This window comes from Butyricimonas muris (genome assembly GCF_046365375.1).
Lineage (GTDB): Bacteria > Bacteroidota > Bacteroidia > Bacteroidales > Marinifilaceae > Butyricimonas > Butyricimonas muris.
The window spans coordinates 346,030-402,413 of the sequence record NZ_JBKEIT010000003.1; the positions used below are offsets into that span (position 1 = coordinate 346,030).

The 56,384-nt window shown below is 44.3% G+C and carries 61 protein-coding genes (1 of these 61 running past the window's edge); 40 read left to right on the forward strand and 21 right to left on the reverse strand.

What is annotated here, in order from left to right; translation table 11 throughout:
* On the reverse strand, window positions 1–350 hold the 5' portion of the coding sequence (locus ACK8P8_RS06875; protein WP_186975243.1) for a hypothetical protein. 199 nt of this gene lie to the left of the window's left edge; 350 of the gene's 549 nt are visible here — the first part of the coding sequence; it begins with the start codon at window positions 348–350; its stop codon lies off the left edge, out of view.
* A 325-nt stretch (window positions 351–675) separates the two neighbouring features.
* Between ACK8P8_RS06875 and ACK8P8_RS06880 the strand changes: the two genes are divergently transcribed.
* The 8 genes from ACK8P8_RS06880 (at window position 676) to nth (ending at window position 7,263) form a co-directional block, all read left to right on the forward strand.
* On the forward strand, window positions 676–891 hold the full coding sequence (locus ACK8P8_RS06880; protein ID WP_186975244.1) for a heavy-metal-associated domain-containing protein: 216 nt from the start codon (window positions 676–678) through the stop codon (window positions 889–891).
* Window positions 892–896: 5 nt separating this feature from the next.
* The gene (locus ACK8P8_RS06885; protein ID WP_303179780.1) at window positions 897–1,667 is read left to right on the forward strand and encodes a YaaA family protein; all 771 of its coding nucleotides are present in this window, start codon (window positions 897–899) and stop codon (window positions 1,665–1,667) included.
* Window positions 1,668–1,737: 70 nt separating this feature from the next.
* Window positions 1,738–2,490, forward strand: coding sequence for a CDGSH iron-sulfur domain-containing protein (locus ACK8P8_RS06890; protein ID WP_186975246.1), 753 nt, complete (start codon window positions 1,738–1,740; stop codon window positions 2,488–2,490).
* 148 nt (window positions 2,491–2,638) lie between these two features.
* On the forward strand, window positions 2,639–3,400 hold the full coding sequence (locus ACK8P8_RS06895; protein WP_099292233.1) for a DUF1295 domain-containing protein: 762 nt from the start codon (window positions 2,639–2,641) through the stop codon (window positions 3,398–3,400).
* A gap of 23 nt (window positions 3,401–3,423) precedes the next feature.
* A complete protein-coding gene (locus tag ACK8P8_RS06900; RefSeq protein WP_369860639.1) occupies window positions 3,424–4,716 on the forward strand; it encodes an NADH:flavin oxidoreductase in 1,293 nt (430 codons plus the stop codon).
* A gap of 54 nt (window positions 4,717–4,770) precedes the next feature.
* Window positions 4,771–5,709, forward strand: a complete 939-nt coding sequence (locus ACK8P8_RS06905) for an SDR family NAD(P)-dependent oxidoreductase (RefSeq protein WP_369860638.1) — start codon at window positions 4,771–4,773, stop codon at window positions 5,707–5,709.
* Entirely contained in the window at window positions 5,675–6,538 is an 864-nt protein-coding gene (locus ACK8P8_RS06910; protein ID WP_186975248.1) for an SDR family oxidoreductase, read from the forward strand. Before ACK8P8_RS06905 ends, ACK8P8_RS06910 begins: the two co-directional genes overlap by 35 nt.
* Window positions 6,539–6,627: 89 nt before the next feature.
* Window positions 6,628–7,263 carry an endonuclease III gene (nth, locus tag ACK8P8_RS06915; RefSeq protein ID WP_099292236.1) on the forward strand — a complete coding sequence of 212 codons (636 nt, stop codon included), beginning with the start codon at window positions 6,628–6,630 and terminating at the stop codon, window positions 7,261–7,263.
* A 14-nt stretch (window positions 7,264–7,277) separates the two neighbouring features.
* Here the strand turns inward: nth and ACK8P8_RS06920 are convergent, their stop codons facing one another.
* Window positions 7,278–7,814, reverse strand: coding sequence for an HD domain-containing protein (locus tag ACK8P8_RS06920; protein WP_099294515.1), 537 nt, complete (start codon window positions 7,812–7,814; stop codon window positions 7,278–7,280).
* Window positions 7,815–7,951: 137 nt separating this feature from the next.
* Here ACK8P8_RS06920 and ACK8P8_RS06925 point away from each other — a divergent pair, with 137 nt between their 5' ends.
* From ACK8P8_RS06925 to ACK8P8_RS06945, 5 genes are all read left to right on the forward strand, one after another.
* Window positions 7,952–8,809, forward strand: a complete 858-nt coding sequence (locus tag ACK8P8_RS06925) for a nitroreductase family protein (protein ID WP_369860637.1) — start codon at window positions 7,952–7,954, stop codon at window positions 8,807–8,809.
* 86 nt (window positions 8,810–8,895) lie between these two features.
* Entirely contained in the window at window positions 8,896–9,177 is a 282-nt protein-coding gene (locus ACK8P8_RS06930) for a YtxH domain-containing protein (RefSeq protein WP_099292238.1), read from the forward strand.
* Window positions 9,178–9,183: 6 nt separating this feature from the next.
* Window positions 9,184–9,597, forward strand: coding sequence for a phage holin family protein (locus ACK8P8_RS06935; RefSeq protein ID WP_099292239.1), 414 nt, complete (start codon window positions 9,184–9,186; stop codon window positions 9,595–9,597).
* Window positions 9,527–9,865, forward strand: a complete 339-nt coding sequence (locus tag ACK8P8_RS06940) for a hypothetical protein (RefSeq protein ID WP_141560951.1) — start codon at window positions 9,527–9,529, stop codon at window positions 9,863–9,865. The genes ACK8P8_RS06935 and ACK8P8_RS06940 overlap by 71 nt, the downstream gene beginning before the upstream one ends.
* 563 nt (window positions 9,866–10,428) lie before the next feature.
* On the forward strand, window positions 10,429–11,793 hold the full coding sequence (locus ACK8P8_RS06945) for an MATE family efflux transporter (protein WP_186975251.1): 1,365 nt from the start codon (window positions 10,429–10,431) through the stop codon (window positions 11,791–11,793).
* Between the two features lie 99 nt (window positions 11,794–11,892).
* Here the strand turns inward: ACK8P8_RS06945 and ACK8P8_RS06950 are convergent, their stop codons facing one another.
* Entirely contained in the window at window positions 11,893–12,201 is a 309-nt protein-coding gene (locus ACK8P8_RS06950; RefSeq protein WP_099292242.1) for a hypothetical protein, read from the reverse strand.
* A 130-nt stretch (window positions 12,202–12,331) separates the two neighbouring features.
* Window positions 12,332–12,706, reverse strand: coding sequence for a hypothetical protein (locus tag ACK8P8_RS06955; RefSeq protein WP_186975252.1), 375 nt, complete (start codon window positions 12,704–12,706; stop codon window positions 12,332–12,334).
* A gap of 199 nt (window positions 12,707–12,905) precedes the next feature.
* Here ACK8P8_RS06955 and ACK8P8_RS06960 point away from each other — a divergent pair, with 199 nt between their 5' ends.
* Window positions 12,906–13,427 (forward strand): GNAT family N-acetyltransferase, encoded by a 522-nt coding sequence (locus ACK8P8_RS06960; RefSeq protein WP_369860635.1) that lies wholly within the window; start codon window positions 12,906–12,908, stop codon window positions 13,425–13,427.
* Window positions 13,428–13,446: 19 nt separating this feature from the next.
* Window positions 13,447–14,076 (forward strand): hypothetical protein, encoded by a 630-nt coding sequence (locus tag ACK8P8_RS06965; protein ID WP_369860634.1) that lies wholly within the window; start codon window positions 13,447–13,449, stop codon window positions 14,074–14,076.
* Window positions 14,077–14,110: 34 nt separating this feature from the next.
* Here the strand turns inward: ACK8P8_RS06965 and glyA are convergent, their stop codons facing one another.
* Window positions 14,111–15,391, reverse strand: coding sequence for a serine hydroxymethyltransferase (glyA, locus tag ACK8P8_RS06970; RefSeq protein WP_099292247.1), 1,281 nt, complete (start codon window positions 15,389–15,391; stop codon window positions 14,111–14,113).
* A 160-nt stretch (window positions 15,392–15,551) separates the two neighbouring features.
* On the opposite strand from glyA, the gene ACK8P8_RS06975 reads away from it, so the two are divergent.
* The gene (locus tag ACK8P8_RS06975; RefSeq protein WP_099292248.1) at window positions 15,552–16,046 is read left to right on the forward strand and encodes a hypothetical protein; all 495 of its coding nucleotides are present in this window, start codon (window positions 15,552–15,554) and stop codon (window positions 16,044–16,046) included.
* A 384-nt stretch (window positions 16,047–16,430) separates the two neighbouring features.
* On the opposite strand, the gene nqrF is transcribed toward ACK8P8_RS06975, so the two are convergent.
* From nqrF to ACK8P8_RS07005, 6 genes are all read right to left on the reverse strand, one after another.
* Window positions 16,431–17,699, reverse strand: a complete 1,269-nt coding sequence (nqrF, locus tag ACK8P8_RS06980; protein ID WP_099292251.1) for an NADH:ubiquinone reductase (Na(+)-transporting) subunit F — start codon at window positions 17,697–17,699, stop codon at window positions 16,431–16,433.
* Window positions 17,700–17,782: 83 nt separating this feature from the next.
* The gene (gene nqrE, locus ACK8P8_RS06985; RefSeq protein WP_099292252.1) at window positions 17,783–18,406 is read right to left on the reverse strand and encodes an NADH:ubiquinone reductase (Na(+)-transporting) subunit E; all 624 of its coding nucleotides are present in this window, start codon (window positions 18,404–18,406) and stop codon (window positions 17,783–17,785) included.
* A gap of 23 nt (window positions 18,407–18,429) precedes the next feature.
* Entirely contained in the window at window positions 18,430–19,074 is a 645-nt protein-coding gene (locus ACK8P8_RS06990) for an NADH:ubiquinone reductase (Na(+)-transporting) subunit D (RefSeq protein WP_099292253.1), read from the reverse strand.
* Window positions 19,074–19,850: an NADH:ubiquinone reductase (Na(+)-transporting) subunit C gene (gene nqrC / locus ACK8P8_RS06995; RefSeq protein ID WP_099292254.1), complete on the reverse strand. Its 777-nt coding sequence runs from the start codon at window positions 19,848–19,850 to the stop codon at window positions 19,074–19,076. The genes ACK8P8_RS06990 and nqrC overlap by 1 nt, the downstream gene beginning before the upstream one ends.
* A 71-nt stretch (window positions 19,851–19,921) precedes the next feature.
* Window positions 19,922–21,070 carry an NADH:ubiquinone reductase (Na(+)-transporting) subunit B gene (locus ACK8P8_RS07000; protein WP_369860632.1) on the reverse strand — a complete coding sequence of 383 codons (1,149 nt, stop codon included), beginning with the start codon at window positions 21,068–21,070 and terminating at the stop codon, window positions 19,922–19,924.
* Window positions 21,071–21,159: 89 nt separating this feature from the next.
* The gene (locus ACK8P8_RS07005; RefSeq protein ID WP_186975258.1) at window positions 21,160–22,515 is read right to left on the reverse strand and encodes a Na(+)-translocating NADH-quinone reductase subunit A; all 1,356 of its coding nucleotides are present in this window, start codon (window positions 22,513–22,515) and stop codon (window positions 21,160–21,162) included.
* A gap of 246 nt (window positions 22,516–22,761) precedes the next feature.
* On the opposite strand from ACK8P8_RS07005, the gene ACK8P8_RS07010 reads away from it, so the two are divergent.
* Window positions 22,762–23,193 (forward strand): META domain-containing protein, encoded by a 432-nt coding sequence (locus ACK8P8_RS07010; protein WP_227214597.1) that lies wholly within the window; start codon window positions 22,762–22,764, stop codon window positions 23,191–23,193.
* A 349-nt stretch (window positions 23,194–23,542) separates the two neighbouring features.
* Window positions 23,543–24,160: a DUF1062 domain-containing protein gene (locus tag ACK8P8_RS07015; protein WP_410025662.1), complete on the forward strand. Its 618-nt coding sequence runs from the start codon at window positions 23,543–23,545 to the stop codon at window positions 24,158–24,160.
* Between the two features lie 124 nt (window positions 24,161–24,284).
* Here ACK8P8_RS07015 and ACK8P8_RS07020 read toward each other — a convergent pair whose 3' ends face one another.
* Window positions 24,285–25,559 (reverse strand): bifunctional folylpolyglutamate synthase/dihydrofolate synthase, encoded by a 1,275-nt coding sequence (locus ACK8P8_RS07020; protein ID WP_369860631.1) that lies wholly within the window; start codon window positions 25,557–25,559, stop codon window positions 24,285–24,287.
* Between the two features lie 285 nt (window positions 25,560–25,844).
* Here ACK8P8_RS07020 and ACK8P8_RS07025 point away from each other — a divergent pair, with 285 nt between their 5' ends.
* The 10 genes from ACK8P8_RS07025 to ACK8P8_RS07070 all read left to right on the forward strand — a co-directional run bounded on the left by ACK8P8_RS07025 (window position 25,845) and on the right by ACK8P8_RS07070 (window position 35,139).
* Complete coding sequence (locus tag ACK8P8_RS07025; RefSeq protein WP_369860630.1) at window positions 25,845–26,216, forward strand: bactofilin family protein; 372 nt, start codon at window positions 25,845–25,847, stop codon at window positions 26,214–26,216.
* A 68-nt stretch (window positions 26,217–26,284) separates the two neighbouring features.
* Window positions 26,285–26,920 carry a redox-sensing transcriptional repressor Rex gene (locus tag ACK8P8_RS07030; protein ID WP_099292265.1) on the forward strand — a complete coding sequence of 212 codons (636 nt, stop codon included), beginning with the start codon at window positions 26,285–26,287 and terminating at the stop codon, window positions 26,918–26,920.
* A gap of 497 nt (window positions 26,921–27,417) precedes the next feature.
* Window positions 27,418–29,376 (forward strand): threonine--tRNA ligase, encoded by a 1,959-nt coding sequence (gene thrS, locus ACK8P8_RS07035; protein WP_410025664.1) that lies wholly within the window; start codon window positions 27,418–27,420, stop codon window positions 29,374–29,376.
* 29 nt (window positions 29,377–29,405) lie between these two features.
* On the forward strand, window positions 29,406–29,939 hold the full coding sequence (gene infC / locus ACK8P8_RS07040) for a translation initiation factor IF-3 (protein ID WP_099292271.1): 534 nt from the start codon (window positions 29,406–29,408) through the stop codon (window positions 29,937–29,939).
* Between the two features lie 114 nt (window positions 29,940–30,053).
* Window positions 30,054–30,248 (forward strand): 50S ribosomal protein L35, encoded by a 195-nt coding sequence (gene rpmI, locus ACK8P8_RS07045; protein WP_099292272.1) that lies wholly within the window; start codon window positions 30,054–30,056, stop codon window positions 30,246–30,248.
* Between the two features lie 90 nt (window positions 30,249–30,338).
* Window positions 30,339–30,692: a 50S ribosomal protein L20 gene (rplT, locus tag ACK8P8_RS07050; RefSeq protein WP_099292273.1), complete on the forward strand. Its 354-nt coding sequence runs from the start codon at window positions 30,339–30,341 to the stop codon at window positions 30,690–30,692.
* A 101-nt stretch (window positions 30,693–30,793) separates the two neighbouring features.
* On the forward strand, window positions 30,794–31,525 hold the full coding sequence (gene dapB, locus ACK8P8_RS07055) for a 4-hydroxy-tetrahydrodipicolinate reductase (protein ID WP_099294517.1): 732 nt from the start codon (window positions 30,794–30,796) through the stop codon (window positions 31,523–31,525).
* Window positions 31,526–31,549: 24 nt separating this feature from the next.
* Window positions 31,550–32,920 carry a signal peptidase I gene (gene lepB / locus ACK8P8_RS07060; protein ID WP_186975269.1) on the forward strand — a complete coding sequence of 457 codons (1,371 nt, stop codon included), beginning with the start codon at window positions 31,550–31,552 and terminating at the stop codon, window positions 32,918–32,920.
* Between the two features lie 71 nt (window positions 32,921–32,991).
* Window positions 32,992–34,332 carry a PhoH family protein gene (locus tag ACK8P8_RS07065; protein ID WP_099292275.1) on the forward strand — a complete coding sequence of 447 codons (1,341 nt, stop codon included), beginning with the start codon at window positions 32,992–32,994 and terminating at the stop codon, window positions 34,330–34,332.
* Between the two features lie 171 nt (window positions 34,333–34,503).
* The gene (locus tag ACK8P8_RS07070) at window positions 34,504–35,139 is read left to right on the forward strand and encodes a LysE family translocator (RefSeq protein WP_410025667.1); all 636 of its coding nucleotides are present in this window, start codon (window positions 34,504–34,506) and stop codon (window positions 35,137–35,139) included.
* Here the strand turns inward: ACK8P8_RS07070 and glsB are convergent.
* Window positions 35,119–36,072 carry a glycine N(alpha)-acyltransferase GlsB gene (gene glsB, locus ACK8P8_RS07075; protein ID WP_186975271.1) on the reverse strand — a complete coding sequence of 318 codons (954 nt, stop codon included), beginning with the start codon at window positions 36,070–36,072 and terminating at the stop codon, window positions 35,119–35,121. The two genes, ACK8P8_RS07070 and glsB, sit on opposite strands and share 21 nt — an antisense overlap.
* Before the next feature lie 10 nt (window positions 36,073–36,082).
* Window positions 36,083–36,898, reverse strand: coding sequence for a lyso-glycine lipid O-acyltransferase GlsA (gene glsA / locus ACK8P8_RS07080; RefSeq protein WP_227214604.1), 816 nt, complete (start codon window positions 36,896–36,898; stop codon window positions 36,083–36,085).
* 146 nt (window positions 36,899–37,044) lie between these two features.
* Between glsA and ACK8P8_RS07085 the strand changes: the two genes are divergently transcribed.
* A complete protein-coding gene (locus ACK8P8_RS07085; RefSeq protein ID WP_410025668.1) occupies window positions 37,045–38,733 on the forward strand; it encodes a tetratricopeptide repeat protein in 1,689 nt (562 codons plus the stop codon).
* Between the two features lie 139 nt (window positions 38,734–38,872).
* Here the strand turns inward: ACK8P8_RS07085 and ruvC are convergent, their stop codons facing one another.
* The 5 genes from ruvC to rplU form a co-directional block, all read right to left on the reverse strand.
* Window positions 38,873–39,427 carry a crossover junction endodeoxyribonuclease RuvC gene (ruvC, locus tag ACK8P8_RS07090; RefSeq protein WP_186975273.1) on the reverse strand — a complete coding sequence of 185 codons (555 nt, stop codon included), beginning with the start codon at window positions 39,425–39,427 and terminating at the stop codon, window positions 38,873–38,875.
* 13 nt (window positions 39,428–39,440) lie between these two features.
* Complete coding sequence (locus ACK8P8_RS07095; protein ID WP_292267336.1) at window positions 39,441–39,743, reverse strand: DUF4286 family protein; 303 nt, start codon at window positions 39,741–39,743, stop codon at window positions 39,441–39,443.
* A 57-nt stretch (window positions 39,744–39,800) separates the two neighbouring features.
* Entirely contained in the window at window positions 39,801–41,075 is a 1,275-nt protein-coding gene (serS, locus tag ACK8P8_RS07100) for a serine--tRNA ligase (RefSeq protein WP_186975275.1), read from the reverse strand.
* A gap of 139 nt (window positions 41,076–41,214) precedes the next feature.
* Complete coding sequence (gene rpmA, locus ACK8P8_RS07105; protein WP_099292283.1) at window positions 41,215–41,475, reverse strand: 50S ribosomal protein L27; 261 nt, start codon at window positions 41,473–41,475, stop codon at window positions 41,215–41,217.
* 33 nt (window positions 41,476–41,508) lie between these two features.
* Window positions 41,509–41,820, reverse strand: coding sequence for a 50S ribosomal protein L21 (gene rplU, locus ACK8P8_RS07110; RefSeq protein ID WP_099292284.1), 312 nt, complete (start codon window positions 41,818–41,820; stop codon window positions 41,509–41,511).
* 530 nt (window positions 41,821–42,350) lie between these two features.
* Between rplU and ACK8P8_RS07115 the strand changes: the two genes are divergently transcribed.
* From ACK8P8_RS07115 to ACK8P8_RS07135, 5 genes are all read left to right on the forward strand, one after another.
* Window positions 42,351–42,758: an immunoglobulin domain-containing protein gene (locus ACK8P8_RS07115; protein WP_227214606.1), complete on the forward strand. Its 408-nt coding sequence runs from the start codon at window positions 42,351–42,353 to the stop codon at window positions 42,756–42,758.
* 138 nt (window positions 42,759–42,896) lie between these two features.
* Window positions 42,897–46,232: a golvesin C-terminal-like domain-containing protein gene (locus ACK8P8_RS07120; protein ID WP_369860626.1), complete on the forward strand. Its 3,336-nt coding sequence runs from the start codon at window positions 42,897–42,899 to the stop codon at window positions 46,230–46,232.
* Window positions 46,233–46,467: 235 nt separating this feature from the next.
* On the forward strand, window positions 46,468–47,016 hold the full coding sequence (locus tag ACK8P8_RS07125) for a 1-acyl-sn-glycerol-3-phosphate acyltransferase (RefSeq protein ID WP_186975278.1): 549 nt from the start codon (window positions 46,468–46,470) through the stop codon (window positions 47,014–47,016).
* Window positions 47,017–47,033: 17 nt separating this feature from the next.
* Window positions 47,034–47,801, forward strand: coding sequence for an amidohydrolase (locus tag ACK8P8_RS07130; RefSeq protein WP_369860625.1), 768 nt, complete (start codon window positions 47,034–47,036; stop codon window positions 47,799–47,801).
* A gap of 21 nt (window positions 47,802–47,822) precedes the next feature.
* Window positions 47,823–49,946 carry a S9 family peptidase gene (locus tag ACK8P8_RS07135; protein WP_369860624.1) on the forward strand — a complete coding sequence of 708 codons (2,124 nt, stop codon included), beginning with the start codon at window positions 47,823–47,825 and terminating at the stop codon, window positions 49,944–49,946.
* 64 nt (window positions 49,947–50,010) lie between these two features.
* Here ACK8P8_RS07135 and ACK8P8_RS07140 read toward each other — a convergent pair whose 3' ends face one another.
* Window positions 50,011–50,166 (reverse strand): hypothetical protein, encoded by a 156-nt coding sequence (locus tag ACK8P8_RS07140; protein ID WP_255469440.1) that lies wholly within the window; start codon window positions 50,164–50,166, stop codon window positions 50,011–50,013.
* Window positions 50,167–50,486: 320 nt separating this feature from the next.
* Window positions 50,487–51,008 (reverse strand): GNAT family N-acetyltransferase, encoded by a 522-nt coding sequence (locus tag ACK8P8_RS07145; protein WP_186975281.1) that lies wholly within the window; start codon window positions 51,006–51,008, stop codon window positions 50,487–50,489.
* A gap of 115 nt (window positions 51,009–51,123) precedes the next feature.
* On the opposite strand from ACK8P8_RS07145, the gene ACK8P8_RS07150 reads away from it, so the two are divergent.
* The 6 genes from ACK8P8_RS07150 (at window position 51,124) to ACK8P8_RS07175 (ending at window position 56,245) form a co-directional block, all read left to right on the forward strand.
* The gene (locus ACK8P8_RS07150; RefSeq protein WP_227214611.1) at window positions 51,124–51,903 is read left to right on the forward strand and encodes an energy transducer TonB family protein; all 780 of its coding nucleotides are present in this window, start codon (window positions 51,124–51,126) and stop codon (window positions 51,901–51,903) included.
* Between the two features lie 83 nt (window positions 51,904–51,986).
* The gene (trmD, locus tag ACK8P8_RS07155) at window positions 51,987–52,673 is read left to right on the forward strand and encodes a tRNA (guanosine(37)-N1)-methyltransferase TrmD (RefSeq protein ID WP_292267348.1); all 687 of its coding nucleotides are present in this window, start codon (window positions 51,987–51,989) and stop codon (window positions 52,671–52,673) included.
* Window positions 52,674–53,144: 471 nt separating this feature from the next.
* The gene (locus tag ACK8P8_RS07160) at window positions 53,145–54,365 is read left to right on the forward strand and encodes a tyrosine-type recombinase/integrase (protein ID WP_410025669.1); all 1,221 of its coding nucleotides are present in this window, start codon (window positions 53,145–53,147) and stop codon (window positions 54,363–54,365) included.
* A gap of 394 nt (window positions 54,366–54,759) precedes the next feature.
* Window positions 54,760–54,984 (forward strand): helix-turn-helix domain-containing protein, encoded by a 225-nt coding sequence (locus ACK8P8_RS07165; protein WP_410025670.1) that lies wholly within the window; start codon window positions 54,760–54,762, stop codon window positions 54,982–54,984.
* On the forward strand, window positions 54,981–55,301 hold the full coding sequence (locus tag ACK8P8_RS07170; protein WP_303182095.1) for a HipA N-terminal domain-containing protein: 321 nt from the start codon (window positions 54,981–54,983) through the stop codon (window positions 55,299–55,301). The genes ACK8P8_RS07165 and ACK8P8_RS07170 overlap by 4 nt, the downstream gene beginning before the upstream one ends.
* Window positions 55,302–55,306: 5 nt before the next feature.
* Window positions 55,307–56,245, forward strand: coding sequence for a HipA domain-containing protein (locus tag ACK8P8_RS07175; protein ID WP_410025671.1), 939 nt, complete (start codon window positions 55,307–55,309; stop codon window positions 56,243–56,245).
* Window positions 56,246–56,384 lie beyond the last annotated feature (139 nt).

The following is a 56,384-nucleotide window of genomic DNA, read 5'->3' on the forward strand; positions in this document are numbered from 1 at the left end:
TTTTGTCCTTTTACCCCGATTTTTATTCTTCCGCCGATAAACAGGATATGCCAACCGTCCACCACGGGCAGGTCTTGCGTGGGATATAGCACGTGTTCTCCTTTTGTGCTGGTAAAGGTGATTTTTGCCGGACGTATTTCACGATTTTTCCCGAATATTTTACTGGCGAGAGTACCCTGTCTGGTCATTTCGTCTATGGTATATTTGAATTCATCAATGAGGTCGGGCATGAGCATGTAAAGTTCTTTCTGCGGGTCTTCGTCCCATTCATCGAGTTTCATTTCCAATATTAGAGCAAGAGCCATGAGAGCCTCTGGTGCCACGTGGAGGGTAATATCTTTTCTTTTCATAGCTGTATGTTTTATATTTTCCTTCTTGATCATTTGTATTTATAGCCGGGAAGTAAGTTACGCGAATATTTTATAAAAAACAACGAATTGTTTCATTTTTCTCCTTGCGGACGGTAGGTAGACACGGGAACAGGCAAAGATTTTATGGAGATCCTATAATAATGTCAAAAAAAAGTTTACCCTTGGTATGGAATTTGGTGATCTAATACTTTATATGCCTGTCATTTGAAACATAGAAGCACTTGTATTCGTAAACATATAAATGATAATTTGCAATGTCAGGTAATGATAGTCATATCTTGTAAACTTTATAAACAGATTAGACATGGAAAAGAAATTTCGATTCAAGACAAACCTAAAATGTAATGGTTGCGTATCAAAAGTTACCCCGTACTTGAATAGCACGAGGGACGTTACGGATTGGACTGTTGATTTGAAACATCCCGATAAAGTACTGACAGTGACGTTGCAAACGGGCGATACCCGTTCCGTGCGCAAGGCATTCGAGGGTGCGGGGTATAAAATTGAAGAAATACATTAGAAGTTATGTTGATTATTTTATCACCGGCAAAGGCCATGGATATGTCCGCGGTAGAGAAAGATGTTCCGGGTTCTATACCCGAGTACGCGACCGAGGCGGAGTATCTCGCGGAACAGATGCGTCGTTTTTCGGCATCCGATTTAGAGAAAATGTTGAAGATCAGTGATAAGTTGGCTCAGGAGAATTACGAACGTTATCAAAAGTTCGGTAGTTTGTCGAATCCTCGCAAACAGGCGTTGCTGGCATATAACGGGAGTGTGTTCAAAGCTATTGATCCTGCTTCATTTGCGGTAGACGATCTGAGATATGCCCAGAATCATCTCCGTATTATTTCAACGCTCTACGGGTTGGTACGACCGCTTGATCTGATACAGGCGTACCGTATCGCTTTCGCGGTAAAATTGAACGGGACAAACGGGGGTGATCTTTACGATTATTGGACGCCCAAGTTGACAATCCCGTTGCTGGATGCCGTACGTTCTGCCGGTGGTATTATGGTAAACCTCGCCAGTCTTGATATACAAGGGGCGTTACAAATGGACGTGATCCGGGAAAAGGTGAAGGTGATCACACCGGAGTTTCAAGAGTGGCGTGACGGGAAATACGAGACAATTCGTACTTATGCCAAGGTAGCACGAGGTATTATGACCCGTCACATTCTGCTCAACCGTATCGAGGCCCCCGAGGAGTTGAAGTCTTTTCGTTGGGACGGTTTCACGTTTAACCCGGAACTATCGAATGAAGAACATTATTTTTTCACGCGGGTGAAGAAATAATGTGGTGATTTCTTGAAACAAAACCTTATTTTTTTACGATATATCTATCATGTTATAAATCTTATAAGTCATGAAAGAGCGTAAAATAGAACCGGGGACACCCCTGAACGATCATAAGTATTCTATCGTGGTGGATCGCAAAGGACCTTATATGGTCTACGGGCGTCCACCCATGAAACAACAGTTTATCGTGCAAAATGAGGAAGGTACTTCGTGGTCGTATCGCGACGGTATCGAGTTCGATTTGGAAGATGACCCCGTGGCGCTTTGTCGTTGCGGTGCATCAAAGAATCACCCCTTTTGTGACGGTAGCCATTTGACCACCAATTGGGATCCCTCGCTGACTGCCGATAATATACCTTTACTCGATAACGCCGACGTGTTCGACGGTCCGGAATTGGAATTGACGGATAACGAGAAATATTGTGCTTTTGCCCGTTTTTGTGATGCTTACGGTAAGGTGTGGAATCTTGTCGAGGAATCCGACGATAAGGAAGCACGTGAACTTACCGTGCGCGAGGCGAATTATTGTCCTGCCGGAAGACTGAAGGCGTGGGACAAGGAGAAAGGTGAGTTTATCGAGAACAGGCTGACTCCCTCGCTCGTGTTACTTGAAGATCCTCAGGAACGTTGCAGTGGTCCGCTGTTCGTGAGAGGGGGGATTCCTATTGACGACACGGAGGGGGTAAAATACGAACTTCGCAATCGGGTTACTCTTTGTCGTTGCGGTGCCTCGTCCAACAAGCCATTCTGCGACGGTACGCATGCCAGTATCCGTTTCCGTGACGGATTGCCGGGACCGCACGGGGAAGCTAAACGATAAATAGGTTCATAAAGTTCATAAGGTTTGTAAAGTTCATAAAGTAACGGGTGCTTCTCGGACTGTGTCTATTACTTTATAAACCTTATGAACTTTATAAACTTTATAAACTTTTTATTAGTTTTGCCGGAAACTAATAAAAGGTTATTGTATGGATACATTTCATATATTTTTATTCGTGATGACCGGAATTGCGGTTATCGTTTTCGTGGCACTTTATTTCGTGAAGGCGGGATATGGTATGTTTTTTGACGCGAAGTGGGGACGTCCGCTGAATAATCGGTTGGGGTGGGTGCTCATGGAGAGTCCCGTTTTCGTGGCGATGTTGCTTTACTGGTATTTTTCCGATCGTCGTTTTGATATTGTTCCGTTTTTATTCTTTCTTTTTTTCGAGATACATTATTTCCAGCGTTCGTTCATTTTCCCGTTTCTGCTGAAGGGTAAGGGACGTATGCCGTTGGGTATCGTGCTTATGGGAATCACGTTCAACGTGCTTAATGCATGTATGCAAGGGGGATGGATATTTTATTTCTCTCCCGCGGATATGTACACGACGGCGTGGCTGACCACCCCGCAATTTATCATCGGTACGGTCGTATTTTTCGGGGGGATGTTTATCAATCTTCATTCCGATTATATTATCCGGCATTTGCGTCGTCCCGGTGACACGGCTCATTATCTGCCTCGAGGCGGTATGTTCCGTTACGTGACTTCCGCGAATTATTTCGGTGAAATCGTGGAGTGGACAGGTTTTGCCATACTCACGTGGTCTCTTTCCGGCACGGTATTTGTCGTTTGGACATTCGCGAACCTTGTGCCGCGAGCGAACACTATTTATCATCGTTATCTTGACGAATTCGGTGATGAGGTGCGCGCGATGCGTTTGAAGCGGGTGATACCGTTTATATATTAGTTCTCAAAGATAAAAAGGTTAACATGAAAGAAGACACCACTAACAGCAACAACTTGCAACTCGCTAACGGCGGATGTAACCCGCAACCTGCGACTGCCGAAGGCAGCAAACTGTTCACGCCTTATAATATCGGTCCTTTGACATTGCGCAACCGGACGATTCGGGCGGCTGCTTTCGAGGGAATGTGCCCGGGGAATGCCCCGTCGGATATGTTGCATGATTATCACGTGGCGGTAGCCCGCGGGGGAATCGGTATGACCACCTTGGCATATGCGGCAGTGACGAGGAGCGGATTGTCGTTTCCTCACCAGCTATGGTTGCGGCGGGAAATCATTCCCGGTTTGCGGCGTATAACCGATGATATCCACGCCGAGGGAGCTGCGGCATCTATTCAAGTGGGGCATTGCGGGAATATGTCCCATCGCTCGATATGTGGTTGTATGCCTCTCTCCGCGTCCAGCGGTTTCAATATTTATTCGCCCACGCTCGTGCGGGGAATGAAACGGGACGAGATCGTCGATATGGCACGGGAGTATGGTAACTCCGTGCGTCTTGCCCGAGAGGCGGGATTCGATGCCGTGGAGATTCATGCCGGGCATGGTTATTTGATTAGTCAGTTTCTTTCGCCTTATACCAATCATCGTCGCGACGAGTATGGTGGTTCGCTCCAGAACAGGATGCGTTTTATGCGTATCGTGATGGACGAGGTGATGGAGGCGGCGGGCGATGATATGGCTATCCTCGTGAAAGTGAATACACGCGACGGTTTTCGCGGTGGCATGGAAGTACCGGAGTGTATCGAGGTCGCGAAAGCTTTGGAAAAATCAGGAGCACACGCTCTTATTCTTAGTGGCGGGTTTGTCAGTCGGGCTCCGATGTACGTGATGCGCGGGGCTATGCCGATACGTTCTATGACACATTATATGCATCAGGCGTGGTTACGCTGGGGGGTACGTTTGGCAGGACGTTTTATGATTCCGACGGAACCTTTCAAAGAAGCTTATTTTTATGATGACGCGATAAAATTTCGTGAGGCGTTGCATTTGCCTCTCGTCTTTGTCGGTGGTCTGATAGCCCGTGACACGATAGATCGGGTGCTGGATTCGGGATTCGAGTTTGTTTCTATGGCAAGAGCCTTACTTAACGAACCGGATTTCGTGAACCGTATGGCACGAGAAGAGAACGCCCGAAATACTTGTGAGCACGTCAATTATTGTATTGCCCGAATGTACTCGCGTGAGATGGCGTGCCATCATCACTTGAAGGATTTGCCGAAATCGCTGGTAAAGGAAATGGAACGATTAAATGATTTATGATTGCCGATTGAGTGATTAAGTGATTAGAGATTTAGTGATTAAGTGATTATCGGAATGAAAAGTAACTTGCAACTCGCCGAAGGCGAATGTAACTTGCAACCTGCAACTTGCCGAAGGCAAACAAATGGCGAATGTGACTTGCAACCTGCAACGTGTAACTCGCCGAAGGCGAACCTCACGGCTGTTGTAACCGGAGCGAGTTCCGGTATCGGACGGGAATATGCCCGGCAGTTGTGCGAGAAGGGATACGAGGTGGTGATGGTGAGCAACGAGGATATCCCGCTACGGGAAGCGGCGGAAGAGTTCGCTGCGAAATACGGAACCCGGACTTATCCCGTGTGCATGAATCTGGCTGTACCCGATGCGGCGGTGCGGTTGCACGAATTTTGTCGAGAACGGGGATTCACGGTTGATATACTGGTGAATAACGCGGGTGTATTCTATTTCGAGCAGGTTGTGGATGTTCCCGTTGATCGGGTGGAGTTGATGCTGACGCTTCACGTGACTACACCGACAATGCTATGCCGTCTTTTCGGTGAAGATATGAAATCCCGCCGTCGCGGGTATATCTTGAATATGTCGTCCGCCTCGGCGTGGTTACCTTACCCGTCAATTTCGCTTTACGCGTCCACGAAAGTTTTTCTTAGAAATTTCTCCCGTGCGTTCCGGTTGGAAATGCTTGACCACGGGGTAAGTGTCACTGCGGTGTGTCCGGGTGCGGTAGCGACAGACTTGTACAATTTACCGCGACATTTGCAAAGACTCGCCTTGCGCCTTGGGGTGATGATGACTCCCCGTTCGTTGGCTCGCCGCGGGTTACGGGCTATGTTCCGTCGTCGGGCAAGAGTAATCCCGGGGATATTCAATTATTTCATGATCGGGACATTGAAACTCGTGCCATTAGGGGTGATCAGGTGGGCGATTCGAGAGGTAGATAGAAGGATAAAAGGAAAGAAAAATGAAACAAGGTTGGGTAATAGTCACGGGTGCTAACGGCGGCATGGGACGGGCAATCGCGATGGCGGTAGCCCGGGCGGGAATGCCCGTGGTGATGGCTTGTCGCGATATAGCGAAAGCGATACCGGTGCGCGAGGATATTGTACGGGAGAGTGGTAATTCAAACGTGGAATTATATCGTCTTGATCTCGCTTCGTTCGCGTCCATTCAAATGTTTTCCGAGGAAATGACAAGAAAGGATATTGCCGTGCTGGTGAATAACGCGGGAACGATGCCCGGCGAATTTTCTCTGACGGAAGACGGGCTGGAAATGACCGTCGGTGTGAATTACGCGGGGACGTGGTTGCTGACCAATTCGTTACTCCCGTTCATGGGACACGGCATCGAATCGCGTGTTATCAACACGACCTCGATCACCACTTGCATGGGACACGTGGGAGAGCGTTTCCTTGTTCCCGACCCGGAACGTTTCCGGCGTTTTCGGGCGTATCCGGATTCTAAACTTGCCGTGCTCATGTTCACGGCGGAACTTGCCCGGCGGTTACGCGGGCGCACGATTACTGCTAACGCGGTCGATCCCGGTGTAGTCGATACGGGCATGATCACGATGGGACGTTGGTATGACCCGTTGACCGATCTTCTGTTCCGTCCCTTTATCAAATCTCCTGCGCGGGGAGCATCCTCTGCCATTATGCTCGCTACTACCGACCGCTACGCCCACGTGACGGGTAGTCTTTTCCGTGGCGGTCATCCCGTCAAACTACCTGCCGAGGCTCGTGACCTTCCGGCTTGTCGGGCTTTGTGGGAAGAAACACTTCACTTCGTGCAGGGAAAGTTGCGTCGCCCGTGGGATGAATTTAGTTGATCGTGTGATTACAGAATCGACTTCGGGGCGTGTATTTTGAAAAATAACTTGTAACTTGCGGACTTGAAACTTGTAATTATATATAAGGTATGGAATTGAAAGAAAGATATGACCGCGTGTTGGCATGGTTCCGGGAAGAGATGCCCGTTGCCGACACGGAGTTGCGTTATAATGACCCTTTCCAGTTGCTGGTTGCGGTCATCCTGTCGGCACAGTGTACTGACAAGCGGGTAAATATGGTGACTCCGGCATTATTCGAGCGATTCCCGACAGCCGAGGCGATGGCGGGCGCCACGATAGAAGAGATTTTCGAGTTGATACGGTCGATATCGTACCCGAATAATAAGTCCAAACATTTGTCGGCAATGGCGAAGAAATTGATGAACGAGTTCAACGGGGAAGTGCCGTCTGATTTCGAGTTACTGCAAACCTTGCCCGGTGTGGGACGAAAGACCGCGAACGTTATGGAAGCGGTGGCTTTCGGGCGTCCGGCAATGCCCGTGGACACGCACGTGTTTCGTGTGGCCGATCGTATCGGGTTGGTGACAGGGGCACGTACTCCACTGGAAACAGAGAAACAACTCGTGGCCAATATCCCGGCGGAATGGTTGTCGAGAGCACACCATTGGTTGATTTTGCATGGACGGTACGTGTGTACGGCACGAAGCCCGAAATGCGGGGAATGCGGGATAAAGAACTGGTGTAGAAAGCAAAATGGAGAATAACACTCCATTTTAAATTACAAGAACAGTCTGCACCATTCGTCAAAGCGGGCGGCGGAATCCGCCCCGTGAAACAACATTTCGGCACGGATTTTACTGATTTTCTTTTCGCGGGTGAGGTTGCTTTTCGAGTAGAACTTGTCGGCGAAAGCGATGAGTTTCTCTTCCAGCGTGACGGGTTGCATGTCGCGAAGGGGAAGCGGGAGATGTTTTTCCTGTATCATTTCGATCGTGAGCCCTGTGCCCGTGTGACGTTCGCACACGAGGGCGTGGCGAGGCAGTCCTTCTTTCCTGAGTAAATCGGCACCGAGATAGCCGTGGCAAATGTAAGGATATTCGCCGAAACACCCGATGTCGGGAGCGTTGGTGAGAAATATCCCGATATCGTGCAACATGGCGGCTTCTTTGATAAAGGAGATATCGAGATCCATTTCCGCGTGGCGCATAGCGATGGCGAGTGCTTTGTCCCGCACGAGTTGGCTGTGTATCAATAGACTTTGTCCCGCGAGGGAGTCAAGCGTGTAGTATTTGCGTATAATATCTAACGGTTGTATCATTTGTTCGTTTTTTAAGCCCACAAATATAAGGTTTAGTTTATAAAGTAGCGATACCCGCAAGTATGCTTTGAAATCATTTACGAATAAAAGTTCTTTTAGGTTATGAAATAGTCATTGAACTTTTATAAATTTGTATGATTTTAAGCGGGGAGAAAGGTAGTGGGGTGTGGAATGTCGAATTTCTAAGTGAACAGGATATGATCAGAATAAATGTTACTTTATCGGTCGGTGCCGGGGTACGCGCCGAAGTTGCGGCTTTGTTGAGCGAAATGGCAGACCTCTCGCGAGGAGAGCGGGGATGTATCGGTTACGAGATACTGGAAAATTGTCGGCTGGAAGACACGATGATGATCATAGAAACGTGGGAGAACGAGGCGGTGCTGGCGACACATAAGGAAAGCGGACATTTTATGCGCATTATTCCCCGTGTACGGGAATTGGCGACGGAGATGAAAAGCCAGAAATTCACGACGATGGCTTCCGCGGACGAGGCGATTACAGGTCGCCGCACGGTGCGGGAATACACGGGGGAGAAGATTTGCACGGGAGTGATCGAGCGTGTGGTGCGTGCCGGAATGTACGCACCCTCGGTGAAAGATCGTCGCCCGTGGGAGTTCTTCGTGATGGAGGATGCGAAACATCTGCACGAGTTGGCGGAGATTTTGCCGGGGAGCGAGGCGTTGCGGACAGCCCCGATGGCTATACTCGTGTGTTGTAATACCCGGCTGGCAGGTCTGGAGGGTGGTAATTGGCCGCAGGAATTGGGAGCCTGCGTGCAGAATATGTTGCTGCAAGCCTATGCCGAAGGATTGGGAACGGCATGGATCGGGGTGTACCCGAAAATGCATTTCGTGCACGAGGTGAAAAAAGCATTGCACTTGTCGTCGGAATTCGTGCCGTTCGCCGTGGTCGCGATCGGGAAAACGGCGAGGGAAACGGATACTGTGACGGAACGGTATGACCCGTTGAAAGTGCATTTTATAAGTCGTTAAAATTAGTCTTGAAAAATAAAGAAAAAGGCAAACTTTTTGCAGTTCTATTCGTTGAAGTAAATATATAAATTAAAAATTAGACGAATATGAAAAACGAAACTTCAAATTTACTGCTGGGTCTGGGTATAGGCGCGGTAGTTGGAGTAGCTGTCGGGTATTTAATGGTTGCCGACAACCGCAAGAAATTAGCCGAAGAGTTTGATCACGCTGTTGCCAAAGTAAAGGACGAGGTGAAAGGCGTATACGCTAAAGCAAAATCAAAAGCCGAGGAAGCACGCGAACATGTTTCCGAGAATGTACATGATGTAGCGGAAAAAGTAGCGGGAAAGACTGAACACGAGGGGAGAGCGGCTGCTGAAACCAAGTAACGGCTTATGGAGAATTTCGCCGAAAAGACTTTCTCCGGGTTGAAAAATGACATTTCAACCTATGTGGAGACGAGACTTGAGCTAATGAAATTGAACACGTACGAGAGGGTAGCCAAGACTATGGCGGTCTTCTCGTACGGTATTGTTTTGGTATTGCTCGCCTTTTTCGCTATTCTTTTCCTGTTTCTCGCCCTTGGTTTTTTCCTCGGCGAGATATTGAACAGCGTGGCACTGGGGTTTTTGTTGGTAGTGGGGATGTACCTGTTGTTGTTCGGGCTGATTCTGTTGTTCCGGGAGAAGATTAGCGCGAGGGTGACAAACGAGATTATAACCGCGATGATGAGTAAAGATGAAAAAGAGGACGAAGAAACCACCGACCCCGCTGGAGATATTACGGGCGGAACAGAAACGGGTGCGTGAGAGTTGCCGTTTGCAGGAGGAAAAACTGAACGAGGATTTCCGTTTTATCCATCGCCATTCTGGGAAATTGTTGTTTTCCGGTATCTCGTCGTTGTTTTTTTCCGGCAGGAGGGACGATACCCCGAAGGAAGAAAAGGAGGTGCGCGATACCCCGATGCTGGGTGCCATGTTAAAAGATTTTTCGCCTGTTTTGATAGAGGCGGCTATACCCATTGTATTACGCTGGGGTGTGGGGCGGATCGGCAGACTATTCAAGGGAAAAAAATAAGGGTTTGTAAGGTTCATAGAGTTTATAAGGTTTAATAAAGTAATAGATATCCGCGGGATGCTTTATATGCGGCGTCTCCTTGGGAATCCTCTACTTTATAAACCTTTAGGACAAATGCGTCAAAATTGAATAGAGAGAAAAATTATCCCCTTTTTCTCTCTTGTTTAGTGTGAGATAAGTTAAATAGTAATTATATATGATATATATACTTTATAGTTTCTTTATAACAACTCCCATTCAACTCCCATTCAACTCCCATTCAACTCCTATTCATCTTCTATTATAAAGGTAGAATAATAGAAAATAAATTGAAATTGAATAAAGTTTGATAATACGAAAATACATGGTATAATTATTATTCATTATAGAAAAATAACTGAATACACCAGAATCTTATCTTGAAAAAGGAAGGAAAATAGTAAAAATTATTTTGATGCGGTTGCCCTAGATAAACCTTATAAACTTTATAAACTATTTGCTATCTTCGCGCTCTCTGTTCTTATCTGATGGTGATCGAGGGGGAGTGAACGAGGCTGTAATACTAAAGAAAGGAGGATCATTTTATGTCTGCTGCGGACGCATCGCATTTATTGGAAACAAAACCCGTCGGGAAGTTATTGCTTCAGTACTCGATACCCGCTATCATCGGGATGACGGTTACATCGTTGTATAATATTATTGATAGTGTTTTTATCGGTCATGGCGTGGGACCGCTTGCCATTTCGGGATTGGCGATTACTTTCCCGTTGATGAACCTGATTATTGCTTTTTGTACACTGATTGGTGTCGGGGGAGCCACGATCAGTTCCATATACATGGGACAGAGAGATATGGAAAAGACCTCGTCGGTGTTGGGGAACGTGTTTTTGCTGTGCGTTATTCTCGGATTCTGTTTCGGAGGGATTGCCACGTTATTACTGGAGCCCACGTTGCGGTTCTTCGGGGCAAGCGAGGCCACGATGCCTTACGCCAGAGATTTTATGGAGGTGATACTATTGGGAAATCCTATCGCTTTCACTTTTATCGGGTTGAACAACCTGATGCGCGCGACGGGATACCCGAAGAAAGCCATGTTGTCATCGCTGTTGACGGTTTTCGTGAATATTATATTAGCCCCGATATTTATTTTCCATTTCGGGTGGGGAATCCGGGGGGCAGCGTTCGCTACCGTGATCGCGCAGACGAGCGGGTTGGTGTGGATTCTGGCACATTTTATAAACAAGAATAGTTCGGTACATTTCAAGGCCGGAATATTCCGGTTAAAAGGCCGGATAATCAAAAGTATTCTTTCTATAGGGATGTCGCCTTTCTTGATGAACGTGTGCGCCAGTACGGTGGTGATTATCTTGAATAATAGTTTCATGCGCTACGGTGGAGATTTGGCAATCGGGGCTTATGGCATCGTGAACCGGGTGTTGACGTTGTTTATCATGATCGAGATCGGGCTCACGCAGGGAATGCAGCCGGTAGTCGGGTATAATTACGGGGCGTTATTGTTTGACCGGGTACGACGTGTGTTGCGTTATGCCATGATCACGGGAATCTCGATCACGACGTTCGGGTTTATCACGAGCCAATTATTCCCGGACTTTATCGTGGGTATGTTCACGGATAATCATGAGTTGACGGAGCTTGCAAAGTTCGGGTTACGGATAACTTGTTTGTTATTTCCACTGGTCGGGTGTCAGATTATTATTACCAATTTTTTCCAGTCTATCGGGAAAGCGAAAGTTTCTATATTCCTGTCGTTGTCGCGCCAGTTGATATTCTTGATACCGTTCCTGCTGATTTTACCCCGTTTCTGGGGTATCACGGGCGTGTGGGCCAGTTTGCCCATGGCGGATTTTATTTCTTTCGTGATGGCAGTCGTTACCTTATTTTATTTTAATAAAAAGGGACTCCTTTTCAAGATGAACAAACAGATATGAGGAAAAGTGTGGTAAATACTTTTTATACATGTGGAAATATTTCCCATGAAATAAGAAACGGGCTCAATTTCTTGAACCCGTTTTTTACTTAAAGAATGTCTAATCTTCCAGCGTGACTGCTCCCGAGAGAGCTACCGCTTCTTTATTACGGAAAATCATAATAGGTGAAACTGCTTCGTAAGCAGACATTATATACTCGAATAGTTGAGCTGTGGCTAATTTCCCGCGCTCAGCCAGTGAGAGTTTCAATTTCATACCCGTGTTCGCGTCCTCGCTTTTCTGTAACTCAGACAGACCGAGGAACTGTTTGGTTTCTAACAAATATTGCACCCGGTGCAATTCTTCCGGCTCGAAAAATAATTCGTAATTTTTCTCTTCCCGATTTCTACTGAATAAAGTTGTTTTCATTTTTGTGTGTATTGTGTGTGTATATATATAACGCTTTACGCGTTGCTCCGTTTTATAACTTGGGTAACACTTAGCAAATGTATCCTATGTATTCACGATACAAGATACGTGCCAAATATGTACTGGTTTTTCAAATGATTAGAAGGCAGAGCTCATGGAAATATCGCTTGGGTTGCGATATGAACACGTCACGTGTTCCCTTGTTGTCTGTCTTCGGGTTGAGAATTGGATATTCGTATTCGTCAGCGGTGATTCCGTCAAGCATGACTCGAACCCGACAAGGCAATTCCGATCTCCTCATGCTGACGAGCGTGTTCTGGAGTACCGGCATATCGTTGGGGTTCATGATATCAAAGGCTTCCGCTTTGGTGATAGAGTCATGTATTTCTGATATCTGACAAACGATGGCACCGCGTTGAGATTCAGTCATAACCAGTCCCATGGCAACATTCGTGAGTTGTGTTACCACCAAGATCAGAAGGCTATGTAATACGAATCTTATCATACTTAGTGTTTTGTTTCAAATATAGCGAATTGATTCAATAAATGCAACGTTTTCCGTGCTTTTTTTCTGCTATATACGTGAAAATAGGTATATTTACCACCTGAAAGTTCGTATTTTTCTTTATTGGGAAAGAAAATTAACATTTTAGTAATATTTCATTGACTTGGAGTAGGGGTTTTATTAAACAAATGATATGAATATGGAGATACGAGACGAGAGAGAACGTTTTTTATTGAGAGAATGGACGCTTGCCGATGTCGATTCTTTGGCTGAAAATATCAGTAATATTAATATATGGAATAACGTACGGGACGGTTTGCCTTATCCTTACACGAGGGAGGATGCCGGGACGTATATCCGTGTAACGATGGATAAACCGTACGTGCAGGATTTCGCTATCGTGGCGGATGGGAAAGCGGTGGGAGGAATCGGTTTCATTCCCCTGTGTGACGTCGAACGATATAGCGCGGAACTGGGGTATTGGTTGAGTGAAGATTATTGGAATAAAGGAATCATGAGCGAGGCAATACGCCGGGTGGTGGATTATGTATTCCGGGAAACGGATATCATTCGTTTGTTTGCCACCGTTTACGAGTATAATCCGGCGTCCATGAAAGTACTGGAAAAGGCCGGGTTCACGAAACAGGCAATACTGCGCAAAGCTGCCGTGAAGAACGGTAAAGTGATTGATATGCATTATTTTGATTTGGTGAAAGACTAAGGGATGAACTAATAATAGTATGAGGAATCGGATAGTTTTATTTGTTTTTGTCAGTATGATATTGGGGGCGTGCGCTACACCCCATTATATACACTTGTACGAGTCGCCGAAGTCATTGGACTTCAGCGAGGGGAAATGGTTGGTCACGAATTTGGACTCGAAGATACCGTACATGTACAGGGAGAGTTTGAATCGGGATTTATTGGCGTGTTTACAGAAATTAGGCGGAGATTCCGTGTATAGTATCGAGAATGTGAGATTCAAGTACATAAACCCGAGCAAGCTGACGTTCGAGTTGAATCCTCAAGTGCTGAAGATATTCAAGGAATCGACGGATTTCGATTACGTGGTGACGGCTACGGCACGAAAGGTTCGGGACGAGGTTCCTGATCTGGTGTATCCCGGGAACCCGGTCTATTACCAGAAAAGCGAATCGGAGGTAAGCATCGCCGTGTATGATGTCGCTGACGGGGCTAGAATCTATTATCAACAGGTAATTGCTTCCGTTACCTTGGATCAAGGGGATGAAGAGGTCGTGTTTGCCCGTTCCGCCGGAACGTTGTTGCGTAATGCCATGAAAAAGGCTTTAAAGGATCTGAAAAAGAATGCACGGGTTATCCGTAAAAAAAACAATCACGCGACTCGTTGAGAATCGCGTGACTGTTTTTATACGGGTACGATGATTACCAAGCAAACATAGGTCTGTCGTTCATCATCGCGTTTACTTCTTTCTTCACTTGAGCGATAACAGCGGCATCGTCGATGTTACTCAATACTCTGTCGATCATATCCACTACGATAGGCATATGCTCCTCTTTCAAACCACGGGTAGTGATAGCCGGGGTACCCACGCGTAAACCTGACGTGGAGAACGGGGTACGGGTATCGAACGGAACCATGTTCTTGTTGATCGTGATGTCTGCCAATACCAACGTATTTTCAGCTTTCTTACCGGTTAATTCCGGGAATTTGGTTCTCAAGTCAATCAACATAGAGTGATTGTCAGTTCCGCCGGAAACAACTTTATAACCTTTTTCCACGAATGCTTTCGCCATAGCCTTGGCGTTAGCCAGCATTTGTTTAGCGTATTCGGTATAGCTGTCAGATAATGCCTCCCCGAAAGCAACGGCTTTGGCAGCGATCACGTGTTCAAGCGGTCCGCCCTGTTGTCCCGGGAACACGGCAAAGTTGATCACTTGTGACATCATTTTGATTTCTCCCTTCGGAGTCTTCAATCCCCAAGGATTCGGGAAGTCTTTCGGGAGAAGAATCATACCACCGCGCGGTCCGCGAAGCGTTTTGTGAGTGGTAGTTGTCACGATATGGCAATATTCCATCGGGTTGTTCAATAAACCTTTGGCAATCAATCCGGCAGGGTGTGACATATCGCACATTAACAAAGCACCTACTTTGTCAGCGATTTCACGCATACGTTTGTAATCCCAGTCACGAGAATAAGCAGATGCCCCGGATACGATCATTTTGGGTTTGTGCTCGATAGCCAATTTTTCCATTTCGTCGTAATCTACCATTCCGGTTTCTTCTTTCACGTGGTAAGCTACCGGGTGGTAGTTGATACCGGAAAGATTAACGGGTGATCCGTGTGAAAGGTGTCCGCCATGAGCCAAGTCAAGTCCCAAGAAGGTATCGCCCGGTTTCATGCAAGCGAAGAACACGGCAGCATTAGCTTGTGCCCCGGAGTGCGGTTGCACGTTAGCGAATTCGGCACCGAATAATTTGCAGGCACGGTCGATAGCCAATTGTTCCGTTTGGTCAACGATTTGGCAACCGCCATAGTAACGAGCTCCGGGATATCCCTCTGCATACTTGTTCGTCAAGCAAGAACCCATGGCTTGCATAACTTGTTCACTCACGAAGTTCTCGGAAGCGATCAATTCCAGTCCTTCTTTCTGGCGATGGCATTCCTTGTCAATCAGGTCGAAAATTTGAGTATCTCTTTCCATTATTTAGATTTTTAATAATATAGACGTTTATAAAATCTTGCCCAAAATTATACTAATTCGTTCGTCTAAGCAAAGTATTTCCCGACTTTTTTTCGTCCTCCCGCTTTTTAATTTTCAAAATTTTATTTATGTTTGTTGTTGTATAAAAAAATGACTTGCTATGGAAAATCCTTTTGAAACAGAAAAACCGGTAAGACCGACCTTTCTGACAGTACTTTGTATTTTAACTTTTATCGGTAGTGGTTGGGGAACGGTATCCAACTTATTCAGTTTGGTTGCGTTTTCTCCCGAAGCGATAGTGGCGCAGATCCAACAGATAACAACAATGACAGGTACAGAAGGAGCTCCTTCGTGGATGTCTTCTTTCATGGGATCTTCCATTGAAATGTTGCAGACCACGATTAAACACGCGATTCCGATTTATTCATTATTGACCTTGTTCGCTTTAATGAGTTTGAGCGGGGCTATTTTGATGTTTAACTTGAAAAGAACCGGATTCTATTTGTATGCTTTCGCTCAGATAGCGCAATTGTTTGTATTGCCTATGTATTCCGGCTGGAATATGGTAGTTATGGCTTCAATGATCGTATCCGGCTTTTTCGCTTTATTATTTATAATCCTGTACGGGGTGAATTTGAGCAAAATGAGAAATTAGTGATTGTTTATAGTCACCTTCGGCGAATTGCAGGTTGCTTTTCTTGTGTTTAAGACTGTATTTTAACTCATCCTCTGTTTATAGAGGAGGTGGCTGCGAAGCAGACGGAGGAGTTTCTTTAGAAATGGAGTTTTGGCACACGTGATCTTTCTTTCTTTTCCCCGTGTTTGTCGGCTCTTATCTTCTGACTACCTATTGACTAAGTCCTGACCAAGTCCTGTATAGACAGGAGTTAGTCAGGACTTACTCAGAACCTAGTCAGGACTTGGTCGCCATGATATACGGAGAAGAGCGGGAGATAAGCGTGGGAGAGGGGAAAAGAAAAACAGACCGGAATGTAAAGAGTCCGGTCTGTTTTTCTTTTTATGATTGAAGGAATTTGGTTTATCCTCCGAAGTTGTCGTACATCACGTTTTCATCGGGTACCCCCAAATCGTACAACATTTTGGTTACGGCCGCGATCATCATCGGGGGACCGCAGAGATAATACTCGATGTCTTCCGGGTTCTCGTGGTTTTTCAAGTAGGTTTCATAGATTACCTGATGCACGAATCCCGGCGTGTAAGCTACTCCGGCTGCATCAGCCACGGGGTCCGGTTTATCCAGAGCCAGCGTCCAATGGAAGTTAGGGTTCTCTGCTTGAATCTTGTTGAATTCATCCACGTAGGGAGCCTCTTGCAGGGCACGGGCACCGTAGAAGAAACTTACTTTACGATCCGTGTGCATCGTGTGGAACAAGTTGAAGATATGCGAACGCATCGGAGCCATACCGGCACCACCACCGATGAACATCATCTCGTTGTTGGTATCTCTCAGGAAGAATTCCCCGTAAGGGCCGGAAATGTTTACTTTATCTCCCGGTTTACGCGTGAAGATAAAAGAAGAACAGATACCGGGGTTCACGTTGGCAAATCCACCTATAGCTTTATCAAACGGGGGAGTCGCGATACGGATATTCAACATGATAATGTTGCCTTCTGCCGGAGAGTTAGCCATGGAATACGCGCGGTAAGTCGGTTCCGGGTTATGCATTTTCAGATCGAACATCTTCATACGTTCCCAGTCAGCCTTGTATTTCTCGTCAATATCCATGTCTTTGAAATCCACGTCAAGGGCGGGTACATCAATTTGTATATATCCACCCGATTTGAATTTCAAGTTTTCGCCTTCCGGTAATTTTACCACAAATTCTTTCAAGAATGTGGAAATATTTCTATTGGAAACCACTTCACATTCCCATTTCTTGATACCGAGTACTTCTTCCGGAACGCTCATCTCGATGTTTTCCTTCACTTTTACCTGACAAGCCAGACGCCAGTTATCGTGCTGTTGTTTGTACGAGAAGAACCCTGTTTCGGTCGGGAGTATAGACCCCGCGCCTGATTCTACCTGACAACGGCACATACCGCAAGAACCTTTTCCACCACAAGCGGAGGGAAGGAATATCTTGTTGTTCCCGAGTGTGGCAAGAAGCGTGGAGCCGGGCTCGGTAACTAATTCTTTTTCGCCTTGGTTGATGCTGACTTTCACTTCTCCCTTGGGGGTAAGTTTAGCTTTCGCGAACAAAAGCATACCCACGAGAAGCAGTGTCACGATGAGAAACACCACGATCCCCGACAGGACAATTGTTGTATTTATTGCTAATAAAATCATCTTACTAATTTTAGATTTATTGATTTTAAATTTTAAATTGTAAGTCTTGAAATTTACAATTTAAAATTTACAATTTAAAATTACTACAGGTTAATACCCAAGAAACTCATGAATGAAATAGCCATCAATCCGGTCACGATAAAGGTAATACCGATACCTCTAAGCGGGGCGGGGATGTTGGAATATTTCAGTTTCTCGCGTATGGCGGCGATACCCACGATAGCGAGCAACCAACCGATACCTGAACCTAAACCGAATGCCGTGGCCTCACCGATATTCGCGTATCCTCTCTCTTGCATGAACAAGGAAGCACCCATGATGGCACAGTTCACCGCGATCAACGGGAGGAAGATACCCAATTGGTTGTAAAGCGCGGGAGTGAATTTCTCCACGACCATTTCAACCAATTGCACGATAGCGGCGATGACCGCGATAAACATGATGAAACTCAAGAAGCTCAAGTCTATGTTAGCGGCAGCTTGTTCTCCCAATAACCACGCTAAAGCTCCTTTTTGTAACACGAAATTATCGAGCAGGTAGTTTACCGGAACGGTAATCAATAGCACGAATACAACGGCAATACCCAATCCGAACGATGTTTTCACGGTCTTCGATACGGCAAGGTATGAACACATACCCAAGAAGTAGGCGAAGATCATGTTATCGATAAATACAGACCGGACAAATATATTTAATAGATTTTCCATATTCTATTTTTCTTTTTAGTTCACTATTTCTGTTCTATCAACTCTTTGTTCCTTGAGCGTTGAACCCAAATGATCAATCCTACGAGCATCAAAGCCATCGGGGGGAGGATCATCAACCCGTTGTTCTGGTATCCCCAATCGTAGAATATCTGGGGGATAACTTTAAAACCGAACAGAGTTCCGGAACCCAGTAATTCACGGAAGAAGCCCACGATCACAAGTACCAGACCGTATCCCAAACCGTTGCCGATACCGTCAAGCAGAGAGGGCCACGGTTTGTTTGCTAACGCGAAAGCCTCGATACGTCCCATGATAATACAGTTCGTGATGATCAAGCCGACGAATACGGATAGTTGTTTACTAACCTCGTAAGCGAACGCTTTTAAAACTTGGTCTACCATAATTACCAAAGCGGCAACTACCACCAATTGCACGATAATACGAATACGTGTCGGTATGGTGTTCCGTAGCAACGAAAGGATCACGTTAGCGAATGCCGTTACTGCCGTTACCGAAAGAGCCATCACGATGGCGGGTTCCAGTTTTGCCGTCACGGCGAGAGCAGAACATATACCCAACACTTGCACGAGTACCGGGTTATCCTTGTTCAACGGACCGAGTAATAATCCCCGGTTCTTGGCTGAAAATAATGTTTCTTTATCGCTCATTACTGTATTTGTTTTAAGAATTGTTCGTAACATTTTAGATAATCGGCAATCATCGTTTCAACGGCTTTCGACGTGATTGTTCCTCCCGAAATACCGTCTACTTCGTGGGCACCGGTAGCGTTTCCGCCTTTTTTCACGGTAATTGCTTTTAGGGTTGAGTTGTCGAAGATCGTCTTGCTCTTGAATTGCTCTTTAAAGAACGGTTGGGTGATTTCGGCTCCTAACCCGGGAGTTTCTCCCTTGTGGTCGAACAGCACGCCGTAAACCGTGTTCTTGTCCTCGTTCAAGGAGAGATATCCCCATACCGGACCCCAAAGTCCTGCCCCGTAAACCGGAAGTATGTATTTGATTGCTCCGTCAACGTCAGCGACAAATACCGGGAATTTGATATCTGCCAATGCTTTATCGTCTTTTATTACTTCGGCAATCATGCGTCCGTCTTTCAACGCTTTTTGCAGTTCCGGACTATTCTTGATGGCTTTCTGAAGTTTTTTTCCTTCCACGGGAATGTCAACTTCAAAAGCATTTCCCTCGATGGCCTCTCCCTTGTAATTCAGAATGAATTGTCTTTTGATAATTTTGTCGAACAACTCTTTTGAAGTTTCCGGGGTTGAATTGACATTCACCGAGCTCAGTATATTCTGTCTTTTCTCGTTCTCTATATTCTCATCTTGCAGTGGTTTTAGTGAAAGAGATACCACGGCCAATATAGCCGCCACCACGACAACCAAAACGATGGAATAGATAAAGGTATATGTATTTCCTTGTTTGTTCATCTCTATTAATTTTAAATTTTAGATTTTAGATTTTAAGATTAGAGTGAAATTTACAATTTAAAATTTAAAATCTACAATTGTGCGGTTTTGGCTCTTTTAAGTCTGCGTTTGATGTTTCCTTGAACCACGAACCAGTCGATAAGCGGGGCAAAGGTGTTCATCAACAGGATAGCGAGCATCATACCTTCCGGGTAACCGGGGTTCAGCGTACGAATCAGGATGGCCATCACACCGAGGATAAATCCGTATATCCATTTTCCTTTTTCCGTTTGAGCGGAAGTCACGGGGTCGGTTGCCATGAACACGGCTCCGAATGCGAATCCACCCATGATGAGGTGTGCGATCGGGGTGATTGCGGCGTACGGGTTCGTTTCCGGTAACGTGTAGTTTAATAACAACGCCATACAGTATCCCCCGATAAAGGTGGAAAGCATAATCTTCCAGCTGCCGATACCTGTCGCGATCAATAAGATTGCTCCCAGTAAAATGCAGAATGTGGAGGTTTCACCGATAGAACCGGGAATCAATCCCCAGAACATGGATGCCATGTCATAGGTCGCCGGTAAGCCTTGAGAGGCTTCGGCCAGCGGGGTAGCTTGTGAGAATCCGTCGGGCATTCCGGCAATCCAAACCTTGTCCCCCGAAATCATGGAAGGGTAGGAGAAGAAGAAGAATGCACGGGCTAATAAAGCGGGATTCCAGATGTTCATACCGGTACCACCGAAAATCTCTTTACCGATAATCACGGCGAAGGCGGTAGATACTCCCACCATCCAGAGGGGTGCGTTGACCGGCATCACCATCGGGATTAATAATCCCGACACGAGGAATCCCTCGTTGATCTCGTGTCCTCTGATTTGCGCGGCGGTAAATTCTATCGCCAGTCCTACCACGTAGGAAACGATGATCATGGGCAACACTTTCCATAACCCGTAGAAGAACATTTCGAAAAGTCCGGATTCTACTCCCAAGGCTTTGAAGTGTTGGTACCCCACGTTGTAAATACCGAACAACAAGGCGGGAACCAGTGCCAGTACCACGATGATCATGGTTCTTTTCAAATCGATACCGTCCCTGATGTTACACCCTGAACTTGTCGTGCGATTAGGCACGAAAAGGAAAGACTCGAAACCGGTGAAAACGGAATGAAGCTTTTCCAGCTTGCCTCCCTTTTCGAATTTTGGTTTCTGCTTGTCTAAATATTTGCGTAAGAAATTCATCTTTAATATTTTAAATTTTAGATTTTAGATTTTAAATTTTCGAATCGTAAGCGTTTTAGAATTTACAATTTAAAATTTACAATTTAAAATCAGTTCAGTTCTCTAATCATTAACTCTATACCTTTTTCCAGAATCTCTTGAACGGGAGTCTTGGAGGTACAAACGAATTCACACAAAGCCATGTCTTCCGGTGCAATCTCGTACATGCCGAGTTGTTCCATCTTATCAAGGTCTTCGGCCAAAACTGCTTTCAGCAAGTACACGGGCAGAATGTCCATGGGAAGGACTTTCTCGTATTGTCCGGTAACCACGAAAGCCCGCTCTTCCCCGTTATAGTTCGCGTTCAGCGAATACTTCTTGTTCGGGCACAAGAATGACGGGAAGGTTTTGGAGAGCGAGAATTTGTTGAAGCCCGGCATAGCCCAGCCCAAAAATTCATAATTGTCGCCTTCCGGGATAACCGTTACCATATTATTATAGTACCCGAGATAATTGTCCTCGTCGGTTTTATAACCCGTGAGCACGTTTCCGGATATAATACGTTGGTGTACTTGATTTTTCAAATTGCCTTTCACGAGGCACTTAATTTGGGCTCCCATGATCGTCTTGTAGTAAGCGGGTTTCTCCACCTCTGAACCGGCAATGGCGATCACTTTGCGGGCATCGAATTTACCGGTAGTGAATACCCGTCCGATGATGGCAAGATCCATGGCGTTTACCACCCACACGATATCCCCTTTGTTGATCGGGTTCAAATGGTGAATTTGTATCCCTACATTACCTGCCGGGTGCGGTCCGGAGAAATAATTCACGTCCACGTTTTTCAGTTTCGTGAAAATAGAGGTGGAAGGAGTCCCTTCTCTCAAATTGAGATTCACGTTTTTCTCGCACAATTTCTTTAAGCAATCGATTCCGGCTTGAAGCGCGGGAAGCTCATCCGCGAGGGTTACGTCATAATCCGGTGCAAGCGGCGCAGAATCAAATCCCGATACGAATATCGCTTTCGGCATATCTTCCGGGTTAGCGATGATGTCGTACGGGCGTTGTTTGATCATAGGCCAAACACCACTGTCGAGCAACTTTTCGATGATTTCTTTTCTGGAAAGTTGGTTCGCGTCGGCACTCCCGAAATCCCGGTATTGGATTTGATCATCCGCTTTGACGACAACTTCCAGTAGTTTTCTTCTTTCACCTCTGTTGACGGCTTCGATAGTACCGCTGACGGGTGCCGTGAATTTGACTTCGGGTCGGTATTTATTAATAAACAATACATCGCCCGCCTTCACTTGGTCGCCTACCTTTACTGCAAGTTTAGGAGTAAGTAACCGGAAATCTGTCGGTTTTACTGCATAGAGATTGCATTTCTCCACGTTTTTTACCACGTTTTCCGCTTCTCCTTTCAACTTGATATCAAGGCCTTTTTTCAGTTTTATCACCTTGGACATTGTTTTATTATATTTTTGATATGTAGATAATTATTTCTCTTCCACGCATAAAAATGGTGTTTTAAAAATACGTGCAAATATATAATCAATTATTGAATTTATTCAGTAATTCAAAGGTTAATTCTTGCAATAGAATGCTTTTTTTAGCTTTGAGTATCGGGTTGGTATATTCCTATTTGGCATAGTATTTGTTGAGATTAGTGTGAAAATGATTAATATGATATTATCCAAAATAGTGATCGAGTTATGAAAGGTATGATAGTTTGTTGCTTTATAACAGTTCTGGCGATTTCGTGTAAATCCGCTAAGGAAAGCGTTTCTCTGACGGGAGTGAAGTGGGTGGCGGAAAGCTTGAACGGAAAAGAAATTAAATTCAAGGAGGCGCAGAGCGAGGTTTTCTTTACTCTTGACGCCACCGATAAAAAGGTTTCCGGGAAAGCGGGTTGCAATCGTTTTTTCGGGACTTACGATTTGAACGAGTCGGAATTGGCGTTTAGCGGGATGGGGGCGACGAAGATGGCCTGCCCGGATATGGATATCGAGGCTTCGTTCTTCAAGGTGTTGGAAGATACAAAGAGTTTCGTGATCAAAAACGACAAGCTGACTCTGAAAGATGCCAACAACGTGATAGCGGTATTTAAGGCCTTGGATGAAAAGGCAGACAAGAAGAAAAAATAGTTTATAGTTTGATTTTTCGTGATAGAAAAGGGGCTTGTCGGCAACGATAAGTCCCTTGTTGTTTATTTAACTTGTGGTTTATGCGCTTTCCCGATAAAATAGTTATCTTTACCTCGAAATTATAAGTATCCACATTTTGAGAACAATTCTTAGATTTATACTGGTTTAATATTTAGCCCTGTAAACCGCGGGTTAATAATTCTTTCGTTCGAGTAATTCTACTTGAAAAGGTTTTCTATTTCATTTTTATTCATGGCATTGCTCTTTTGAAGGGCATGAGACGCGTGTTGTAGCGCGATGTCGTGAATCATAACAAGACTTTCAAAGAATATTAGGTACGGTATAGATCATGAGAACAGAGTATACATGGGAAATAAAGATTAAAAACACTCCCGCTTTAGAAAGAAAATGTAACCGATGTAATTGTAATAAATTTTATTGCAGCAACAAATTCAGAATGAATGCGCAAAAAAGGAACATTGATGTATGGCTGATTTACAGGTGTATGGAATGTGACAGTACATATAATTTGACGATATTGTCACGTACAAAACCCGAACTGATAAGAAAAGATTTGTTCACCAAGTTTTCGGACAATGATGAAGATATAGCTTGGGAATATGCTTTCTCGCTCGAAACGGCACGGAAAAATAATGTCAAATTTGATTACAATAGTGTTGAATACGAGATAGAGCATGATAATATTTCGATAAATGATATACTGAACGCGGGAGATGAATCGGTAGTATTCAAGATTCAAACCGATTTTGAATTTGAACTTAAATTATCCTCCGTCATTCGCCATTGTTTAGGTGTATCTGCAAGTCAATTAAATCAAATGATTGAAGTTGATGCTGTTTTTACCCCCGAAGGCTATCCGATAAAGAAGCATAAAGTCAAGAATGGAGATATTGTATTGATAAACAAAGAGAAGTTACAAGGTATCAAATCTTTGGGTAGCGTTTGATTTTTAGGAATTTCTATTTCGAGATTACCGGAAAAGTCCTTCTTGAACGGGGCGAAAAATCTCTTGTCCGCGGTAGCTTGCACGAGGTTCTTCGCTTTGTTCGAGAGGGGCCTTTCCGGTGATGTCAGATAACTTCAGCTACCACGAATGTACTTCCCCCGATATAGATCATGTCATCGGGAGTGGCGGCGGCTTTTGCTTCCGCGTATGCTTCCGCGACGGTCGGGTACGTTTTACCGTGTAAATGGTGGGCTGCCGCTTTTTCCGCCAATACATGCTCATCCATTGCCCGGGGGATAGACGCTTTACAGAAATAGTAGATCGCGTCTTTCGGTAAGATATGCAATACGCTATCCACGTCTTTGTCGTTCACCATGCCCATGACGAAATGGAGTCGTTCGTACTTGCACGTTTCCAGTTGAGCCGCGATCTCCGTCAACCCGTCAATATTGTGTCCCGTGTCACAAACCGTGTAAGGGGCACGGGATAATTCCTGCCAGCGTCCGAGTAATCCCGTGTAGCGAATCGTGTTCGCTATACCGTCATGTATATGTTGATCCGAAATGTTTATCCCTTGCGCCCGTAGACTCAATACCGTTTCCAAAACCGCGGGGATGTTTTTGCGTTGGTACAATCCTTTCAGATCCGGATGCAGGTTGTCGAACGTGATGCCTTGCTTGTTTTTTAGATTGTAAGTGTTACCCGGGGTGCGCTCCGCGTTCCAGTTGTCGGAAGCAAATTCAAGCGTCGTACCGCACTCTTTGGCTCTCCCGATAAACACGAAATCGGTATCGGCATCCCTCGTGCCGACGATTGCCGGAACGTTTGGCTTGATGATTCCCGCTTTCTCGCGGGCGATCTTTTCCAGCGTATCTCCCAGAAGTGCCATGTGGTCGAATGAAATATTCGTGATCACGGAAGCCAGAGGTGTGATGATATTCGTGGAATCGAGCCGTCCGCCCAACCCGACCTCTATCACGGCGATGTCCACTTGTTGATCGGCGAAATACTTGAATGCCATGGCTACCGTCATTTCGAAAAATGAAGGTTTTATACCCGTGAAAAGAGTTTTGTTCTCTTCCACGAAGTCAATCACGTATTGCTCGGGCATCATTTCCCCGTTAATCTTGATTCGTTCGCGGAAGTCCTTCAAGTGAGGGGAGGTGTATAGCCCGGTCTTGTATCCCGCTGTTTGTAAAATAGAAGCGAGCATGTGTGACACGGAACCTTTCCCGTTGGTTCCGCCCACGTGTATCGTTTTGAACCGGTGATGCGGTGCACCGAAATACTCGTCCAGTTTTAACGTGTTATCCAGATTGGCTTTGTACGCGGCTTTTCCCTCGCGTTGATACATGGGAAGTTGGGCGAACAGCCATTCTAAAGTTTCATTGTAATTCATATATCCTCTGTATTAAAACAAGTTCTCGTTATTGAACGGGCAAAAGTAGTAAAAATATGATGAGGGTATCATCTTGCAAAACGATTTGTTGTTTCTTGTCTAATTGGTGGACATCGTGCGGGTATCACTCTTTTTAGATGTTTCTTGGTAAATATGTGTTGTTTTATAATATTTGTTTTTAAATAGTTACATGGTTTGGTTGAAGTATTTTGATTTATTTTTACTAACTTTCAGTCCTGAAAATATCGTGTTGATAGTAGTATGATTTATTAAGAGAAAGAATATATGGGAAAAGAAGTACAGACCATCTTGAATCTTTTGAGTGAAGGTATCGTTGTGGAAGGTGATATTCGGACGACGAAAGATATACGGATTGACGGCACGCTCGTTGGTACGGTGCAGACCAATGGTCGTTTGGTTTTGGGTCCTGCCTCCAAAGTGACCGGAGGGGTAAATTCCCCGAGTATAGATATTTACGGGCAAGTTGAAGGGGACATCGTTTCGACAGGCTCTATCGTGTTGAGAAAAGACTCGAAAATCAAGGGAACGATAACCACGCGCACGATGATTGTTGAGGCGGGAGCGACTTTTAACGGGGAGAGCAAAATGCTTGCCGGAAAGGAAAAGAGCGAGCTGCCAAGTGGAGGAGAAAAATAAATAATGCAGATTATTTACATCGTTTTCGATGAAAAGATATAAATTTGCAGCGAAATTATTGACGATATATGGCTAACGATAGTAAAATAGTTCCGGTTCCGGTACTCAGGCGGATGCCTGCTTATCTTTCATTCGTGAAAACCTTGCAGAAGCAGGGAGAGAAGTACGTGTCATCGACAAGAATAGCCGAATACATGGAAATTGATGCCACGCAAGTGACGAAAGATCTATCACATACCGGGATATCCGGTAAGACTCGGGTGGGGTACGAGGTGGACAATTTCGTGGAAATCCTTGATGATTTTCTCGGATTCAATAAGATGAATAACGCTTTTCTCGTGGGAGCCGGTTCGTTAGGAGGAGCCTTGTTGCAAGATAAGGGATTGAGAAACTTCGGTCTGAATATCCAAAAGGCTTTCGACGTGGATAAATCGAAAATCGGCACGAAAATCAATGACGTGGAGATATTTCATATCGATCAGTTCCGCGGTATGCCCACCGAATGTAACGTGGCCATCGGAATCATCACGGTTCCGGCAGATTGCGCGCAAGCGGTAGCCGATTTAATGGTGGCATGGGGAATCAAAGCCATTTGGAATTTTACCCCCGCGCGCATTAAAGTACCTTCGCATATAGCTGTCCAGAATAGTACTATTTACACGAATCTGGCAATCCTATTTAATAAATTGCACGGGCAGGAATAGGTTCAATCTCTTCGGGTTAGGTGTGTCACAAGGGGGATGCCGGGGATAATCTCTACCGGTGGATGTTGTTTGCTGTTTGTTTGGGGGGTAAAAGAATGGGAAGACATGTTTTTCAAGTGTGTTAAATAAGCGTATTTTTTGCAAAAACGTGGGCTAAGAGTGGGCGATAAGTAGGCGAAGTGTAGGCGATGTCGCCTAACAGTCAGGCAAAAGTCGCCTAATAGCCGTCCTATGGTACAGGTCTACTGGCAGTCGTGGGATGTCTTGGGAAAAGTTGGGGACTTTTTTTATCCGAACACGAGATATAGATATGTTTGTATTATCTTTGTTCGAGGAATAAACAATATAAAGCCCGGAAGTTGTAAGAGTTTTGTATTTTTCTTAAATGTAGTCGATTAAATCTGATCGAATCTATTACTCGTGTGTTGTTTTTCCGATGTTTTTTCGTACTTTTGCAACTTGTAAATTACAATTAGTAATAACTAAAAGAAAGCAGAATGGTAAAGATTAAATTTCCCGATGGGAATGTAAAAGAGTTCGAGTCCGGGGTTACCGGCATGGACATAGCTAAGTCGATTAGCCATAAGCTGGCTAAGGAAGTGTTGTCGATATCCGTCAATGGAGTCACGTGGGACTTGACGCGGGGGATAACGACAGACGCCGAGATTAAGCTGTATACATGGGACGACGAAGAGGGACGCCATGCTTTCTGGCACTCGTCTGCACACCTTATGGCAGAAGCTTTGCAGGCTCTTTACCCGAATATCAAGTTCGGTATAGGACCGGCTATCGAGAATGGTTTCTACTATGACGTGGATCCCGGAGAAGGTGTTGCCATCCAAGAGAAAGATTTAGTGGAGATTGAAAAGAAGATGCTGGAGTTGGCAAGGAAAAACGAGGAGTATTGCAGGATAGACGTTAGCAAGCAAGAGGCGTTGAATCATTTTTCATCCCTCGACGAAACATATAAAGTTGAGTTAATCAATGATTTGGAAGACGGTACGATCACGTATTACCGTCAGGGGGATTTCACGGACTTGTGTCGCGGACCGCACTTGCCCGATACATCCTATATCAAAGCGATCAAGTTGACATCCGTTGCCGGGGCATACTGGAGAGGGGACGAGCACAATAAGATGCTGACCCGTATCTACGGTATCACTTTCCCGAAGCAGAAGATGTTGGACGAGTGGAACGTGTTGATGGAGGAGGCGAAGAAGCGTGACCACCGCAAGATAGGCAAGGAGATGGAATTGTTCATGTTCTCGCAAGCCGTGGGTTCGGGATTACCCATGTGGTTGCCGAAAGGCGCCATGTTGCGCGACCGTTTGGAGGCTTTTTTGAGAAAGGTACAGAAGAAATACGGTTACGAGCAGGTAATTACCCCGCATATCGGTAACGTGAACTTGTACAAGACTTCCGGGCACTTCCAGAAGTACGGGAAGGATAGTTTCCAAGTGATCACCACGCCGCAAGAAGGCGAGGAGTTCATGTTGAAACCGATGAACTGCCCGCATCATTGCGAGATATACAAGTTTAAGCCCCGCTCGTACAAGGATCTTCCGGTGCGTTTTGCCGAGTTCGGTACGGTGTATCGTTACGAGCAGAGTGGTGAATTGCACGGGTTGACAAGGGTACGCGGTTTTACTCAAGATGACGCTCACTTGTTCTGTACGCCCGATCAATTGAAGGATGAGTTCAAGAAAGTGATTGATATTATATTCACGATCTTCAAAGCGTTGGATTTCGAGAACTTCACGGCGCAGGTATCGTTGAGAGACCCGAATAACAAGGAGAAATATATCGGTTCGGACGAGAACTGGGAGAAGGCGGAAACTGCCATCATCGAGGCTGCTGCCGAGAAAGGTCTGACAACTACCGTGGAATTGGGTGAAGCCGCGTTCTACGGTCCGAAATTGGACTTCATGGTGAAAGACGCTATCGGTCGGAAATGGCAATTGGGTACGATTCAAGTGGATTACAACCTGCCGGAACGTTTCGATTTGGAATACACGGGTGCCGATAACCAGAAGCATCGTCCGGTGATGATCCACCGCGCGCCGTTCGGAAGTATGGAGCGTTTCGTGGCGGTTTTGATCGAGCACACGGGTGGTAAATTCCCCTTGTGGTTGACCCCGGATCAGGTTGTAGTGCTTCCGATTAGCGAAAAATATAACGATTACGCGGAAAAAGTTGTAAATTTCTTAAATAATTCCGACATTCGCACCGTTTTAGACGACCGTAACGAGAAGATAGGTCGGAAGATACGTGATAACGAGTTGAAAAAGATTCCTTACATGTTGATTGTCGGGGAGCAGGAAATGAACGAAAATAAAGTTTCCGTGCGCCGTCAGGGTGAAGGTGACAAGGGATCGATGTCGACGGAAGAGTTTGCAGAGATGATAAATAAAGAGGTAGAGATGCAGTTGAACGCTATCTACAATGAAAATAAATAATAAAAGGAGGATTAATTATAGCAAGGACAATGGAATTTAGGGGCAGAGGTCAAAGTGACAAGCCACAGCACAGAATTAACGAGCAGATAAGAGCCGCTTCTGTGAGAGTCGTTGGTGAAAACGTGGAACCGGGGGTTTATCCCGTGAAAGAGGCTTTAGCGATGGCTGAAGCTGCCGGAGCGGATCTGGTAGAAATATCTCCCAATGCCGATCCACCCGTGTGCAGGATTATTGATTATAGTAAGTTTCTGTACCAGTTGAAGAAAAAGCAGAAAGAGATTAAAGCCAAGAGCGTGAAAGTGGTCGTGAAGGAGATTCGTTTCGGACCCCAGACAGATGACCATGATTTCAATTTCAAGTTGAAACACGCGATTGAGTTCTTGAAAGAGGGTGCTAAGGTGAAAGCCTACGTTTTTTTCAAGGGACGCTCTATCTTGTTTAAGGATCAAGGGGCTACATTGTTGGAACGCTTTGTCGATGCTTTGGAAGATTACGGTAAATTGGAATCCGCTCCCATGCTGGAGGGGAAGAAGATGATTGTGATGATTACTCCTAAAAAATAGTTTAGAATTTGGGTTTTAGAATTTAGAATGAAATCTAAAATTTAAAATCTAAAATTTGAATTGAAAGGATTTTTTATAATTACATATTCTGAAACACAATTAAATTTAGAACAAATGCCAAAGATGAAGAGTGTAAGTAGCGCGAAGAAAAGATTCGTTCTGACCGCTACCGGGAAGATTAAAAGAAAACATGCTTTCAAAAGTCATATTTTGACGAAAAAAGCAACGAAGAGAAAAAGAAATTTGACTCATAGTGCTATTGTTGATTCTACTAACATGGCTACCGTGAGAAAGATGCTTTGTATCTAATCTAAGAAATTAAATTAAAAGTAATTAACCGGAATGTTATGCCTGACAAGTTTCTGAAAAGAACGCTAACATTCAAAAAAAACAAGAATTATGCCAAGAGCTAAAAATGCCGTTGCTTCGAGAGCACGTAGAAAAAAGGTTTTAAAACAGACCAGAGGTAACTTTGGTGCAAGAAAAAATGTCTGGACGGTTGCTAAAAACACGTATGAAAAAGGTTTGACGTACGCGTACCGTGACAGAAAGAAGAAAAAATCAGAATTTAGAGCACTGTGGATTCAGAGAATTAATGCCGCGGTTAGAATGGAAGGTTTAACTTACTCCAAATTTATGGGCTTGGTTCATAAGGCTGAAGTAAACATGAACCGTAAAGTTCTTGCTGATCTGGCTATGAATCAACCGGAAGCTTTCAAAGCTGTAGTGGCGAAAGTGAAAGAGTTAGCTTAGTAATTATAAAATATCGGAAAAAGGCTGCCCTCGGGTAGCCTTTTTTTTTAATTAAAATGTTACCTTTGCGTGTCAGTGGTATATTTTATTTATTTAGAATAATGAAGATTGCATTACTAGGATACGGGAGAATGGGAAAAGCTATCGAACGATTGGCTCGGGAGCGCGGTCACGAGATTGTTTTAATCGTGGATGAAACAAATCGGGCTTCGTGTACGGACGAGCAGTTGAAGCAAGCGGACGTGGCGATAGAGTTTACAACCCCGGCTGTTGCCGTGGATGATTACGGCTGGTGTTTTCGCAACGGGGTTCCCGTGGTATCCGGTACAACCGGGTGGCTGGAGAGATGGAGCGAAGTGACGGAATTATGCAACGAGACGGGGGGGGCGTTCTTTTACGCGTCGAATTACAGTATAGGGGTGAATATATTTTTTCACTTGAACCGATGGTTGGCTAAGACCATGGCGGGGTTTGATAATTATAAGGTATTCGTGGAGGAAACGCACCATGTACATAAACTGGATGCACCCAGTGGTACGGCAATTACTTTGGCTGAAGGAATTTTAGAGGAACACCCGAAATATTCTTCTTGGAAACTGGATGAAGGAGAGGTGAAAGCCGGCGAGTTGCCGATCAAGGCAAAGCGTGAAGGAGAAGTGCCCGGTATTCATGCCGTGACGTATAAATCGGAAGTGGACGAGATTCAGATATATCATTCCGCCTTTTCCCGTGACGGCTTTGCTCAAGGTGCCGTGATGGCTGCTGAATTTCTTGCCGGGAAGAAGGGGGTTTACGGGATGGATGATCTTTTGGAGTTGAAAGTTAAAAACTAAAAGTTTAGAATTAAGAACGAAGATATGAGAAATGTATTGACAAATAAATGGTTTAAGTTCGGGATAGTTCTTTTTATATACTTGTTGTGGACGTTGTGGGTACAGAGTTGGTGGTTGCTGATCGGGGTACCTGTATTGTTTGATATCTATATCTCGAAGAAAGTACATTGGGCATTCTGGAAGAAAAAGAACGTGGAGAAGCAAACGAAAGCCGTCGAGTGGATTGATGCTTTGATATTTGCCGTTATTGCCGCCACGCTGATCAGAATGTTTTTTTTCGAGGCGTACACGATCCCGACGTCTTCCATGGAGAAAACCATGCTCGTGGGGGATTATTTGTTCGTGAGTAAGGTCGCTTACGGACCGAAGTTGCCGAACACCCCTTTATCAGTACCTTTTACACATCATACCTTACCTTTCACGCAATCCACGAAAGCGTATTCCGAGGCAATACAGTGGCCTTACAAGCGCATCGGCGGGTTGGGCAAGGTGAAACGGAATGATATTGTCGTGTTTAATTTCCCAGCGGGGGATACGGTTGTCGTGGGGAACGAGAATCCGGACTATTATTCACAGATACGTAGCCATGCGAACTACATGGAGCAGGTTGCTAAAGAAAAAAATATGGATTTGACACCGGAAGAAGCATGGACGTTTGCCCGGAATCAAATATGGAAAGAGAAGGACATCATCGCCCGCCCGGTGGATAAACGGGAAAACTATATCAAGAGATGCGTGGGGATGCCGGGAGATGTGTTGGAGATGAAAGATGCCGTGTTATACGTGAACGGGCAAAAGGAAGAGAATTACGCTACCATGCAGTTGAATTATCATATTAAGGTGACTTCCCCGTTTAATCAATTGAAGTTGCAGGAGATGGGGATTGCTTTGGATGACATTCAATATTACAATAATAATTATAAGTTGCCTTTAACACCGGAGATGTTGGAGAAGATCAAGGCGATGCCTAACGTGGTTTCTGTTACTCGAGAGACGGAGCGGGGAGAGGTGTTCCCGTATAGTGAGGCTTACCCGTGGACGAGAGATGATTTCGGTCCGCTGCCGATTCCGAAGAAGGGGGAAACGATTGATCTGACTATCGAGAATTTACCTTTGTACGAGCGTATTATCGGGGCTTACGAGGAGAATAAGCTGGAAGTGAAGGATTCCGTTATCTATATAAACGGGAATCCAGCGGATAAATATACCTTCAAAATGGATTACTATTGGATGATGGGTGATAATCGTCATAATTCGGCGGACTCCCGTTACTGGGGATTCGTGCCCGAAGATCATATCGTGGGTAAGGCTTATTTCATCTGGCTTTCCTTGGATAAGGATAAATCTTTCTTGGGTAAGATACGATGGAACAGGATGTTCCGGTTTATACATTAAAAAAAAGCGGCTAAGCCGCTTTTTTTGTTAATTAATTTATTAACTTGTCAGTGTTTTGAAATACTACAATTATGGCAAAGAGTAAAACTAAAAAGACATTTGTATTAGATACGAACGTTATCCTTCATGATTATAGATCGATTTACAATTTCGAGGATAATGATATCGTTATCCCGATAACGGTTCTCGAGGAGTTGGATAAATTCAAACGGGGAAATGACCAGATTAATTACCACGCGCGGGAGTTTGCGCGGGAATTGGATCAGATTTCGGGGGAGGATTTCTTTGTTAAAGGAGCTTCTTTGGGTAAAGGCAAAGGAAATCTTTTTATCCAGACGGGAGTGCCGTTTAACGAGAAGATAAACGAGTCGTTCAGTGAGGATATTCCGGATCACAGGATATTGGCTATTGCCGCTTATATTACAGAGAAGAGGAAGGGTGAAAAGGTTGTTTTGGTGTCGAAAGATATGAATTTGAGGATGAAAGCGAGGTCTCTGGATATTTTGGCAGAGGACTATAAGACGGATCAAGTGAAGAATTTGGAAGTGTCGTTGAGCAAGTGCGTGATCACGAAAGAGGATTTCTCGCAAGACTTGATCGCCAAACTTTACGAGAGCGGGGAAGCCGGGGTTCCGGTGGAAACGTTCTTCCCGAAAGAGGATATTAAAGGAAATAATTATTACATATTAAAGAATGGCAGTAATTCCGTTCTGGCCTGTTATGATCCTACGCGGAGAGTTGTGCGGAAAGTGGAGAAGTTGAATACTTTCGGTATCTATCCGAAGAACTCGGAGCAGGCATTCGCGTTGGATGCATTGATGAACCCGAATATATCCCTTGTTGCCTTGAGTGGTAAGGCGGGAACGGGTAAGACATTGTTGGCGTTAGCGGCGGCATTGCAACAAAATAAGGCTTTCGAGCAGATTTATCTGGCTCGTCCTATCGTGGCATTATCCAATAGAGATTTAGGGTATTTACCGGGTGACGTGAACGAGAAAGTAGGTCCTTATATGCAGCCTCTATTCGATAATCTGGCGGTTATCAAGCATCGTTATAATATGCATAGTCAGGAGAACCGCTTGATTGATGATATGTTGAAAGACGAACGTTTGGTTATTTCCGCGTTGGCATACATCCGCGGACGGAGCTTGTCAAACGTGTTCTTTATCGTTGACGAAGCCCAGAACCTTACCCCGCATGAGGTGAAGACGATTATCACACGTGCCGGAGAAGGGGTGAAGATGGTGTTCACGGGAGATATTGACCAGATCGATTCTCCTTATCTGGATCGTCAGTCTAACGGTTTGTCACATCTGTTCGACCGAATGCAGGGACAAGAGATTTTCGCCCACGTGCATCTGGAGAAAGGGGAACGGAGTTACCTTGCAGAGGTGGCTAGTAACTTGTTGTAATAGTCGAATTAGTAGTTTATAAGGTTTATAAAGTTCATAAAGTTTATAAGGTTCATAGCCCCCTGCGGGGCGCTTTGTCCACGACAGCTTTAGCTGTCGATAAATATAGTCCGAAGGACACCCGTCACTTTATAAACCTTATAAACTTTATGAACTTTATAGACTCATTTTATGAATATATTGGGATTTCTGGGTGCGGCAATTCTGTTGACATTGATGCCGGGACCCGATATTTTGTTCGTGATAACACAAAGTATTATCCGGGGAAAAAAGGCGGGAATCATTTTTGCTTGTGGGTTGTGTACCGGGTTGATCGCTCACACGGCGGCAGTCAGTTTGGGACTTTCCTTGATTCTGTACAAATCTCCGGTGGCCTTTGCCGTGCTGAAGTATCTGGGGGCGGGGTATTTAATCTATCTGGGTATCAAGTCTTTCATTCATCGTAACGAGAACTCGATGGAGTTGCCTGCTTCCGGGGGAGCGGAATACAAGCTATACCGCAAGGGTATTCTGATGAATGTCTTGAACCCCAAGGTTCTCGTGTTTTTTATAGCGTTTTTTCCCGGATTCGTCAATCCGGCAACGGAGAATCCGGCAGGTGAATTCCTGTTGCTGGGCGTGCTTTTTATGGCACAGGCTATCGTTATATTCTCGCTGGTAGCTTTGTTGGCAGACCGATTATCCCGTCGTTTGATGCAAAACAACCGTTTCTCGTTGATTATGCATATCATCGAGTCGTTGGTGTATTTCGCTATCGGTATCAGTTTGATCTTCGTGACCGTGGGCTCAGAACTTCCTCAAGCGTAATATGCGGGGGATATATGTTGAAATATGACGCGCTTTTTTCGTATCGTAGACGTCGGCTATTTTAATTAAAATAGCTGTTTCTTCCACACCGCCGAATCCCGGGTTTATCGCCGTGCCGAATGATTTCATCGAGGGCGACAGGCTCATGTAGGCGTTCACGAGAGGAGGTATGTTTTCCCCTTGTTCACGCACGTAACGGGAAAGTATCCTGTAATCTTCCTCGTAACTGTTCCCGCAGAGGATGCTGCCGAGTTTTCTATCGTCGATATGTATTTCCAAAGGAACGATTGGTTCAACCAATCCTTCGTTGTCTTTAAAATACTTGCGCATGAAGAAAAGTATCATGTCGCGGGCTTTTATGTTGAAGCTGGTGTACATGGTGACTTTACCGAAGAAGTATTCCATCTCCGGGTTCTCCACGGTAAGGGCTCCCAATCCGTCCCATAGATTATCCAAGGCAAAAAGGGATTTCCGTCCCATTTTGGTGGATTGATACAAAGGTTGAACGAAAGAGCGTCCGAGTTCTATCATCTTGGTGAGGTACTCCTTTTTGAATCGCTCTGAAAAACGGAATAACTCCGTGGTCGCGAGATTGGGCTCTCCCTCCGCGTTCAGAGAGAGGTTGTCGCAAAGGATATAACGGTAGCCACCCAGTATTTCCTGCTCTTTCGGGTCCCACACGATAAGTTGCTGATAGGGTACCTGTTCATCCACGTCGAACGGGTCTATATCTACTTCTTTTCCTGTTCCGCCCCCCGCTGTCCTGAAAGTCAATTCACGTAACCGTCCGACCTCTCTCATGAGGTTGGGACTGTTGAAGGCATTGAACGAGTATATTTCATTATTGCCTTTATTGGTTTTCCGGATAAATCTTTCTTCCGTTAATTCAGCTAGCAATTTTGCTTTATCGACAGGATAAATAACTGGTTGCATAATTTAGAATCTATAAACTATATACGTTTTTTTTCACTTCTGCTGCCCACTCTTTGGGAGTCTTACTTTTATCGAACGTTTCCCACGGAATGGGTTTACCTATACTTAATGTGAATGTAGAACCTTTTTTATTGAATGTTTCCTTGGGAAGGCACATCATTTCGAGGTTTACTTTCAAGCCTATTTTTTTTCTGAAGTTAGCGAGGTTGTAGAAGAACTTGGAGTTCTCGCCTTTCACGTGTATCGGAACAATATCACGTTGGTATTTCACGGCTTTCACGATAAAACTCTTTTGCCACTCGGGATCAATGATTACCCCCTTGGTCTTACGGCTGACCATCCCTGCCGGGAAGGTGATTATTTGCGCGTCGGAAGCGAAAGCGTTTTCGAGATCGGCAGCGGCTTCTTTTGCCAGAGCCCCGTGCTTGTTGACCGGCAGGAAGATGTTGTTCAAGTTCTTCAAGTTCATCAACAAATCGTTTACCGGGAATTTTAACGGACTGTATTTTCTACCTAAATAGGAGATTAGTATAATTCCGTCCGGACCGCCGAGAACGTGGTTGGCGGCGAATATATATCGTCCGTTGGGATCGGGAAGGTTTTCTTCTCCCTCGATTTTAAAGGATAAGTCAAGGTATTCCATGACTCCGTCAGCGAAATCGAGTCCCTTGCGGTCCCCGTATTTCGAGATAAAATCGTTGATTTGGTCCTGGCAAATTAATCTTTTTAAGAATGAATAAACGAATTTAGGAATCCAGCGTGCTAATTTTGGATTTTTGCTCTTAAAAAGTTGTTCAATGTATATCGGTTTAACAGTTTCTTCCATAATTATTGTGAATTGCTCTCTCTTACTTCAAAAGTTTTGACAAAGATAAAAAACCTTATTCAATAAAATTCGTTATAGAGGATATGAATTGAAAAATATGAACATTTTTAATGAATGGAATAAGTTGAACGCAAAAAAAGAGAACTATGAAAAAATTATCTTTGATAACTAGTGGAGTTATTTTGATGCTTTCTTTCTTGATGGTGGGGTGTAATACCATGAAGAAGTTAGAGAGAGAAGCCATCGAAACGGCAGTAGTGGGGAAGGTCTCACCTCAGCAGTTGACAGCGGTGGATGGAACGGTGAATTTTAATTATAATATTGCTTTCGCTCCCAAGCAGTTTTATAAGAAGTTAATTTTGAAAGTGACTCCCAAGATGCAATATCCCGGTGGAGAAGAGGCTATGGCACCACTTTATTTCCAAGGAGAGAAAGTGAAAGGAACGGATTATCCCGTGGTAGAGTACAAGGGTAATACAATGGCAACTTATAATTTGTCTTTCCCGTACCGTGACGGTATGCAGAAAGGCGTGCTAATCGCGGATATCGAGGCAATCATGAAGAACAAGAGCGTTACTTTGACTCCTGCTATATTGAACACGAACGGGGTGAAAGAGTGGAAAACTTACGCTTATTCCTTACCTAATAATCCTAACGCGATACCGTTGTTTACCGAAACATTCGTGAAAGATGTTCCCGCTACGGGCGTAGGTGTGGTCAGCGGTTATGTATTGTTCCCGTTATCTCAATCCGTGATCACGGACGCGCAAAAGAAATCAACCGTGATGACGCAGGCCGCCAAGGTTATGAAAGAAGTGTTGGCTAATAAGGATGCCAAGATCACGAAGATGGTCATGTATGTTTCCAGTTCTCCTGAAGGACCGGAGAGATTGAACAAGAATCTAACGACGAACCGTTTCAAGGCTGCCAAGTCTTTCTTCGAGAAAGACCTTGCTCTGGCAAATACTCCGGTGGCAAAGGATTCCAAACTTATCGTGTCTAATTTGGTAGACGAGAATTGGGATGGTTTGTATCTGTTGTTGGATGACTCTAATATACGGAATAAAGCCGCGATCGTGAAAGATTTGAAGGCTGCCCCGAGTTTGGCAAAACGTGAAGCTGTTCTTGATTCATATATCAAGTCGGTTCCGGAGTTGAAAGATGTTGTTCTTCCTGTTCTTCGTCGTGCTGACTTTTTTATATTCTACACGATGCCTGCTGTTATACAGGTAGAGAATCAGGCAACTGCTTATTATGTACCTCAATTACAGGAAAATTCAGTGTTGTCTGCACAGACTGACGTGAGTTTATTGAATGATTTGGCCGCTATGGCTATCCGGAATAAGGATTACCGGAAAGCCAAGAAGTTGTTGGAGTCGGCTGCCGTGATGAAAGAGCAACCGGAAGTGTTCAATAATCTGGGTATTGTCTACCAAAACGAGGGAAATAACGCGCAAGCCCAAAATATGTATTCCAAAGCATCTATCAAGAAAGAGGCCAAGTACAATTTAGGTATGTTGCTATTGCAGCAAGGCGAGTATAACAAGGCTATTCCTTACTTGAAAGCAATGCCCGATGTAAACCTTGCTTATGCGCAATTGATGGCTAATGACAATCGTGCCGCTTTACAGACCTTCAAGAGTTTGAACTTGACGACAGGATATGAATATTACTTGATGGCTGTAGCTGCTGCCAGATTGAAAGATACGCAGACCATGGCTGACGCTTTGCAGAAAGCGATACAGCTTGATCCGCAAATGAAAGAAAAAGCTCAGATGGATAGAGAATTTTATCCTTACGCGCAAGAAACGATTTATTTGAATATTGTTGATTAAAATTGTTTGACTTTGCATTGTTGAATAGGGTTATAGCGGAGGCTATGACCCTATTTGCTATTGTATAAAAGCCAACCTGCAACTTGCAGAGCCGTAGGCTCAACTTGTTACTTGCAACTTTGTAAAGCAATTTATCGCTTTACAAAACTTTATCCGGATTCTGTTTGATGAAATCTCCCCAGTCTTTGCATTTGGAACCGCCTGTTGTCGGAAGGTTGCCTTGTATATGGTGGCAATAAGCGATGGCGATAGCGTCCGTTTCGTCCAGTGTCGAAATGGTGTCTGGCATAACCATAAACTTGCCTAACAGGATGGCAATCTGTTCTTTTGATGCCTCTCCTGTACCCGTGATGCTCATCTTGATTTTTTTAGGAGCGTACTCGAAGATAGGTATGTTGCGTTGCAGCGCGGCAGCTATAGCTACGCCTTGCGCACGTCCCAACTTGAGCATGGATTGGATGTTTTTCCCGTAAAACTGTGATTCAATGGCTAATTCGTCCGGGTGATAGGAGTCAATGACTTGCAGGGTTCTCTGGAATACCCGTTGTAACTTCAGATATGGATCATCCAGTTTCTTCATGTCCACGACTCCGGACACGACAAGTTCGGGTCTGCTGTTCTTTCCGGTAGTGCGGAGAATCGCGTATCCCATGAAATTAGTTCCGGGATCGATGCCCATGATTAGTTTTTCCATATCCTTTAGATTTCTATACTTCTTCCAGCGTGGTGCTGAAATGAAGCATTCTTTCTCCGAACATTTCTGTCAATACACCCAGTAATTTTTCTTTGTATAATTCCATGAAAACAGCGTAATCGTCTGCAACGGAGAAAACGAGTTGCAGGGAGAATGATTTCCCATCCTCTTCATTTACCAGTATTCTGGTGAACAGAACGTCACAGCATACTCCTTTGGTTTTGACGAAAGGAATATAAAATTCGTGGATGGCTTTTCTGAATGCCCCCTCTATTTCTTCTTCGACGTGGAATGTTGTGTTGTAGATAAAACGCATAGGTGTCGAGATGAAATTTAGGACGTGACCGCTGACGGTCATGTCCTAAATTGATTATTATCTGATATAGTCCGTACCCATGAATCCGCGTAAAACGTCGGGTACACGGATGCCTTCCGGTGTTTGGTTATTTTCCAGCAAGGAAGCTACGATTCTCGGCAGAGCTAGCGCACTACCGTTAAGCGTGTGAGCCATGATGGTTTTCTTCTCTCCTTTGTCCCGGAAACGCAGTTTCAAGCGATTCGCTTGGTATTCCTCGAAATTGGAGACGGAACTGACTTCCAACCAACGATTCTGGGCTTTGGAATATACCTCGAAATCGTAAGTAAGGGCAGACGTGAAACTCAGGTCACCACCGCACAACCGAACGATACGGTAAGGTAGTTCCAGTTTTTGCAACAAGCCTTCCACGTGTTTTACCATACCGTCCAGAGCCTCGTAAGACGCTTCCGGGCGAGTGATTTGCACGATTTCCACTTTATCGAACTGGTGCAGACGATTCAATCCGCGCACGTCCTTACCGTATGAACCCGCTTCCCGGCGGAAACAAGCCGAATAGGCTGTGTTTTTTACCGGCAACTGGTCCGCGTCAAGAATAACATCCCGGTAAAGGTTCGTTACCGGAACTTCTGCTGTCGGGATAAGGTAAAGTTTATCCTCGTTCACGTAATACATTTGTCCGTCCTTGTCGGGCAATTGTCCGGTTCCGAAGCCGGAATCTTCATTCACCACAAGGGGCGGTTGTACTTCCTCGAACCCGGCTTTGATGTTTTCCTCCAGAAAGAAATAGATCAAGGCTCTTTGTAAACGGGCTCCCAATCCTTTGTACACGGGGAATCCGGCTCCGGTGATTTTTACACCTACCTCGAAATCGATTAATTGATATTTCTTTGCCAGATCCCAGTGGGGGAGTTGTCCTTCCTCGTGGGCGGGCACATTGTCGCATACTTTCACGATCACGTTGTCGGCATCGCTTTTGCCGGGAGGTACGGAGTCGTGGGGAAGGTTCGGCAGGCGCACGATGAGCGTGTTCAACTCGTTCAGCGTTTCGTTGTGCTTGGTTGTCAATGCGGCGATTTCCTCTTTCAAACGGGTGGTGTTTGCACGGGCAGTTTCCGCTTCCTCTTTTTTTCCTTCTTTCATCAACGAGCCGATTTGTTTCGAGATGCTATTCATTTCGGCTTGTTTATCGTCTGATTCTTTTTGAAGGTTCTTTCTCTCGTTGTCAAGAGAGATGATTTTTTCTACTAATTCCTTGGCATCAAAGTTTTTCACGGCTAATTTACGAATCACCGTTTCTTTGTTTTCCTGAATAAATTTAAGGTTTAGCATCCCGTCTTAATTTTAGGTTTTAGATTTTAGATTACGGGAACAAAAGGCTTTTGAGGATACCGTTGTTCCGGGGTGTAAAAATAAAAAAACTCCTGTACTTTACCAAGGACAGGAGTTCGAAATATGTTCATTTTTCTGTTTACTCGGCAATAGCTTCAACAGAAACGTACGATTTGTTGTCTTGTTTCTTTTTGAAAACAACTTTTCCGTCGATCAACGCAAACAAGGTATGATCTCTACCTAATCCCACGTTCAAACCGGGGTTGTGTACAGTTCCTCTTTGACGAACAATAATACTACCAGCCTTGGCGAATTGTCCGCCGAAAATCTTTACTCCTAATCGTTTGCTTTCTGATTCACGACCGTTCTTAGAGCTACCGACTCCTTTCTTGTGTGCCATATCGTCTTATAATTTTAGAAGTTACAAAATAAATTAAGCGTTGATCGTTTCGATCTGAATTTGAGTCATACATTGACGATGACCGTTCTTTTTGCAGTATCCTTTTCTTCTCTTTTTCTTGAAAATGATTACTTTGTCAGCTTTCAAGTGAGATAATACTTTTGCCGTAACTTTGGCTCCTTCTACAATTGGAGTACCGATTTTGATATCTCCTTCGTTGTCCACTAAAAACACTTTGTCAAATTCTACTTGAGAACCTTCTTCTGCAGCCAGTCTGTGAACATAGACTTTACGGTCTTTCTCAACTTTGAATTGTTGTCCTGCGATTTCTACAATTGCGTACATTGTTCTAATTCATTTTTAAGTTAATACCATGGGGTGGGCATTTCTCCGCTTGGTGTACCCCTGAGGTTAAATTTTCGCTCGGCAAAAGTAGTAATTGTTTTTGAAACGGCAAAGATTTCACTGAATAAAACGGTGTTGTTTTTAATAGAAATTCTTTGGATTCGTATTTTTGAGTGGATATTGAATAATTAAAGGTAAAATGTCGTGAATGGTAGTGAGATATTATTGCTAATATCATGAAGCGGGTCGAAATCAAGAATGGTAATTCAAGAAAATAATGATATTATGATTAGTTTTTTTTGTGTTTGCTTGAATTTTATCAAAATACGAAGAAGTATTTAGTATATTGCCGATATATGGAAAATTATTCTTATTAAATTTGATGATTTTCAAAATAGCTAAAAATATACTATATTGCCTAATGAACTATTTTTTTAATCTTTTTAAAAATAGGGTAAATTCTTTGATATATGAATTTATTTTAATATTTTTGTAATACTAATTATTTACTAATTTAAAATACAAATAACATGAAAAAGAGGATCGTTTTTATCATCGCGTTATTTTTAGGGTTGACAGGATTCAATGGGGAAAGTAGAATTATAGAGCAAAATAGTGTGAATTTCCAAGAGAGGGTTGCACTTGTAGGTTATGCACCCCAAATAGTCAGACCGCTCAAGGATCTTATAGCTCCAGAAGGAAGTTCTATTACCTTTGTTGCCACTGTTTCGTCATCTGATTGTTTGGCGGTATGGTACAAGAATGGAGAAATATTACCAGTTGGGGGAAGGTTCCAATTTTATATGAAAAAAAATACTGCAAAATTGACAATAGTAGATGTATTTCCAGAAGATGCTGGAGTGTATGTGGTGAAATTTCAAAACAGATATGGAGAGGCTATATCGACGGCGCGACTATTTGTTGAATTGTCGAGATAAAAATAATTCTATTCGGTTTGTCGGCAAGAATTACTTCAAGATATATTGGAAATATTCTTGAAGTAATTCTTAACTATGAACTTTCTTTTATCAAAATGATACTTTTGAGCAGGTGTTATACAATCAAAATTGAGCGTTATGAGCGGTAATCATGTCTTTATTGAAACTTTATATGGGTTCAAACGTGCCCGACGGAATGTCATCTTTTGGATGTTTGTAATTCTTGGAATCGTGGGAATCGTCCTTTACGTGTTCACGCCGTTGTCTGCTTTGCCTCATGTCAAAAGTATCGATCAACTTTTAAGGCAACCTCCGATGGAATGGGTATCCCGGGCATTACCTTCATCCATTCCCTTCACGTGTGCTTACTTGTTCAACATCTTGCAACTTTTCTTCGTGACGGTACTCGTTATCAACGACACGAGATTAGTCCGTGTGGATAGTAGGGATGCCTTGAACGTTCACCCGCAAGGGAACTCGGAGAGTGCGGCAGGGAGCATAGTGGGAAAACTCGTTGCTATCTCCATAATCAACGTGTTAATCCTCGGTTTTTGCGGATTGCTGAACCTTCTTTTTTATCCCAAGGTGTTTAACATCGGGTATTACCTATTTTATTGGTTGACGCTAAACCTTCCAACCCTTATCTTTTGCTTGGGGGTATCTACTCTTGTGTCAAGGCTAACGAGGAATCAAGGCTTGAGTGTGATTTTTTTGGCGTTAATTCTTGGATTGATGACCCTTCCCGGTTCGGTTTGGCTAAACGGGTTATTTGACCCTCTGGCGGCAAGGATTCCCAATATGTTTTCCGATTTCACAGGCCACGTGCCCCCCGGTAGTTACTTGCTGCAACGGGTATTTATCTTGTTCCTCGGGATAGGGCTGGCTGTTCTTGCCGTGATCCCTTACCCTAGGATTCATAATAATGTGCGGGTGGCATTCCGATTGGCACGTGTGACACTGCTTCCCTTGCTTCTTGCCGGAGGTTTTGCGGTCGCTTACGGTTTCCAATCCGTGTCTAATGAACGGGAAGCATTCCGGGAAACTTATTCAAAGTACACCCCCAGAAAGGTTTTAAAAATTGCCGACAATCAACTCCATTTGAAAGAAACGGAAAACGGGGGTATCTTCGTGACCAGTCGAATGACTGTAGCAAACAAGGATAACGAGGAACTTCCTTTGATTCTTTATTTGAATCCCGGACTTGTGATCTCCTCGGTTACCGTAGACGGGGCAAATGTCAAGTACCAGCGTGAACTGCAAGTGCTTCTTGCGGACTGTAAGGTTTCTCCCGGCGAGACAAAAGAAGTGATCGTGAAATACGAGGGGAAAATCGACAATAGTTTTTGTTTTCTCGATACCCCGGAAGAGAAGTATGCTTCCCCGGCAGTGAACACAATTGATATTTACCATTTCGGTTATAGTCCCGCATTTTGCGAGAAAGGGTACAAATTACTCACGCCGGAATGTGCTTGGTACCCGGTCAGTGTGCCTCCCTACGATGCATCCGGTTTCAGGCGAGCCATGTTTACCCGCTACAAATTGGAAGTGGAACATGATCCGAATTTGGTGGCAATATGCCAGGGAGAGGCGAATCGGGAAACGCATGGGAAGACAATGTTCACCTTCGAGCATGACATGAAAGGAATTAGTCTTTGTGTAGGTAATTACAAAAAACGGGAAATCATAGTCGGTAGTGATGAGAAAAGATGGGAATGGGATCAATCAATTCCTGACTCTAAAATATCGAAGTTTGCAAAGGATGAATATCCGACGCGGGTAGAGTTTTTCTACTTGCCCGAACATGAGTTTATGCTCGATATTTATGATAAAATCCCTAAAGAGGAGTGGAAGAACATAATCGAAAGTGCTAAAGTTTCAATAGGATTTTATGGTAATAATAACAATTATGCCGTAAAACGCATGATGAATAAAATTGCCGTTGATCCCACGCTACAATATCCTTACAGTTGGATCACCATAGTGGAAGTGCCGTGTGCTTTTCATGTGTTCACGGGGAAGGCCTTGCAGGAGGGAGAAAGGGTACAAGGGGGAATGATATTTCTCCCGGAAAAGAAATACTCGGTGGACATGTCTTTCTTTTCTGACAACAAGAGATTGAAAACTCAATTACGATCGTACGAAGAACCAGAAACTCAATTATGGTTTGATAATGAATTTCAACTGTTTGAGCGAGGAAGTTATGGTCTGGAATCAAGCGGTATGGGTAACACGAGTTTCGTTTACTCTGACGAGTGTCCTTTGATTAATGATGTCTTGTCTTTGGCTTTTAATCCCAACTTAAGTTGGGAGCATGGGACGGATATAGAGTACTATGTCCTCGATTACATGAAAGAGCATAGTCTGGAAGAGGCTTTGAGTGATCCCTTATTGTCCCCGGATCTGCTTGATAAGATTATCCGCAAAAAATGTATGGAGTTAAACGCTCTGTTGGCGATCAGAATCGGGAAAAAAGAATTTAACGATGCTTATCATGATTTCCTCAAGCGACACCTTTTCGAGGAAACGACTCTAGAGGAATTTTCTCGAGAAGTCTTCGCCCATTTTAATGTTAGGTTGGACTCCATTGTTATGAATTGGTTTAGAAGTAACGAGTTACCTCTTTTCGAGATAGACGGTCACGTCATTTATGTGGTGGATGAGAGGTATCGTATGCACAATACGTACGATATCAAGGTGTTTAACCGGGGAAAAGTGCCGGGTATTGTCCAGACGAGTGGTTACCGACCGGAAATGTGGATTATTCCTCCGGGAGAAGGACGGGCTATAAGAGCGCATGTATCTGCTGATAATACTAACATATATACCATTATGGCTTTAAATATCCCGGGATATGTTGAATTATCAAGCGAGAAAAGGGATGTCTATACCGACACCACCACGTGGTATTTACCCCTCGATTCGACCTCGTTCTCAACTGTGAACGAGAACGAGATTATCGTGGATGACGCTGATCCGGGATTCACTATCCTTGAAACCAGAAAGTTTAATATAGCTTCTTTGTTCGGACAAGTCGAGACTCGTGCCAAGTATTACAAGTTTCCCCCTGAAGATCACTGGGGTTTTACGGTCAAAGAGGCTGGTGGTTATGGTTTTCCCGTGAAAGGAGCGTATTTTAAACAAGCCGGCAAGGGTAACCAAAAAGTACAATGGGAAACTGATTTACCCGAGGGAACATACGAGGTATTTTGTTATCAACCTTTTGAAAGAAACAGAATCAGTGATTTCTTAAGGGAGTACTATTATACCGTATTTGACGGGAAGGAAGAACACGAGGTTGTGCTTTCTATGAGTAAGGATGATGGGGGATGGTTGTCCTTGGGTGTTTTTGATTTCCACGGGAAGGGAAGGGTGATATTGAGTGACAGGGATCGTAAACGTAATTCCGCTGACAAAGATAGTGACCCGCAAGTTGTCGTTGCTGATGCCATAAAGTGGGTTAAAGTTCAGAAATAATAGTCTGTATTATCGTTGGAAAAGTTTATATTATACTTCGCTTCACGTTATTCAAGTGAAGCGAAGTGTTGTTAATTAATTATTCGAGACAGAAAATACGGCACGAGTGTATAGGATAGAGAATCGTGTTCTTGTTCGATATATTTGCAATAAAAAATATTGTGTCCTATTTTAGTTAGGTGTTATTTCCGGAAAAGTACTAACTTTGGCAAGATTTTAGGAAATAGTAAAAGCTATGAAATATATCGCACGTCTGATACTGAAAATGTTCGGTTGGAAACTCAAGGGAAGTTTGCCCGTGGATAAAAAAGCGGTGGTGATTTCCGTGCCGCATACTTCTATTATGGATTTTATATGGGGAAAGCTCACGTTCATGAGTTATGGGATTCCTACTTATATATTAATGAAGAAGGAATTTTTCTTTTTTCCCTTGGGGGCTATCCTGAGAGCCTTGAACGTGATTCCCGTTGACCGGGGAAATAAAGAAAATCATCTTGTAGAGCGGATGGTGGAGGAGTTTAATAAGCGGGACGTGATGTACCTGACGATTACCCCGGAAGGAAGTCGCAAAAAGCGAAAGAAATGGAAGAAAGGATTTCTGGTAATCGCGAGAGAGGCGGGTGTTCCCGTGTATCTGGGCAGAATCGATTATAAAGATAAATATTGCACGTGGGGACCTCGGTTTGTTCCCTCGGATGATCCGGATGCCGATTTGAAATACATCATGTCGACTTACAAGGACGCTAATCCCCGTCATCCGGAAAACTTTTCGGCAGGAGATTAAACTAAAATAAAAGGATTATGAAGGTAGCAATCGTACAGGCACGTTTGGAATGGGAAAATGTTCCCTTGAATTTGAAACTCTTCAACAAACGTATGAGTGACATAAACGGGGTGGATATTATCGTGCTGCCGGAGATGTTTTCTTCCGGTTTCACGATGACGGGTAAAGATCAGGTGGCTCCTTTCCACGAGGCGGTATACCGGTGTATGCAGGATTGGGCGGACGAGAAAGACGCTTTGGTCATGGGCTCGACCATTTATTTTGAAGACGGACATTATTTCAATCGTTTGCTGGCGGCATTCCCGGGAGGGAAAGTGTTGCATTACGATAAAAGGCACCGTTTCACGATGGGGCATGAAGACGAGCATTTCACCGCCGGGCACGAGTTGCCGGTGTTTGAATACAAGGGCATGAAGATCGCGCCTTTCATTTGTTACGACCTGCGATTCCCCGTGTGGAGCCGTAATACTTCCGGGTATGACTTGGCTGTTTATGTGTCTAACTGGCCGGAGGCAAGGAGGGAGCCTTGGCAGATATTGTTGAAGGCGAGGGCTATCGAGAACCAGTGCTACGTGGTGGGCGTGAACTGCGTGGGGGAGGACGGAAACGGTCTGCAATATTCCGGCGATTCTATGGTGATATCTCCCCGGGGAGAGGTGCTGGTGGCTTGTGAGCCTTATGCCGACGAAGTACAGGTGGCGGATGTCGATTTGGGTGCTTTGGAAGGGTTCCGTGAAAAATTTCCCGTTTTGGAAGATAGAGATGAATTTACAATTGATGAATAAATAATAACAGCAGAAGAAAGGATGAAAAAAACATTGTTGACGATAATCGGATTAAGTATGATGTTCGGTTTGAATGCACAGGAGAAGATTTTGACCATGGAAGAGGCTGTCGTGGGGTACCATTTGTATCCGCGGGCAAAGTATATCCAATGGCAGGGGGATAAGAATCAGTTTACTTATCTCGACCGTGAAGGACTCACGGGTGAGTCGGCGGATAAAGGTGAGAAAACCGTTTTATTGACCGTGCCGGAGTTAAACAAAATTATCGGGGCTGATTTGAAAGGCTTCCCTAATTTTTCTTGGTTGGACGGAAACACGCTGGTAGTTGCCCGTCAAGGGAAAATTTACCATATCGACGTGGAGAAAAAACAGTTGAAACAAACTTTTTCTTTCCCGAAAGGGGCGGCTAATCAGACCTACTCGAAGGCAGGTAACATGTATGCTTACACGGTAGACAACAATTTGTATTACATGGATGAACGGGGAAACAGTTACGCCGTGACTTCCGATGAGAACAAGAATATCGTGAACGGTCAGGTGGTTAGTCGCAACGAGTTCGGTATCACGGGTGGTATATTTTGGTCGCCCGACGGTAAGAAACTTGGGTTTTACCGTAAGGACGAGAGCGAAGTGACGAATTTTCCCTTGTTGGACATCAATAGCCGTACCGGAGATCTGAAAGAAATCAAATACCCGATGGCGGGAATGAAGTCCGAGTTGGTGACGATGGGGGTTTATGACATCGCTTCCGGTACTACTGTCTTTCTGGACGTGAATGATTTCGGGCGGGAACAGTATCTCACGGGCGTGACGTGGGCGCCGGAATCCGACATCGTGTATGTTCAGGTGTTGAACCGGGGACAGGATCACATGCGTCTGAACAAATACGATGCTTCTACCGGGAAACAGATTGCCACGTTGTTCGAGGAAAAATCCGATACTTACGTGGAGCCTCAAAACGGGCTGGTTTTCATGAAGAATAACCCGAAACAGTTCCTTTACGAGACGAATAACCGGGACGGTTATTTCAATCTTTACTTGTATGACGTGAACGGCAAGCTGATCAAACGTCTGACGGATGTCGATGCAGACGTGGCTTACGCGGGTATGGATCGTGCCGGGAAGTACGTGTATTACCTCTCTTCAGAAGTGTCCCCGGTGGAAAAACAACTTTTCCGGGTAGACGTGAAGAGTGGCAAGAAAACCCGTCTGACTCCCGAGGAAGGTTGGCACACGATCACGATGAGCGGGGATTGCAGTTATTTTATCGATAGTTACAGTAGTGTAAAGACCCCTCGCAACGTTGATTTGGCTACCAATAGCGGTAAAGTGGTACGCCGTGTTCAAGAGGTGGAGAACCCGAACAAGGATTACAACTGGGGTGAAGTTACTTTGGGCTCTATAAAGGCTGACGACGGTAGTGATTTATACTATCGGTTGATTAAGCCTATGAATTTCGACCCGAACAAGAAATACCCGGTAATTCATTACGTGTATGGCGGACCGCATGCTCAAATGGTGACCAATATCTGGAATGCCAATATCCGCATGTGGGAAATGTATATGGCTCAACACGGTTACGTGGTATTTATCATTGATAATCACGGTACCCCGAACCGGGGAAAGGCTTTCGAAGAGGTGATTCATCGTCAATGCGGTCAGGTGGAAATGAAAGATCAGGTGAAAGGTATCGAGTGGCTGAAGTCATTCCCTTGGGTGGATGCAGAGCGTATTGGTGTTCACGGTTGGAGTTACGGCGGGTTTATGACGATTTCGTTGATTACCAATTACCCCGATATTTATAAAGTGGGTGTTGCCGGAGGTCCCGTGATTGACTGGAAATGGTACGAGGCCATGTATGGAGAGCGTTACATGGACTCCCCGCAGGAGAATCCCGAGGGGTACGCCAAAGTGAGTTTGATCGCCAAAGCCAAAGACTTGAAAGGCAAATTATTGATTTGTCAAGGTGCTGTCGATCCTGTTGTGGTATGGCAACATAGCTTGAGTTTTATCCGGGAATGTATCAAAAATAACGTGCAAGTGGATTACTTCCCTTATCCTTGTGCCGAGCACAATGTTATGGGACGTGACCGTATTCATCTGATGCAGAAAGTGACGGATTATTTTGAAGATTACTTGAAATAATTGAACAATAAAATAAATCAGCCAACTAATTCTAGTTGGCTGATTTATTTTATGTCGAAAGTTTTTATAACTTTTCAATCTCTTCTCGCGATAAGCGGGTTCCTTTAATTATAACCTCTGTTGGAACTTCCAAGGCTTTTAAGTTTTTGGCTATTTGTTTTTTCTTTTCACCTTCCTCAAATCCTTTAATATGCCCTTTCTTTTCTGCCGTTTTAACCACACTGTACCAATCCCGGAAAACTTTCAGGCTATCCTCGTATTCAAATAGTTCTTACTTGGAGAACCCGGCAATTTCTGCCACTTTGAAAAAACGTTCGAAAACTCGTTCCTGTATCATGTCTGTGCTGAACAACTTCTTGAAACCGAAGTCGGTGTAAGGATTGATATATCGTTCTTGTAAACCTTCGCTTCCTATGTTTTTTTGTTTATTGTTATAACAAAGATAATATAAACTTACAAGAAATCAAAGTTCAACTGGAATCAAGTATGTGAAGTTGGAGGCTGTTCCTTTTAAGCGTTGAATTTACGATACGATTCCTGTTACAGTATCTTTTCGTATAACTGGAATTTGTGCAGTCCGTACTCTCCAAGTCCCAGATCGACTGTAGCCACGTGTTTGAATCCAAATTTCTCGTACAGTTTGATGGCGGGAATATTGTTCACGTAAACGTCCAGACGAATCGCAGTCATACCTTGCTCTTTTCCTGATTCACACGCGAAGGAGATTAATTTTTTCCCGATGCCGGCTTTCAGAAAGTCCGGGTGAACGACAAGCGTGTGAATCACGAATATTTTACTGTAATCCGAATCAATACCCCACGGTGCAATTTTGTACGCTTCTTCCGGGTGATGATTCAGTATTATGGAACCGATAATCTGCCCGTCGCATCTTGCCACGTACAAGTTACCTTCTTTGACACCCTTTTCCGCGTTTTCCCGGACGGGGTACACTCCTTTGATCCATCCCGGGTGGTTAATATCGGATGCAAGGAAATCATTCAAGTCATTATATAATTGTTCCAGCTCGTTGATGTCTGCTGCCGTCCCTTTTTCTATAATCATTTTGTCATATTCATGAATCCGGTAACAAATATAATGGCTTTTTTGTTTCTTCCCAAAGTTGTTTTTTATTCTTGATTTATTATATTTGTAAAATAATTCTCAAATTTATAGACGTATGAAACGGCTATTTGTGATATTAGTGTTATTTTCCACTATTCCGAGAGTTCATGCAACGGCACAAGCCGGGGATGTTTTAATATGGGGTAAAGATACTTCTTGGTTGTTTAGTAATCCCTTGGAATTAAGACGTGATATAGATTCAATACGTGAGAGATTGGAAGAAATGGGTGCGATGTGGACATCCACAGCTTGTTGGAGAGGGTATATTGCGACATGGGAGATTATTGATAATGAATTGTATCTGGTAAATATAGAGTCTGATTTAAGTGATACAATTGAAATAAACTTGGAAAAATTGCTGCCGGGAGAAGTCATTAATGGTAGAGTGAGAGCTTCGTGGGTAACAGACACTTTAATCGTTCCCCGGGGGGAGTGCATTTTCTACGTTCATTCCGGTTATCAGTCCGTGTACGAGAAGGAATCTGAAATTATAGTTCAGGAAGGAAATGTGGTTAAGCGGGTAGATTGGAATAATTATTGGGCTTGTAGGCCGGGATATTGGGAGAATCCGGAATTGCTTAAAGATTTCATATATGGACATATAGATTGGGGTAAAGTTGCAGCAAATACACCGGAAAGAGCACGAGTGGTATTCTGTATTATTCCGTCTGAAGAGATAAAGCCGGTGGTGAAAATAATTCGTTCATCCGGTTCAACTATTTTTGACGAGGAGGCGATGAAAGCAGTGCAGATGCTTGAGGAATGGGAAACTTTATATCAACGGGGTAAACTGTTTAGACAGTCGTGGGTAGTTCCTGTTATTTTCAAAAGATAAATTTATATCTTTGTGCGGTATTGGGATTTGCCGTCAGATTTACATCGGCATTTTCAACTTTCAATTTTCAACTTTCAATTGTTATGCGCATTGATATATTAAGTGTTGTACCGGAGTTACTGGAGAGTCCTTTGAATCATTCGATTATCAAACGGGCGAAAGAAAAAGGGATCGTGGAGATTTATATCCATAATATACGGGATTGGTCGAAGGATAAGCACCGGAAGGTGGATGACTATTCTTTCGGCGGGGATGCCGGACTGGTGATGGCGGTACAGCCGATTTTTGATTGTATCAATGAATTGACTTCCCGGCGACATTACGACGAGATTATCTACACCGCCCCGGATGCCCCTACATTCAACCAGAAGATGGCGAATGAATTGTCGTTGAAGGAGAATATCATGATTCTTTGTGGGCATTATAAAGGGATTGACCACCGGATCCGGGAGCATTTGATTACCCGGGAGATTTCCGTGGGCGATTACGTGCTGACGGGAGGGGAGTTACCCGCCTGTATCATGACGGACGCCGTTGTGCGTTTGTTGCCGGGAGCCATGGGGGACGAGACTTCCGCTTTGACCGATTCGTTTCAGGACAACCTGCTTGCCCCGCCCGTGTACACGCGTCCCGCGGAGTTCAACGGTTGGCGAGTGCCGGATGTGCTGCTATCGGGTAATCACGCCCTGATCGACGAGTGGCAGGAACAACAAGCCTTGGAACGTACAAGACGGTTACGCCCGGATTTGTTGGGGGAATCTGCCGGGTAGACGCTGAACGCGCATTGCCTTGTGGTCGGGCTACCGATGCTCCCGACTAAATACATAGCAACAACGTAGTAACAACGGAGCATAAATATAAACGAGTGTTTATGCTCCGTTTTTACTGTATGAATATTATCTTTTTACTCGAGGTCAACGATAGCGTGGCCTTTTTTACATGGAAATGAACGTACGAGGTTCTTTCCCGTGAATTTGCTTAAATGCTCTACTTGTATTATATTTGAGGGAGTAAACTGTGAGGTGTTTAGTTTTGGATATCGAGTAAGGCTCGGTGATGTGTGTAGACGAGCGTGAGGGGAGAAAAAGAGGGAGAAAAGTGAAACTTTTGGAAGGGTATCGGTATAAAACTAACTATAGGGGGATGGATTGGAGTTAATTCCGACAGGGACTTCGTTGTGCTTGTAGCGCGATACGGTTAAGTGTCGGAAGGTTGGACGTTTAATGTAGAAAGGAGATAATATGGCTTCTATAAAAATAAGATTTAGAGAGTCAACGGTAGAGGGTAAGATGGGGTCTTGTTTTATACAAATCATACATCGGCGTAAGATCGGGGTTTTAGCCACGGGGATAAAATTACACGCGTGGGAATGGGATAAGGCAAGTAATGATATTCGCTGGACGGGCGGTGATCCCAGACGGCAGGTAATCGTGCAGGCGGCACGGGAAAGGCTTAGGCTGGTGGTGAATGAATTGCGGGATATTATCGGCTGGTGGGAAGTCAACAAGGAGGAGTACACGGTGCGGATGATTGTTGATGAATACAACAGGCGATTGATGAAAGGCACGTTGTTTTCTTTTATGGGCGGGTGTATTGAAGAATTGAAAGGCGTGGGCAGGGAGAGAACTTCCGGTACGTATTGCAGCACGTTGAAGAGTTTTAAGGACTTCCGGCAGGGACAGGATATTCGTTTGAATGAGATTAGTGCTTCTCTGGTCAAGCAGTTCGAGAATTACTTGAAATCAAAAGGAGTGTGCTTGAACACGATCTCTTTTTATATGCGGATATTACGCGCGGTCTACAATAAAGCGGTGGGCAACGGGTTGATCCGGGAGGATCATTTTCCTTTTCGGAAGGTATTCACGGGAGTGGAACGAACGGTTAAACGGGCTATCACGAGGGAAACGGTTTCACGGTTGCTGGAGTTGGATTTGAGGCGAAAACCCAACTTGGATTTTGCCCGTGATCTGTTTCTGTTCAGTATGTTTACCCGGGGGATGGCTTTCGTGGATGTGGCTCATTTGCTCAAGACGGATATTGTCGGGGACGAGATCGTGTACAAGAGAAAGAAGACCGGTCAGCGGATACGGGTAAAACTTCTTCCTTATGTTTTGGATATCATCCATAAACATCGAATAGCGGATGAGAATATACCTTTTTTATTTCCGTTATGTTATTGCCCGTGGACTCGGAAAGAACTTTCTTATGCAAGTGCCCTGCGCAAATATAATAAGGCGTTGGAAGAACTTTCTAAGATATTGGAACTGGAAAAACCGCTTAGTTCATACGTGGCACGCCACACTTGGGCTACCCAAGCCAAAAGAAAAGGAGTGGCACTGGCTGTCATCAGCGAAGCGATGGGGCATACCTCTGAAAATACGACCCGGATCTATTTGGCTTCATTTAACGAGGATGTCGTGGATAAGGCGAATGAAACGGTTGTGCTTGATTTCTTCACGTGAAAGGTTGTTACAGACGCTGCGTTACTTGTGGAGTAAAAACTGGAATGTTTGGGTTACTAATTCAGCGTTTTGATAGTGCTACGTTCTTGATTTTATTAGTAACTTTGCTAGTGGTTTAAACTTTACTGCCGTAAATTTTACAATGGTAATTTTTACGGCGGTAAGATCTAATGTACCAGCCTTAGAAAGTAGACACATTTACTAATTCGTTATTAAAAACTTCAGAACAGATTATCTGTGAGGTGATTGGTTCTGTGAAAGGATGGCGGGGATTGGTGTTGGTATTATTCAGTACCCTTTCGGGTGTTTTATTATCCTTTTCACTCAATATAATACCCGAAAAGGTGCTATTTTAGAAATTATTATTATATTTGTACCCGAAAAGGTATTGAATATGGAGAATCAACCATTAAACGAATATGTGAAGTCGAAGCGCAAAGTGCTTGGATTTTCGCGTGAAGAGTTTGCACGGAAAGCAGGCGTTGGCTTGCGTTTCTTGCGCGAATTGGAACAGGGTAAGGAAACTCTGAAAATGGACAAGGTAAATCAAGTATTAAAATTGTTCGGGATGCAATTGGGTGTTGTTCCAATGGACAGAAATAATCTGATAGAGCAATGAAACAAGCTAAAATATTTATGTATGACCATACGGCAGGTACGCTCACCGAAGATGAAAACGGATATACCTTTGTGTATGATACAGGCTATTTGGCAAATAAACATGCCGAACCGGTAAGCCTCACATTACCTCTAACGGATAAACCATTTGTTAGTAATGTGTTGCATCCTTTCTTCGATGGGCTTATTCCCGAAGGCTGGCTGCTGGATATTGCCCAAAAGAACTGGAAAATCAACAACCGTGACCGCATGTCTTTGTTGCTTGCCTGCTGTAAAGACTGCATAGGAGCGGTCAGTGTTCAACCTATTCAAGAATGATAATCATGGAAAGATGCTTATACTGTTATCAACTTTTGGAACAAGGGCAGGTTGATTTTCATCCGCGATGTTCCAAGAAGATCTTCGGAACCACCGTTCCGCCTGTGCTTCCCTATACAGAAGCCGATATTGAGTCGCTGGCTTTGGAAGTAGTACGTTCACAGGTTACAATCACAGGCGTTCAGCCGAAATTATCGGTTGACTTGGAAAAGACTAACGGAGCCGAAAAACGTTTCACGATAGTCGGTTTGTGGGGTGGATATATCTTGAAACCACAAACGGAACAATATCCATCGCTTCCCGAAAACGAAGATTTAACCATGCATCTGGCAGAACTCGCTCGGATAAAAACGGTTCCTCACTCCCTGATACGATTTCAGGATGGTTCATTGGCATACATCACCAAGCGGATAGATCCTGGCAAGAAAGGCGGTAAAATTCCGATGGAAGATATGTGCCAACTAACTGAGAAACTGACCGAGCAAAAATACAAAGGTTCTCATGAGCAAATTGCTAAAAAGATAGTGGAGTTCTCGGCTTATCCGGTGTTGGATTTAATCAACTATTTCGAAGTACTGTTATTCTGTTACCTGACAGGAAATGCAGACATGCACCTGAAGAACTTTTCTCTTTACAAAAAAGTGGGTGAATGTGTTTTGGCTCCGGCTTATGACCTCTTATCTACTAAATTGGTTATTCCACAAGACAACGAAGAACTGGCATTGACGTTGAACGGTAAAAAGCGAAAGTTGAAAAAAGCCGATTTTGATAGCCTCTTAAAAACGATGAAAGTCGATGATAAAGCAATCGAAAATGTGTACGACAAATTCAGGAAGGTACTACCAGAATGGTTTGTATTTATAGATTCTTCGTTTCTGCCAGATGAGATGAAGGGAAAGTATAAAGCATTGATACAGGAAAGGTGGAGTATTTTGAGTGATTAGTGATGTTACATTAGTAATAGAAGATGTCATGTATCAGCTCAGAAAAGTAGACACTAAAAATAACTCGTGTCGTGGTGTTGAAAGGATGTCTATCTTAAATTGCTATGAAACGAGTATAAATAAAAATCCTCGGATTGCT

Bases quoted from the DNA above. Each gene is read 5' to 3' on its own strand.
- ACK8P8_RS06880 (WP_186975244.1), top strand. From the start codon at position 676: ATGGAAAAGAAATTTCGATTCAAGACAAACCTAAAATGTAATGGTTGC.
- ACK8P8_RS06885 (WP_303179780.1), top strand. From the start codon at position 897: ATGTTGATTATTTTATCACCGGCAAAGGCCATGGATATGTCCGCGGTA.
- ACK8P8_RS06890 (WP_186975246.1), top strand. From the start codon at position 1,738: ATGAAAGAGCGTAAAATAGAACCGGGGACACCCCTGAACGATCATAAG.
- ACK8P8_RS06895 (WP_099292233.1), top strand. From the start codon at position 2,639: ATGGATACATTTCATATATTTTTATTCGTGATGACCGGAATTGCGGTT.
- ACK8P8_RS06900 (WP_369860639.1), top strand. From the start codon at position 3,424: ATGAAAGAAGACACCACTAACAGCAACAACTTGCAACTCGCTAACGGC.
- ACK8P8_RS06905 (WP_369860638.1), top strand. From the start codon at position 4,771: ATGAAAAGTAACTTGCAACTCGCCGAAGGCGAATGTAACTTGCAACCT.
- ACK8P8_RS06910 (WP_186975248.1), top strand. From the start codon at position 5,675: ATGAAACAAGGTTGGGTAATAGTCACGGGTGCTAACGGCGGCATGGGA.
- nth (WP_099292236.1), top strand. From the start codon at position 6,628: ATGGAATTGAAAGAAAGATATGACCGCGTGTTGGCATGGTTCCGGGAA.
- ACK8P8_RS06925 (WP_369860637.1), top strand. From the start codon at position 7,952: ATGATTTTAAGCGGGGAGAAAGGTAGTGGGGTGTGGAATGTCGAATTT.
- ACK8P8_RS06930 (WP_099292238.1), top strand. From the start codon at position 8,896: ATGAAAAACGAAACTTCAAATTTACTGCTGGGTCTGGGTATAGGCGCG.
- ACK8P8_RS06935 (WP_099292239.1), top strand. From the start codon at position 9,184: ATGGAGAATTTCGCCGAAAAGACTTTCTCCGGGTTGAAAAATGACATT.
- ACK8P8_RS06940 (WP_141560951.1), top strand. From the start codon at position 9,527: ATGAAAAAGAGGACGAAGAAACCACCGACCCCGCTGGAGATATTACGG.
- ACK8P8_RS06945 (WP_186975251.1), top strand. From the start codon at position 10,429: ATGTCTGCTGCGGACGCATCGCATTTATTGGAAACAAAACCCGTCGGG.
- ACK8P8_RS06950 (WP_099292242.1), bottom strand. From the start codon at position 12,201: ATGAAAACAACTTTATTCAGTAGAAATCGGGAAGAGAAAAATTACGAA.
- ACK8P8_RS06955 (WP_186975252.1), bottom strand. From the start codon at position 12,706: ATGATAAGATTCGTATTACATAGCCTTCTGATCTTGGTGGTAACACAA.
- ACK8P8_RS06960 (WP_369860635.1), top strand. From the start codon at position 12,906: ATGGAGATACGAGACGAGAGAGAACGTTTTTTATTGAGAGAATGGACG.
- ACK8P8_RS06965 (WP_369860634.1), top strand. From the start codon at position 13,447: ATGAGGAATCGGATAGTTTTATTTGTTTTTGTCAGTATGATATTGGGG.
- glyA (WP_099292247.1), bottom strand. From the start codon at position 15,391: ATGGAAAGAGATACTCAAATTTTCGACCTGATTGACAAGGAATGCCAT.
- ACK8P8_RS06975 (WP_099292248.1), top strand. From the start codon at position 15,552: ATGGAAAATCCTTTTGAAACAGAAAAACCGGTAAGACCGACCTTTCTG.
- nqrF (WP_099292251.1), bottom strand. From the start codon at position 17,699: ATGATTTTATTAGCAATAAATACAACAATTGTCCTGTCGGGGATCGTG.
- nqrE (WP_099292252.1), bottom strand. From the start codon at position 18,406: ATGGAAAATCTATTAAATATATTTGTCCGGTCTGTATTTATCGATAAC.
- ACK8P8_RS06990 (WP_099292253.1), bottom strand. From the start codon at position 19,074: ATGAGCGATAAAGAAACATTATTTTCAGCCAAGAACCGGGGATTATTA.
- nqrC (WP_099292254.1), bottom strand. From the start codon at position 19,850: ATGAACAAACAAGGAAATACATATACCTTTATCTATTCCATCGTTTTG.
- ACK8P8_RS07000 (WP_369860632.1), bottom strand. From the start codon at position 21,070: ATGAATTTCTTACGCAAATATTTAGACAAGCAGAAACCAAAATTCGAA.
- ACK8P8_RS07005 (WP_186975258.1), bottom strand. From the start codon at position 22,515: ATGTCCAAGGTGATAAAACTGAAAAAAGGCCTTGATATCAAGTTGAAA.
- ACK8P8_RS07010 (WP_227214597.1), top strand. From the start codon at position 22,762: ATGAAAGGTATGATAGTTTGTTGCTTTATAACAGTTCTGGCGATTTCG.
- ACK8P8_RS07015 (WP_410025662.1), top strand. From the start codon at position 23,543: ATGAGAACAGAGTATACATGGGAAATAAAGATTAAAAACACTCCCGCT.
- ACK8P8_RS07020 (WP_369860631.1), bottom strand. From the start codon at position 25,559: ATGAATTACAATGAAACTTTAGAATGGCTGTTCGCCCAACTTCCCATG.
- ACK8P8_RS07025 (WP_369860630.1), top strand. From the start codon at position 25,845: ATGGGAAAAGAAGTACAGACCATCTTGAATCTTTTGAGTGAAGGTATC.
- ACK8P8_RS07030 (WP_099292265.1), top strand. From the start codon at position 26,285: ATGGCTAACGATAGTAAAATAGTTCCGGTTCCGGTACTCAGGCGGATG.
- thrS (WP_410025664.1), top strand. From the start codon at position 27,418: ATGGTAAAGATTAAATTTCCCGATGGGAATGTAAAAGAGTTCGAGTCC.
- infC (WP_099292271.1), top strand. From the start codon at position 29,406: ATGGAATTTAGGGGCAGAGGTCAAAGTGACAAGCCACAGCACAGAATT.
- rpmI (WP_099292272.1), top strand. From the start codon at position 30,054: ATGCCAAAGATGAAGAGTGTAAGTAGCGCGAAGAAAAGATTCGTTCTG.
- rplT (WP_099292273.1), top strand. From the start codon at position 30,339: ATGCCAAGAGCTAAAAATGCCGTTGCTTCGAGAGCACGTAGAAAAAAG.
- dapB (WP_099294517.1), top strand. From the start codon at position 30,794: ATGAAGATTGCATTACTAGGATACGGGAGAATGGGAAAAGCTATCGAA.
- lepB (WP_186975269.1), top strand. From the start codon at position 31,550: ATGAGAAATGTATTGACAAATAAATGGTTTAAGTTCGGGATAGTTCTT.
- ACK8P8_RS07065 (WP_099292275.1), top strand. From the start codon at position 32,992: ATGGCAAAGAGTAAAACTAAAAAGACATTTGTATTAGATACGAACGTT.
- ACK8P8_RS07070 (WP_410025667.1), top strand. From the start codon at position 34,504: ATGAATATATTGGGATTTCTGGGTGCGGCAATTCTGTTGACATTGATG.
- glsB (WP_186975271.1), bottom strand. From the start codon at position 36,072: ATGCAACCAGTTATTTATCCTGTCGATAAAGCAAAATTGCTAGCTGAA.
- glsA (WP_227214604.1), bottom strand. From the start codon at position 36,898: ATGGAAGAAACTGTTAAACCGATATACATTGAACAACTTTTTAAGAGC.
- ACK8P8_RS07085 (WP_410025668.1), top strand. From the start codon at position 37,045: ATGAAAAAATTATCTTTGATAACTAGTGGAGTTATTTTGATGCTTTCT.
- ruvC (WP_186975273.1), bottom strand. From the start codon at position 39,427: ATGGAAAAACTAATCATGGGCATCGATCCCGGAACTAATTTCATGGGA.
- ACK8P8_RS07095 (WP_292267336.1), bottom strand. From the start codon at position 39,743: ATGCGTTTTATCTACAACACAACATTCCACGTCGAAGAAGAAATAGAG.
- serS (WP_186975275.1), bottom strand. From the start codon at position 41,075: ATGCTAAACCTTAAATTTATTCAGGAAAACAAAGAAACGGTGATTCGT.
- rpmA (WP_099292283.1), bottom strand. From the start codon at position 41,475: ATGGCACACAAGAAAGGAGTCGGTAGCTCTAAGAACGGTCGTGAATCA.
- rplU (WP_099292284.1), bottom strand. From the start codon at position 41,820: ATGTACGCAATTGTAGAAATCGCAGGACAACAATTCAAAGTTGAGAAA.
- ACK8P8_RS07115 (WP_227214606.1), top strand. From the start codon at position 42,351: ATGAAAAAGAGGATCGTTTTTATCATCGCGTTATTTTTAGGGTTGACA.
- ACK8P8_RS07120 (WP_369860626.1), top strand. From the start codon at position 42,897: ATGAGCGGTAATCATGTCTTTATTGAAACTTTATATGGGTTCAAACGT.
- ACK8P8_RS07125 (WP_186975278.1), top strand. From the start codon at position 46,468: ATGAAATATATCGCACGTCTGATACTGAAAATGTTCGGTTGGAAACTC.
- ACK8P8_RS07130 (WP_369860625.1), top strand. From the start codon at position 47,034: ATGAAGGTAGCAATCGTACAGGCACGTTTGGAATGGGAAAATGTTCCC.
- ACK8P8_RS07135 (WP_369860624.1), top strand. From the start codon at position 47,823: ATGAAAAAAACATTGTTGACGATAATCGGATTAAGTATGATGTTCGGT.
- ACK8P8_RS07145 (WP_186975281.1), bottom strand. From the start codon at position 51,008: ATGATTATAGAAAAAGGGACGGCAGCAGACATCAACGAGCTGGAACAA.
- ACK8P8_RS07150 (WP_227214611.1), top strand. From the start codon at position 51,124: ATGAAACGGCTATTTGTGATATTAGTGTTATTTTCCACTATTCCGAGA.
- trmD (WP_292267348.1), top strand. From the start codon at position 51,987: ATGCGCATTGATATATTAAGTGTTGTACCGGAGTTACTGGAGAGTCCT.
- ACK8P8_RS07160 (WP_410025669.1), top strand. From the start codon at position 53,145: ATGGCTTCTATAAAAATAAGATTTAGAGAGTCAACGGTAGAGGGTAAG.
- ACK8P8_RS07165 (WP_410025670.1), top strand. From the start codon at position 54,760: ATGGAGAATCAACCATTAAACGAATATGTGAAGTCGAAGCGCAAAGTG.
- ACK8P8_RS07170 (WP_303182095.1), top strand. From the start codon at position 54,981: ATGAAACAAGCTAAAATATTTATGTATGACCATACGGCAGGTACGCTC.
- ACK8P8_RS07175 (WP_410025671.1), top strand. From the start codon at position 55,307: ATGGAAAGATGCTTATACTGTTATCAACTTTTGGAACAAGGGCAGGTT.